The 56706-nt window shown below is 66.4% G+C and carries 55 protein-coding genes and 4 tRNA genes (1 of these 59 only partly in view); 29 read left to right on the forward strand and 30 right to left on the reverse strand.

Annotation, left to right across the window (positions count from 1 at the left end):
• Both BKA23_RS15705 and BKA23_RS15710 read right to left on the reverse strand, forming a co-directional pair.
• On the reverse strand, positions 1-1009 hold a 1009-nt coding region (locus BKA23_RS15705), incomplete at its 3' end, for a GTPase (protein WP_211841764.1).
• Entirely contained in the window at positions 1006-2712 is a 1707-nt protein-coding gene (locus BKA23_RS15710) for a dynamin family protein (RefSeq protein WP_246104703.1), read from the reverse strand. The genes BKA23_RS15705 and BKA23_RS15710, both read right to left, overlap by 4 nt.
• Before the next feature lie 117 nt (positions 2713-2829).
• Here BKA23_RS15710 and BKA23_RS15715 point away from each other — a divergent pair.
• A tRNA-Arg gene (locus BKA23_RS15715) sits at positions 2830-2903 on the forward strand.
• A gap of 128 nt (positions 2904-3031) precedes the next feature.
• Here the strand turns inward: BKA23_RS15715 and BKA23_RS15720 are convergent.
• On the reverse strand, positions 3032-3910 hold the full coding sequence (locus BKA23_RS15720; protein WP_145230239.1) for a LysR family transcriptional regulator ArgP: 879 nt from the start codon (positions 3908-3910) through the stop codon (positions 3032-3034).
• A gap of 79 nt (positions 3911-3989) precedes the next feature.
• On the opposite strand from BKA23_RS15720, the gene BKA23_RS15725 reads away from it, so the two are divergent.
• A complete protein-coding gene (locus tag BKA23_RS15725; protein WP_145230241.1) occupies positions 3990-4598 on the forward strand; it encodes a LysE/ArgO family amino acid transporter in 609 nt (202 codons plus the stop codon).
• A gap of 54 nt (positions 4599-4652) precedes the next feature.
• On the opposite strand, the gene BKA23_RS15730 is transcribed toward BKA23_RS15725, so the two are convergent.
• The gene (locus BKA23_RS15730; protein WP_170226628.1) at positions 4653-5801 is read right to left on the reverse strand and encodes a PrsW family intramembrane metalloprotease; all 1149 of its coding nucleotides are present in this window, start codon (positions 5799-5801) and stop codon (positions 4653-4655) included.
• A 144-nt stretch (positions 5802-5945) separates the two neighbouring features.
• On the opposite strand from BKA23_RS15730, the gene orn reads away from it, so the two are divergent.
• Positions 5946-6563 carry an oligoribonuclease gene (gene orn, locus BKA23_RS15735; protein WP_425473782.1) on the forward strand — a complete coding sequence of 206 codons (618 nt, stop codon included), beginning with the start codon at positions 5946-5948 and terminating at the stop codon, positions 6561-6563.
• A 91-nt stretch (positions 6564-6654) separates the two neighbouring features.
• A tRNA-His gene (locus BKA23_RS15740) sits at positions 6655-6730 on the forward strand.
• A 126-nt stretch (positions 6731-6856) separates the two neighbouring features.
• On the opposite strand, the gene BKA23_RS15745 is transcribed toward BKA23_RS15740, so the two are convergent.
• Positions 6857-8632 carry a YihY/virulence factor BrkB family protein gene (locus BKA23_RS15745; protein WP_145230247.1) on the reverse strand — a complete coding sequence of 592 codons (1776 nt, stop codon included), beginning with the start codon at positions 8630-8632 and terminating at the stop codon, positions 6857-6859.
• A 161-nt stretch (positions 8633-8793) separates the two neighbouring features.
• Between BKA23_RS15745 and BKA23_RS15750 the strand changes: the two genes are divergently transcribed.
• Positions 8794-8869 (forward strand) — tRNA-Lys (locus BKA23_RS15750).
• A 118-nt stretch (positions 8870-8987) separates the two neighbouring features.
• Here BKA23_RS15750 and BKA23_RS15755 read toward each other — a convergent pair.
• On the reverse strand, positions 8988-9449 hold the full coding sequence (locus BKA23_RS15755) for a hypothetical protein (RefSeq protein ID WP_145230249.1): 462 nt from the start codon (positions 9447-9449) through the stop codon (positions 8988-8990).
• Between the two features lie 101 nt (positions 9450-9550).
• Here BKA23_RS15755 and tdh point away from each other — a divergent pair, with 101 nt between their 5' ends.
• Together tdh and BKA23_RS15765 are read left to right on the forward strand one after the other, a co-directional pair.
• A complete protein-coding gene (gene tdh, locus BKA23_RS15760; RefSeq protein WP_145230251.1) occupies positions 9551-10594 on the forward strand; it encodes an L-threonine 3-dehydrogenase in 1044 nt (347 codons plus the stop codon).
• On the forward strand, positions 10594-11835 hold the full coding sequence (locus BKA23_RS15765) for a glycine C-acetyltransferase (protein WP_145230529.1): 1242 nt from the start codon (positions 10594-10596) through the stop codon (positions 11833-11835). Before tdh ends, BKA23_RS15765 begins: the two co-directional genes overlap by 1 nt.
• Before the next feature lie 16 nt (positions 11836-11851).
• Here BKA23_RS15765 and BKA23_RS15770 read toward each other — a convergent pair whose 3' ends face one another.
• Both BKA23_RS15770 and BKA23_RS15775 read right to left on the reverse strand, forming a co-directional pair.
• Entirely contained in the window at positions 11852-12148 is a 297-nt protein-coding gene (locus tag BKA23_RS15770; protein ID WP_145230531.1) for a GroES family chaperonin, read from the reverse strand.
• A gap of 28 nt (positions 12149-12176) precedes the next feature.
• Entirely contained in the window at positions 12177-12461 is a 285-nt protein-coding gene (locus BKA23_RS15775; protein ID WP_145230253.1) for a DUF3618 domain-containing protein, read from the reverse strand.
• A 91-nt stretch (positions 12462-12552) separates the two neighbouring features.
• Here BKA23_RS15775 and bcp point away from each other — a divergent pair, with 91 nt between their 5' ends.
• The 7 genes from bcp (at position 12553) to BKA23_RS15810 (ending at position 16348) form a co-directional block, all read left to right on the forward strand.
• Positions 12553-13020, forward strand: coding sequence for a thioredoxin-dependent thiol peroxidase (bcp, locus tag BKA23_RS15780; RefSeq protein WP_145230255.1), 468 nt, complete (start codon positions 12553-12555; stop codon positions 13018-13020).
• Positions 13017-13658, forward strand: coding sequence for a class I SAM-dependent DNA methyltransferase (locus tag BKA23_RS15785; RefSeq protein ID WP_145230257.1), 642 nt, complete (start codon positions 13017-13019; stop codon positions 13656-13658). Before bcp ends, BKA23_RS15785 begins: the two co-directional genes overlap by 4 nt.
• A gap of 489 nt (positions 13659-14147) precedes the next feature.
• Entirely contained in the window at positions 14148-14456 is a 309-nt protein-coding gene (locus BKA23_RS15790) for a hypothetical protein (RefSeq protein ID WP_211841765.1), read from the forward strand.
• Positions 14457-14536: 80 nt separating this feature from the next.
• Positions 14537-14614 (forward strand) — tRNA-Leu (locus BKA23_RS15795).
• On the forward strand, positions 14587-14793 hold the full coding sequence (locus BKA23_RS15800; RefSeq protein ID WP_145230259.1) for a hypothetical protein: 207 nt from the start codon (positions 14587-14589) through the stop codon (positions 14791-14793). Before BKA23_RS15795 ends, BKA23_RS15800 begins: the two co-directional genes overlap by 28 nt.
• The gene (locus tag BKA23_RS15805; protein ID WP_145230261.1) at positions 14790-15119 is read left to right on the forward strand and encodes a hypothetical protein; all 330 of its coding nucleotides are present in this window, start codon (positions 14790-14792) and stop codon (positions 15117-15119) included. The genes BKA23_RS15800 and BKA23_RS15805 overlap by 4 nt, the downstream gene beginning before the upstream one ends.
• A 338-nt stretch (positions 15120-15457) precedes the next feature.
• Complete coding sequence (locus BKA23_RS15810) at positions 15458-16348, forward strand: hypothetical protein (protein ID WP_145230263.1); 891 nt, start codon at positions 15458-15460, stop codon at positions 16346-16348.
• Between the two features lie 52 nt (positions 16349-16400).
• On the opposite strand, the gene BKA23_RS15815 is transcribed toward BKA23_RS15810, so the two are convergent.
• From BKA23_RS15815 to rph, 6 genes are all read right to left on the reverse strand, one after another.
• On the reverse strand, positions 16401-16769 hold the full coding sequence (locus tag BKA23_RS15815) for a DUF2568 domain-containing protein (RefSeq protein WP_145230265.1): 369 nt from the start codon (positions 16767-16769) through the stop codon (positions 16401-16403).
• A 4-nt stretch (positions 16770-16773) separates the two neighbouring features.
• Entirely contained in the window at positions 16774-17259 is a 486-nt protein-coding gene (locus BKA23_RS15820; RefSeq protein ID WP_145230267.1) for a glutathione peroxidase, read from the reverse strand.
• 99 nt (positions 17260-17358) lie between these two features.
• On the reverse strand, positions 17359-18228 hold the full coding sequence (locus tag BKA23_RS15825) for an alpha/beta fold hydrolase (RefSeq protein ID WP_145230269.1): 870 nt from the start codon (positions 18226-18228) through the stop codon (positions 17359-17361).
• 51 nt (positions 18229-18279) lie between these two features.
• On the reverse strand, positions 18280-19869 hold the full coding sequence (locus BKA23_RS15830) for a molybdopterin-dependent oxidoreductase (RefSeq protein WP_170226630.1): 1590 nt from the start codon (positions 19867-19869) through the stop codon (positions 18280-18282).
• 43 nt (positions 19870-19912) lie between these two features.
• Complete coding sequence (gene rdgB, locus BKA23_RS15835; RefSeq protein WP_145230271.1) at positions 19913-20521, reverse strand: RdgB/HAM1 family non-canonical purine NTP pyrophosphatase; 609 nt, start codon at positions 20519-20521, stop codon at positions 19913-19915.
• Positions 20518-21276 (reverse strand): ribonuclease PH, encoded by a 759-nt coding sequence (rph, locus tag BKA23_RS15840; protein WP_145230273.1) that lies wholly within the window; start codon positions 21274-21276, stop codon positions 20518-20520. Before rph ends, rdgB begins: the two co-directional genes overlap by 4 nt.
• 122 nt (positions 21277-21398) lie before the next feature.
• Between rph and BKA23_RS15845 the strand changes: the two genes are divergently transcribed.
• The 3 genes from BKA23_RS15845 to BKA23_RS15855 are packed head-to-tail and all read left to right on the forward strand — an operon-like array spanning position 21399 to position 24218.
• Positions 21399-22541 carry an SPFH domain-containing protein gene (locus BKA23_RS15845; protein ID WP_145230275.1) on the forward strand — a complete coding sequence of 381 codons (1143 nt, stop codon included), beginning with the start codon at positions 21399-21401 and terminating at the stop codon, positions 22539-22541.
• A gap of 1 nt (position 22542) precedes the next feature.
• A complete protein-coding gene (locus BKA23_RS15850; RefSeq protein ID WP_211841766.1) occupies positions 22543-23823 on the forward strand; it encodes a hypothetical protein in 1281 nt (426 codons plus the stop codon).
• Positions 23820-24218, forward strand: coding sequence for a GatB/YqeY domain-containing protein (locus tag BKA23_RS15855; RefSeq protein ID WP_211841767.1), 399 nt, complete (start codon positions 23820-23822; stop codon positions 24216-24218). Before BKA23_RS15850 ends, BKA23_RS15855 begins: the two co-directional genes overlap by 4 nt.
• 45 nt (positions 24219-24263) lie before the next feature.
• Here BKA23_RS15855 and BKA23_RS15860 read toward each other — a convergent pair whose 3' ends face one another.
• From BKA23_RS15860 to BKA23_RS15880, 5 genes are all read right to left on the reverse strand, one after another.
• Entirely contained in the window at positions 24264-25046 is a 783-nt protein-coding gene (locus tag BKA23_RS15860) for an MBL fold metallo-hydrolase (protein WP_145230277.1), read from the reverse strand.
• Complete coding sequence (gene murI / locus BKA23_RS15865) at positions 25043-25876, reverse strand: glutamate racemase (protein WP_145230278.1); 834 nt, start codon at positions 25874-25876, stop codon at positions 25043-25045. Before murI ends, BKA23_RS15860 begins: the two co-directional genes overlap by 4 nt.
• Positions 25877-26007: 131 nt before the next feature.
• On the reverse strand, positions 26008-26475 hold the full coding sequence (locus BKA23_RS15870; RefSeq protein WP_145230281.1) for an Imm63 family immunity protein: 468 nt from the start codon (positions 26473-26475) through the stop codon (positions 26008-26010).
• A 39-nt stretch (positions 26476-26514) separates the two neighbouring features.
• A complete protein-coding gene (locus tag BKA23_RS15875) occupies positions 26515-27291 on the reverse strand; it encodes a fumarylacetoacetate hydrolase family protein (protein ID WP_145230283.1) in 777 nt (258 codons plus the stop codon).
• 9 nt (positions 27292-27300) lie between these two features.
• Positions 27301-28380: an SGNH/GDSL hydrolase family protein gene (locus BKA23_RS15880; protein ID WP_145230285.1), complete on the reverse strand. Its 1080-nt coding sequence runs from the start codon at positions 28378-28380 to the stop codon at positions 27301-27303.
• Positions 28381-28532: 152 nt separating this feature from the next.
• Here BKA23_RS15880 and BKA23_RS15885 point away from each other — a divergent pair, with 152 nt between their 5' ends.
• Complete coding sequence (locus BKA23_RS15885; protein WP_211841768.1) at positions 28533-29333, forward strand: 3-methyladenine DNA glycosylase; 801 nt, start codon at positions 28533-28535, stop codon at positions 29331-29333.
• A 361-nt stretch (positions 29334-29694) separates the two neighbouring features.
• Here BKA23_RS15885 and cimA read toward each other — a convergent pair whose 3' ends face one another.
• The 4 genes from cimA to BKA23_RS15905 form a co-directional block, all read right to left on the reverse strand.
• A complete protein-coding gene (cimA, locus tag BKA23_RS15890; protein WP_145230289.1) occupies positions 29695-31284 on the reverse strand; it encodes a citramalate synthase in 1590 nt (529 codons plus the stop codon).
• Positions 31285-31595: 311 nt separating this feature from the next.
• Positions 31596-32411, reverse strand: coding sequence for an HAD family hydrolase (locus BKA23_RS15895; protein WP_145230291.1), 816 nt, complete (start codon positions 32409-32411; stop codon positions 31596-31598).
• Positions 32404-33501, reverse strand: coding sequence for a branched-chain amino acid aminotransferase (locus tag BKA23_RS15900; RefSeq protein ID WP_145230293.1), 1098 nt, complete (start codon positions 33499-33501; stop codon positions 32404-32406). Before BKA23_RS15900 ends, BKA23_RS15895 begins: the two co-directional genes overlap by 8 nt.
• Positions 33502-33595: 94 nt before the next feature.
• A complete protein-coding gene (locus tag BKA23_RS15905; protein WP_145230295.1) occupies positions 33596-34651 on the reverse strand; it encodes a 3-isopropylmalate dehydrogenase in 1056 nt (351 codons plus the stop codon).
• 599 nt (positions 34652-35250) lie between these two features.
• Between BKA23_RS15905 and BKA23_RS15910 the strand changes: the two genes are divergently transcribed.
• Positions 35251-37308, forward strand: coding sequence for an SGNH/GDSL hydrolase family protein (locus BKA23_RS15910; protein ID WP_145230297.1), 2058 nt, complete (start codon positions 35251-35253; stop codon positions 37306-37308).
• Positions 37309-37473: 165 nt separating this feature from the next.
• Here the strand turns inward: BKA23_RS15910 and ilvC are convergent, their stop codons facing one another.
• The 6 genes from ilvC to BKA23_RS15940 all read right to left on the reverse strand — a co-directional run bounded on the left by ilvC (position 37474) and on the right by BKA23_RS15940 (position 44015).
• Complete coding sequence (gene ilvC / locus BKA23_RS15915; protein ID WP_145230300.1) at positions 37474-38508, reverse strand: ketol-acid reductoisomerase; 1035 nt, start codon at positions 38506-38508, stop codon at positions 37474-37476.
• 58 nt (positions 38509-38566) lie between these two features.
• Positions 38567-39079 carry an acetolactate synthase small subunit gene (gene ilvN / locus BKA23_RS15920; protein ID WP_145230302.1) on the reverse strand — a complete coding sequence of 171 codons (513 nt, stop codon included), beginning with the start codon at positions 39077-39079 and terminating at the stop codon, positions 38567-38569.
• A 2-nt stretch (positions 39080-39081) separates the two neighbouring features.
• Positions 39082-40956 carry an acetolactate synthase large subunit gene (locus BKA23_RS15925; RefSeq protein ID WP_246104710.1) on the reverse strand — a complete coding sequence of 625 codons (1875 nt, stop codon included), beginning with the start codon at positions 40954-40956 and terminating at the stop codon, positions 39082-39084.
• Positions 40957-41228: 272 nt separating this feature from the next.
• Positions 41229-42791, reverse strand: coding sequence for a hypothetical protein (locus BKA23_RS15930; RefSeq protein ID WP_145230306.1), 1563 nt, complete (start codon positions 42789-42791; stop codon positions 41229-41231).
• The gene (locus tag BKA23_RS15935; protein WP_145230308.1) at positions 42776-43534 is read right to left on the reverse strand and encodes an ABC transporter ATP-binding protein; all 759 of its coding nucleotides are present in this window, start codon (positions 43532-43534) and stop codon (positions 42776-42778) included. The genes BKA23_RS15930 and BKA23_RS15935 overlap by 16 nt, the downstream gene beginning before the upstream one ends.
• A 73-nt stretch (positions 43535-43607) precedes the next feature.
• Positions 43608-44015 (reverse strand): nuclear transport factor 2 family protein, encoded by a 408-nt coding sequence (locus tag BKA23_RS15940; protein ID WP_145230310.1) that lies wholly within the window; start codon positions 44013-44015, stop codon positions 43608-43610.
• Between the two features lie 132 nt (positions 44016-44147).
• On the opposite strand from BKA23_RS15940, the gene BKA23_RS15945 reads away from it, so the two are divergent.
• The 3 genes from BKA23_RS15945 (at position 44148) to BKA23_RS15955 (ending at position 48037) form a co-directional block, all read left to right on the forward strand.
• Positions 44148-45206, forward strand: a complete 1059-nt coding sequence (locus BKA23_RS15945; protein ID WP_211841769.1) for an SDR family NAD(P)-dependent oxidoreductase — start codon at positions 44148-44150, stop codon at positions 45204-45206.
• Complete coding sequence (locus tag BKA23_RS15950) at positions 45203-46903, forward strand: class I adenylate-forming enzyme family protein (RefSeq protein WP_145230312.1); 1701 nt, start codon at positions 45203-45205, stop codon at positions 46901-46903. The genes BKA23_RS15945 and BKA23_RS15950 overlap by 4 nt, the downstream gene beginning before the upstream one ends.
• 147 nt (positions 46904-47050) lie before the next feature.
• The gene (locus BKA23_RS15955; RefSeq protein WP_211841770.1) at positions 47051-48037 is read left to right on the forward strand and encodes a winged helix-turn-helix transcriptional regulator; all 987 of its coding nucleotides are present in this window, start codon (positions 47051-47053) and stop codon (positions 48035-48037) included.
• 47 nt (positions 48038-48084) lie between these two features.
• Here BKA23_RS15955 and BKA23_RS15960 read toward each other — a convergent pair whose 3' ends face one another.
• Positions 48085-48849, reverse strand: a complete 765-nt coding sequence (locus tag BKA23_RS15960; protein WP_145230314.1) for an SDR family oxidoreductase — start codon at positions 48847-48849, stop codon at positions 48085-48087.
• A gap of 326 nt (positions 48850-49175) precedes the next feature.
• Here BKA23_RS15960 and BKA23_RS15965 point away from each other — a divergent pair, with 326 nt between their 5' ends.
• The 7 genes from BKA23_RS15965 to BKA23_RS15995 form a co-directional block, all read left to right on the forward strand.
• Positions 49176-49934 carry an ABC transporter ATP-binding protein gene (locus tag BKA23_RS15965; protein ID WP_145230316.1) on the forward strand — a complete coding sequence of 253 codons (759 nt, stop codon included), beginning with the start codon at positions 49176-49178 and terminating at the stop codon, positions 49932-49934.
• Entirely contained in the window at positions 49931-50683 is a 753-nt protein-coding gene (locus BKA23_RS15970; RefSeq protein ID WP_145230318.1) for an ABC transporter ATP-binding protein, read from the forward strand. The genes BKA23_RS15965 and BKA23_RS15970 overlap by 4 nt, the downstream gene beginning before the upstream one ends.
• Before the next feature lie 12 nt (positions 50684-50695).
• The gene (locus BKA23_RS15975; RefSeq protein ID WP_145230320.1) at positions 50696-51595 is read left to right on the forward strand and encodes a branched-chain amino acid ABC transporter permease; all 900 of its coding nucleotides are present in this window, start codon (positions 50696-50698) and stop codon (positions 51593-51595) included.
• Positions 51592-52758 (forward strand): branched-chain amino acid ABC transporter permease, encoded by a 1167-nt coding sequence (locus BKA23_RS15980; protein WP_145230322.1) that lies wholly within the window; start codon positions 51592-51594, stop codon positions 52756-52758. The genes BKA23_RS15975 and BKA23_RS15980 overlap by 4 nt, the downstream gene beginning before the upstream one ends.
• The gene (locus BKA23_RS15985) at positions 52755-54059 is read left to right on the forward strand and encodes an ABC transporter substrate-binding protein (RefSeq protein ID WP_145230324.1); all 1305 of its coding nucleotides are present in this window, start codon (positions 52755-52757) and stop codon (positions 54057-54059) included. Before BKA23_RS15980 ends, BKA23_RS15985 begins: the two co-directional genes overlap by 4 nt.
• A gap of 94 nt (positions 54060-54153) precedes the next feature.
• Positions 54154-55869, forward strand: a complete 1716-nt coding sequence (locus tag BKA23_RS15990; protein ID WP_211841771.1) for a class I adenylate-forming enzyme family protein — start codon at positions 54154-54156, stop codon at positions 55867-55869.
• Positions 55866-56706, forward strand: the 5' portion of a protein-coding gene (locus BKA23_RS15995) for a class I adenylate-forming enzyme family protein (RefSeq protein ID WP_145230326.1). Its footprint extends 731 nt past the window's final position; only the first 841 of its 1572 coding nucleotides appear in the window; its start codon is at positions 55866-55868; its stop codon lies beyond the right edge, outside the window. The genes BKA23_RS15990 and BKA23_RS15995 overlap by 4 nt, the downstream gene beginning before the upstream one ends.

Consider the following 56706-nt stretch of genomic DNA (forward strand, 5'->3'; position numbering starts at 1 on the left):
ATCCGCGCCGTTGCAACCAGCGGCTGAACGGCCAGCCTCCGCGCCTGGCGCTGTGCCGACGGAAGTCGGTGGCGACGGCGTCGACCACGGCGGGGACGCCGGCCGCGGCGCACAACGCCTCGGTGAGTTCGTCGGCGGCTGACCGGTCGACGGTGACCTCGCCGTCGGCGACATGCTCGCGCAGGCGGACGACCTCGCCGGTCAGATCGGCGAGGAGGCGCCGCTGGGCCGCAGTGCGCTCATGGACGACTCCCGCAAGCGCGGCTGCCACGTCTTCGACGCCGATCCCCCGCGCTGCCGACACCGCCAGAATCTCGACATCGCGCAGGCCGTCCTTGTCGAGCAGCCGGCGCAGATCATCGACGCACTCGGTGACCTGGTCGCGCGACAACCGGTCGATCTGGTTGAGCACCACCAGGCTGACCGCACGGTGGCCGGCCAGCGTGCGGATGTACTCCTCGTGCAGCACCGCGTCGGCGTACTTCTGCGGGTCGGTGACCCAGACGAGCACGTCGGCGTGTTCGATCACGCGATCAGCCTCAGCGCGGTGCTGAGCGACGCGCGAGTCGAAGTCGGGCAGGTCCAGCAACAGCAGGCCGCCCAAGTCACGGCCACGACGCGCGTCCAACGGCACCTGGTGGCGGCCGGCGACCTGCAGCCGGTCGAGCAACTCGTCGCTCGGCTCGTCACCCCACATCGCCGCGCTCGGCACCGACGTCGTCGGTCGGCGAGCGCCGATGCGCGAAACGGGTTCTCCGACAAGGGCATTGAACAGACTGGACTTACCGCTCCCGGTTGCACCGGCCAGGGCAACCACGGTGCGCGATCCGATGTCAGCCGTGCGCGTGGCGACCTTCCGCTGCACCTCCCGAGCGCGTTCGACCTGATCGGCGGGCAGGCGTCCGCCGCCGGATTCGATCGCCTCCCCCAGGGAACGGCTGCGGCGCAGCAGGTCGGTGTTGGTCACCTCACCGGACCGGATGAATCCGGTGGAGCGCGTCGTCGTCATCGGGCGGCCTTCACTTCGGAAATGGCAGCCCCGAGGTCGGACAGGCAACCCTCCGGGGCATATTCGTGCAGGACCGCCTCGAAGCGCGAGCCCTCGGCGGCATACAGCTCGGTCGCCCGATCGAGCAAGCGATCACGCACGCGGGCAGCCAGCGCGGCCGCGGCGGTCTCGCCGTAGACCGACTCCAACAACCGCTGCGCGAGTATGGCGGAGCCCCCAGTCGCACCTCTGCGAGTGCCGTCGGCGCCGGCATTGGCGGAGAAGGCGACGAGCATCAGCAGCACCGACATGCCGTCGGCGCCGAACGCCACGAAACGTGGACTGAGCCTCGTGTCCCCTGCCTGGTCGCGTGCCAACCCGCGGATCTCGTCGCGCCAGGAACGCACCAGTTGGTCGACCTGATCACCGAACCCGCTTGACACCGTTGACAACTCGCTATGGGCTTCCACCAAGGCAGCGCCGCCGGGTGCAGCACGCCAGGCGCGTGCAGCGCCCAGGGCCGCTGTTTCGGCTCGCGTCACGAGCAACGCACCCAGCCCGGCCTGTAGCGCCGCACCGACCTCGTCGACGGGCTGCCGGTGGTTGCGGCCACGGAGCATCGCCGCAACCCGGTCACGCACCGAGCCGGTCCCGCCGTCCAACTGCCTCAGGGGTTCACCGGTGCCGACATACTCCTGCCAGCGCGCGAGCGCCTCACCACGCAGCAAGGATCCGTCCCGTATGCCGACCGCAACCTGCTCGGTAGCCGCGGCATACGCCTCGTGAGCCAAACGCTGCAGGTTCTGTACGCCGTCGCGCTGCGCCTGCGCGGCGGTCATCAGATCGAGCACCCTGCCGTCGAGCGAGTCGACGGCACCTTCCAGAGTGCGACGGATCACGATCGTGCGGGCGTGCGTGTCAGCAGCCAAGGAGTTCAGCCAGCCCACAATGCGAGTGACCTCGGCACGCGGCAGCAGACCGTTGCTGCTCAACGCGGTTTCGGCGATGGCGAAGACCGGTGACTGGCCGAGGCCCTGCTCCATGAGCATCCCGGCCAGATCGGCACGCACCTCCTCCATCGCATCGAGCGGGACCCGGTCGAGCACGACCGCGACCGACGTGCCACGGACGGTCGCCTGCTGCAGCAACTGCCACGGCACCGCATCGGCGTATCGCACCGCCGTCGTCACGAACAGCCACAGGTCGGCTGCCGACAACAATTGCCTTGCCAATGTACGGTTTTCGGAGTCGACCGAATCGATGTCGGGGGCATCCAAGAGTGCAAGACCGGCGGGCACACTCTCAGAGGCGATCAGGCGCACGGTGCCGGGGTCTCTGGTCTCGGCGGCGTCGGTCACCCGCGCCAGGCCCGGCAGCACGTGGTCCCCGGCAAACCACTCGCCGTCTGCGGGGTGGTGGATCAGCGTCGAGGCACGCGTCGTGGGCCGCAGCACGCCGCTGCGAGAGGCCTGCATGCCGACGATGGAATTGACCAGAGTCGACTTTCCAGCGCCCGTCGACCCGCCGACGACCGCCAGCAGCGGCGCGTCGAGTGCGGCAGCGCGCGGCACGACGTAGTCGTCGAGTTGGGCGAGCAGTGCAGCGCGGTCGCGTCGGAGTCGGTCGACCTTGGGCATCTGCAGCGGCAGCCGGGTGGAGTCGATGCCGTCACGAAGCGCATGCAATGCCGTCAGCAGGCGCACACCATCGACTTCGTCCGACACCTGCACAGCATTTCGCGTCCGGAGCGGCAACGGCAACTTCAGGGCCGACGGGATGCCTGCGACATCAGCCTCGCGGGTCGCCTTAGACTGAACTTCGCCGCCGTGGCGGCCGTGTCCGCCCCCGTAGCTCAGCTGGATAGAGCAAGGGCCTTCTAATCCCTAGGTCGCGTGTTCGAGTCACGCCGGGGGCACTCATCAGCCCCCTGACCTGCAGTGATGCAGGTCAGGGCACCGTCACCAGAGCTGCCGATCATCACAATGTCTACCGGCCGTATGGCGATCGGCCGATCCGGACCCACTGTTGTCAGCACGTGCCCGCTCAGGTGCGGGCAGTCGCGCGCCCGAGTCCGGCGCGTGCTGCTCGGCGGACGTCCTCCGTCAGCGCGGTGAGGGCTGTGCCCTCCAACCGCCACCGCTGCCAGAACAGCGGCACGTCGAGATGGCGACTGCCCGGCAGCGGCGCCACCTCACCGGCCGCCACACCGGACTTCAATTGGCCTTCCGGGAGCATGCCCCAGCCCAGACCGCACCGGATCGCCTCGTAGTAGTCGGCGGCGCTCGGGATCCGGTGCACGATCACCGGAGGGTTGGCTCGGATGGCGGCATCCTGCAAGTGGTCCTTCTCATTGAAGACGACGACGGGCATCCGCGCGCGGTCCACTCCCTTGCCGCGGCGATACCGCTCGATGAGGTCTGGAGCAGCGGCGGGCCGGTAACGCAACGAGCCGAGCGGCTCGACGACGCACCCCTGCACCGGCTGCGGCTCGGCCGTCACTGCCGCGAGCACCTCACCTCTGCGCAGCAATTCGTCGGAATACGCCTGGTCCTCGATGTGCAGCCGCAACGCGGTGCCACCGCGTTCGGCGACGGCTGCCAGCACCGGCCGAAACCACGTCGCCAGCGAGTCCGCGTTGACGACCACGGCGAGTTCGACGACACCGTCACTGTCGAGTTCGGCCGCGGCCTCATCGTCCAACAGGCGCAACTGACGTGCCAGTCGCAGCACCGGTTCACCCGCATCGGTCACGCCGACCGGCGTGGTGCGGCGCACGAGCACCTGACCGGCGGCGGCTTCCAGCGCACGCACCCGCTGGCTCACGGCGCTCGGCGTCAGGTGCAGCCGGCGTGCTGCCGCGTCGAAGGTGCCCTCCTCGACGATCACCCGGAGGGTCTCAAGCTGAGCATGATCGAAGCGCATCGCACCAGTGAAGCAGTATTTCAGATGCTGTAAAAACATTCGCTGGTCTGATGTATGAATCCGAGCACAGAATCGTCGGATGATCGCCGCTGCCGTCGCCGGATTTCTCACGGGCCTGTCGTTGATCCTGCCCATCGGTGCCCAGAACGCGCACGTGCTCCGCCAGGGAATGCTGCGAGCGCACACCGGCTCGGTCGTTGTCGTCTGCGCCGCCTCCGACCTCGTGCTGATCGCTGTGGGAGCCGCCGGAGTGGGCACTGCCGTCGAGCACGCGGGCTGGCTGCTGGAAGCAGCCCGGTGGTTCGGCGTCGCCTTCCTCACCTGGTACGCCATCGGCGCGTTACGTCGCGCGGCCGGCACCGAACACCTCGTCGCGGCCGAGGAGGTCGCCACCTCACGACGCCGCGTGGTCGGCCGCACTCTGGCGCTGACCTGGCTGAACCCGCACGTCTATCTCGACACCGTGCTGCTGCTCGGCTCGCTCGCCGCCACCCACACCGACGTCGCGGGCGGTCAATGGTGGTTCGCCGCGGGCGCCGGGGTCGCCAGCATCGCGTGGTTCACCACCCTCGGGTTCGGCTCCCGCGCCCTGTCTCCCCTGCTGGCCCGGCCCAACTCATGGCGGGTGCTCGAAGTATTCGTAGCAGCGACAATGCTTTTCGTCGCCGTCCGTCTCGCCCTCGAGTGAGCTCAATCGTGCATCCGTATGACGCCGCCCGCCGTGATGTCTCACGGTCGAGGCTCACCGACCGGCTTGCTCCGCACGGTCGACGTAATAGCGGTAGAGCGCCGTGTCGAGGAACTGCGTGCGTCGCTCGCCGACCAGCGCCAGCAGCTGCAGCTCGGTCTGCACAGTTCGCCGGTCGTGCTGGCCGCGGTGCAACCGCGCCTGGATCATGGCCAACTCGCTGCCGGCCTCCTGGAACTCCCGCATCTCACGCTGCGCCTGTTTGCCACCGTGCCGTTCGGCCCACGCCTCGGCATACCGACGCTCACGTACCGATGCCAGCATCTGGACCTCCTGCGGCGTGAGGAGTCCGCGATCGACATACGTGCCGAGATGTATGCCGATCATCCGGCCTTCGTGCCGTCGCGCGAGGACGATCAGCGTCATGAACCCGACGAACAGCGGCAGCTGCAAGGCGATGTAGAAGATGAGCCAGCCGCGCTGCGAAAGCACCGCGCCGACGTTCCACAGGAAGTGCAGGCCGACCGCTGCCGACCAGCCGACGACGGGCGCGCCGATCCGCAACCACCAGCGGGCCGTCGTGACGGCGACGCCGATGCCGATGCCCGTGCAGATCGTGAACATCGGGTGGGCGAACGGGCTCATCACCACACGCACCAGGAAGGTCGAGAAGAGTCCGCGGTCCCCGGAGTCGGCGTAACCGCCGGCCAGATAGACGATGTCCTCGACGGCCGCGAAACCCGCCGCGCTGAGGCCGGCGTAGACCATCCCGTCGACGATGCCGTCGACCTCACGACGACGCCACAGCAACAGCAGCAGCGGCCCCAGGGCCTTCATGGATTCCTCGACCACGGGCGCCACGAAGACGGCGGCTCCGGTGTTCTGCGTGTGTGTGGGGTCGAACAGGTAGCTGCCGACGTCGTTGAGCACGACCGCGCCCAACGTTGCGATGCACGCACCCCACGCGAAGGCGCAGATGAGCATCCAGGTCGGCTCACGCTCGAACCTGTCCAGCCAGAGGAAGACCGGCACCACGATGCCCACGACGACCAGCGACAGCACGAAGCCGAAGACGGTCGCCGTCACTCCCGATCGGCTGCCGGTGATGAGCAGCATGGCGACGCCACCGCAGCCGAAGAAGACAATGCCCAGCGCGATGAACAGCCACTTGCGCAGGACGGGTCGCCTGTCGGCACGCGGCACCAGAAGGACACCGCGCCCCCGATGCGACCCCGAAGGAGCCGGTTCGACCGACGACATCACGCACCGAACCTTATGCTGCAAAACCTCGCACGCCCTGCATCCGACCTGCCGATCGGCGGGTCCCAGCGCCTACAGTGTCTGATCGTGACTGACGACAAGGCAACCACTGACCGCATCATCTGGATCGACTGTGAGATGACAGGGCTGAGCCTGACCGACGACGCCCTGATCGAGGTGGCCGCGCTGGTCACCGACTTCAATCTGAACCAGCTCGGCGACGGTGTCGAGGTCGTCATCCGACCTTCTGACGAGGCTCTGGCGCAGATGGACGAGTTCGTGCAGAACATGCACACCACCAGCGGGCTGCTAGACGAACTCGCGTCCGGTATGACGATGGCCGACGCGCAGGAGCAGGTTCTGGCATACATCCGCGAATTCGCTCCGGAGGCCGGCAGGTGGCCGCTGGGCGGCAACACCGTCGCCACCGACCGGGGGTTCCTGGCCCGCGACATGCCCGAACTCGAGGCGCACCTGCACTACCGGATCATCGACGTCTCGTCGGTCAAGGAACTGTCGCGCCGGTGGTACCCCCGTGCGTACTTCAACGCCCCCGCCAAGCACGGTGGCCACCGCGCACTGGCCGACATCCGTGAGTCGATCGACGAGTTGCGCTACTACCGCGAGGCCGTCTTTGTGCCGCAGCCCGGTGTCGACACCAACACCGCCAGGGCGATCGCGACGAAATACTCCTCGCCGGAGTGACCGTTCGCTGCGCACCGCGCAGGGTGGTCAAGAGCACCCTCAGGCAGCCTGTACGATGGTCCGCGCTGCCTCCTGCGGGAGCGCACGCATGGTGGGTGTAGCTCAGCTGGTAGAGCGTCGCGTTGTGGTCGCGAATGTCGCGGGTTCAAGTCCCGTCACTCACCCCATGCGAAAAGCCCCGGATACCGTTGGTATCCGGGGCTTATCGCTGTCATGGTCCATTTTCGGCAGGCGCACGTAACCGTAAATTTGCGGATATGCGCACCTGCCGGAGTGTTCGGACTCGGCGCCGCTCAGCGACGGCGTGCGGCATACCAGGCGTCCCGGCGACGCTTCTGCTCCGCAGCGATCTCCTGACTCAGGGCACTCGGCTGGGGCCGGACGGCACTGCTCGCGGACACGTCGGCGGCGGCGTGCTCGGACACGGACTTACCCGCTCCTGCTCTCGTGCCGGATGTCGTTGCCGCGGCTGTTTTGTCGCTCTTGCGCGACAGCATCGCGTGGAATCGCGAGCGCCGCTCGGCGCGCTCGGCGGTGACGGCGTCGCGTTCGGCGCTGACCGGCGGATCGTACTGAGCACGCATACGCTCGACGGCATCCCAGCGCTCCTGCCGGGTCAGGTGCTCCTCCGCCTCTTTGCGGGCCTGCTCGGCCTTGTGCTCGCGCTCCTGCTGCTCCTTGCGGACCTTGGCCTCCTGCCGGTCCAACCGGTCACGCACCTTGCGCTTCTGCGTCGCCTCCAGCAACGCGGCATCGCGGCGGCGCAGCCGGGCCTCCTCGATTGCCGCCTCGTCGGTCTGCGGGTCGTATGTCACGGTGCGTCCAGCCTTTCGGTCGTGCGAGGTGAGCAGTGCGGAGCCGCCGGGCCGCGGCGTGGTGGCATCCCTCGGCCCCACCAAAGCGACCTGCCCGTCGGCGACTGCGTCCGGATCATTGTCGCGCCCGCCCCGCACCAGCGCGGCATGGCCCGCCGCCCGTGCTGGACGGCCATAGGTCGCAGCCGCCTCGGGGCCGGCCGCCTGCCGCAGTGCCTGCAAGCGCAACTCGTGGGCTGCGTCATACAGCTCGGCAGCCTTGACCTGCTTCTTTGCGAAATTCCCGGAGTCCTTGGGCGGCAACAGGATCAGCTCTTCGGCGGGCAGACCGGACTTCAACTGACGTGTGCGCAGCAGTTCGGCGTCCACCTCGGCACCGAAGAGCATCGCGATGTTCGTGACATAGAGCCACAGCATGAACATGACGGCGCCGGCCATCGCGCCATACGTCTTCTGGTAGCTCGCGCCCTTGGTGAGACCGAAGTAGGTGACCAGCGCGAAGGAAGCGACCACCCACACCACGAAGCCGATGAACGCCCCCCAACTGGCCAGCGACCGGGCGCTCTTGCGCACGTTCGGCGTGGTCCAGTAGAGCAAGCCGATGATCAGCACGACGATGGCGACGACGAAGGGCCACTTCGCGATGTCCCAGATGTCGACGGCTCGACTGGGGATGCCGACCTGAGCCGCGATCGACGAGGCGACCTTTCCGGTCGTGACCAGCGCGAACATCGCGATGATGATCAGCACCATGTCCACGAAGGTCACGAACAGGAAGAACGGCTTGCGCCGCCAGGTCGGACGACCCTCCTGGATCTCATAGATCTGGTTGAGCGCCTGGCCGAATCCGTTCACATAACCCGACGCCGACCACAGTGCGCCGAGGATGCCGACCGCCAATGCGATGCCACCACCGCCGGTGGTGTTGACGCTGTCGATGAACGACCTGATGTTGACGATGAGCGAGTCGTTCTCCGGCTTGCCCATGATGTTCGCCACGATCGTGATGATGCTGTTCGTGGTCTGCTTGCCGTTGCCGAAGATGTTGATGAGCGACAGCAACGCGATCAGCCCGGGGAACAGCGACTGCAGCGAGTAATAGGTCAGCGCTGCTGCCTTGGTGGTGCACTGGTCGCTGGAGAACTTGCCGGTGGCACGTTTGAGAGCCACCTTCCAGTCCGGTTTGGCGGGTGCATCGGGCACGTCTTCGGCCGGACGTTCGACGTCGTCGTCCAGCAGTTGCAGCAGCGTCATACGTGCTCATCCTTCGGTCGGGACGGGTGCTTGGTGTTCCGGCGCTCTTGTGATGAAACCTAGCGCGGACGCGGCGAACAGGGACTCACAGCAGCGGGTGAGGGGGTTGGGCCAGCCGATTTTTGGTCTGCCGCACCTGCCTGCTAATGTCTTCCCTCGTTGCGCCAATAGCTCAATTGGCAGAGCAGCTGACTCTTAATCAGCGGGTTCGGGGTTCGAGTCCCTGTTGGCGCACCAAGCACGGAAGGCCCGGATCACTGTGTGGTCCGGGCCTTTCGCACACGTATGACGATCCGTCGCCGTGGTGCCGCTGTCCAGTTGCACGCCGGTCTCGTCGGCTGCCGCGACAGCGGTTTCAGGACGTCGGCAGCGTGAAGGTGCGGGGCACGGCCTTGGTGGTCGGAGTGATCGTCAGCTCGGTGAACAGCAGGCCTGCGGCCGTGTGCGTGGGCTTGGACAGGGTCAGGCTCACGGGCCCCAGGTCGTGGGTGCCCTTCACGTAAGTGCACACGGGCGAGCAGTCCTTGCCCATCAGCGTGCCGGAGCCGATGCCGTCGTCGGCATCCCAGGCGCTCCACTGGACGTCCTGGATCTGCTGCGTGCCACCCACACAGGACAGGTCGATCGTCGCAGGCAACTGTGCCGACTTCGCGGCGGCGGCGCCGGTGCAGGTCACGGAGGGCAGTCCCGCAGCCGAACTCGCGGCGCCCGCAGGTACCGAGGACTGCGACGATCCTGAGCCCGAACTGCCGCATCCGGCAAGCAACATGGCGGCGGCCGCGACGGACAGGCTTCGGCGAAGGACTCGAGTGCGCATCGAAGCGAACTCTTTACCCGCGCGGCATGGCGAGTCAAACCGGCCTGCGCCATACCGACCCCACGGCGAGGTCCCAGGGAGCGCCGGGCAGACTGAGATCTGTGCGTGCACTAGCCAAGACCAGCGCCGGTCCGGGCCTGGAGCTGATCGATGCTCCCGAGCCGACCGTCGGCCACGGAGAAGTCAAGATCAAGGTATGGCGGGCCGGATTGTGCGGCACCGACCTGCATCTGGAGAGTTGGGACGACTGGGCCGCTGCGACGGTGCAGACTCCGCTGATCATCGGCCACGAGTTCTACGGCGAAGTCGTCGATGTCGCCGACGACGTGACCAGTGTGCGGGTGGGCCAGCGTGTCTCCGGCGAAGGCCACGTGGTGTGCAACGAGTGCCGCAACTGCCGCGCCGGCCGACGCCAGCTGTGCATCCGCACCAGCTCGGTCGGGGTCAACCGCAACGGCGCGTTCGCCGACTACGTCGTCATACCTGCTTCCAACGTCTGGATCCAGCCAGACGATCTCGACCCCGACGTCGGTGCGGTCTTCGACCCGTTCGGCAACGCGACGCACACGACGCTGTCATTCCCCATCGCCGGGGAGGACGTGCTGGTGACCGGCGCCGGCCCCATCGGGGTGATGTCGGCTGCCATCGCCAAGCACGTCGGCGCACGTCACGTCGTCGTCACCGACGTGAGCGACTACCGCCTTGAGCTCGCCAAAGCCGCCGGAGCGGACGTCGTGGTCAACGTCGCCCGTGACCGGATCTCCAGCGCCCAGCAGCAGCTGGGGATGAGAGAGGGCTTCGACATCGCTCTGGAGATGTCCGGCAACGCCGCGGCGGTGTCCGAACTCATCGACAACATGAACCACGGCGGCCGCATCGCGATGCTGGGTCTGCCGGCCGAGCAGTTCGCGATCGACTGGGGCCGCGTCATCACGCACATGCTCGCGATCAAGGGCATCTACGGCCGGGAGATGTACGACACGTGGTACGCCATGAGCGCGATGCTGCAGTCGTCTGCCGCGCTCGAAGCAGCCGTGAAGTCGGTCATCACCCACCGCTTCCCGGCCGAACAGTGGGCCGACGCCTTCGCGGCCGCACGGTCCGGTCAGTGCGGCAAGGTCGTCATGGATTGGAGCCAGAACTGATGTACGCCAACAAGGACGCCCTCCTCACCGAACTCGCGGGCATCGAGGACGCCGGTCTGACCAAGCACGAGCGCGAGCTCACCTCACCGCAGTCGGCGCACCTGAGCACCAGCAGCGGCGAGGCGATCAACTTCTGCGCCAACAACTACCTCGGTCTGGCCGACCACCCGGAGGTCGTCTCCGCCGCGCGTGCGGCGCTGGACGACTGGGGGTTCGGTATGGCGAGCGTCCGGTTCATCTGCGGCACCCAGAGCCAGCACCGTGACCTGGAGCGCGAGATCGCGGCCTTCGTCGCGACCGACGACGCGATCTTGTATTCCTCCTGCTTCGACGCCAACGGCGGCATCTTCGAGGTGCTCTTCGGTGCCGACGACGCGATCATCTCCGACGAACTGAACCACGCCTCACTCATCGACGGCATCCGGTTGTCAAAGGCGCGCCGGTTCCGTTACAAGAATGCGGACATGACCGACCTGCGGGCACAGCTGGAGGCCGCGCGCGAGGCGGGCTCCCGGCATACGGTCGTGGTGACCGACGGGGTGTTCTCGATGGACGGCTTCTACGCGCCGTTGGACGAGATCTGTGATCTGGCAGAGGAATTCGGCGCTCTGGTCATGGTCGACGACTCGCACGCCGTCGGCTTTGTCGGCGAGGGCGGACGTGGCACTCACGAGCTCAAGGGCGTCATGGACCGCGTCGACATCGTCACCGGGACCCTCGGCAAGGCTCTTGGCGGCGCGTCCGGCGGGTATGTCGCGGCGCACCAGGAGATCGTCGACCTGCTGAGGCAGCGCTCGCGCCCTTACCTGTTCTCGAATGCGGTGGCGCCTTCGGTGGTTGCCGGTTCGCGCAAAGCCCTTGAGCTTGCTGCGAATTCAAGTGACGGGCGGGCGCAGCTGACCGCGAACAGCACACTGTTCCGCGAGCTGATGACCGAGGCCGGCTTCGAACTGCTGCCCGGCAGCCACCCGATCACGCCGGTGATGTTCCCCGGTGAGGACGGCGCGCGTCAGGCCGCACAGATCGCCGACGCGATGCTGGCGCGTGGGGTCTACGTGATCGCGTTCTCGTTCCCGGTGGTGCCCAAGGGCAAGGCTCGCATCCGCGTGCAACTGTCCGCGGCGCACAGTGAGCAGGACGTGCGCGACTGTGTACGTGCGTTCTGCGAGGCACGCGACGAGGTCGTCGGTTCCACTTCTCAGGCCGACCCACCCGGGCGAGTCCGGCCTCGCCCGTCCTGACCCGACTTGAGATCGGTCAGAGGTAGAGGCCGGTGTTGCCGGCGTCGACACGTTGCGCGGCGACCGCGTGCAGGTCGCGTTCGCGCAGCAGGATGTAGTCCTTGCTCTGCAACTCGACCTCGGCGCGGTCTTCGGGGTCGAAGAGCACCCGGTCACCGAGTTGCACCTGACGCACGTGCTGGCCGACAGCGACGACCTCGGCCCAGGACAAACGCTTGCCGACGGAGGCGGTGGCAGGGATGACGATGCCGCCGCCGGACTTGCGCTCGGCGACTTCGCCCTCGGCGGACACCAGCACTCGGTCGTGCAGCATCCGGATGGGCAGGTTGCGCGCGGCCGCCTCAGCCACGTGCGCGACGCAGCAAGCCGAGCGCCAGCAGCGTGACGGACACTCCGCCGAGCACCTTGCCGAGCTTTTCGGTGTTCAACTGACCGTCGGGGGTGTGCGTGAGGTCGTTGGCCTTGAGTTTGACGTCCTCCACGGACCGCTTGGCCAGCTCTTTGGGCTGCGCACGGAATGCGAGTTCGTCGACGGTGCTGGCCAGTCGTTCGCGGGTGGCTGCGAGGTCGGCCTCGATCTCCTTGGCGGAGCGGGCTGAACGCTTCGTTGCGGCCTTGTCAGCCATATGTGTGTCTCCCTCGGGTTGCGTCGCGAAAAGCTCGGCTCGCCTGAGACGATAACGCAGGTAACCCGCTTCGCAACCAGGAGGACAACCAATGCCCCGTCTCGAATCCGGTGACCTCGCACCCGACTTCACCCTCACCTCGGACACCGGTGACACCGTCGGCCTCTCCGACTACTCGGGACGCCGCCTGGTGATCTTCTTCTACCCGGCCGCGATGACCCCCGGGTGCACCAAGGAGGCGTGCGACTTCCGCGATTCGCTGACGACCCTCACCGACGCCGGGTATGCCGTCGTCGGCATCTCCCCCGACAAGCCGGAGAAACTCGCGAAGTTCGTCGAGAAGGAGTCGCTGACCTACCCCCTGCTGTCGGATCCCGACAAGCAGACCCTGGAGGCGTACGGCGCGTATGGCGAGAAGAAGCTGTACGGCAAGACCGTGGTCGGCGTCATACGTTCGACCATCGTCGTCGGCACGGACGGCAAGGTCGAGTTGGCGAAGTACAACGTCAAAGCGACCGGTCACGTGGCGATGCTGTCCAAAGCACTCGGATTGGTATGACGGCTGCCGCCGCGCACCCCGGGCGGGCGACGCGCTGGGAGCAACAAGCACACCGCGGGTATGGCGATCGCTTCGCGCAGCTGATCGCTGACGAGGTCGACATCGACGGTGAGGCTAGGCTCGCGGACACGCTCGTATCGCGTGGCGCGACCATCCTGGATGCCGGCTGTGGCATGGGCCGGGTTGCCGCCGCGATGCGGGCGCGGGGCCATGCGGCATACGGCATCGACCTCGATGCGGCCCTGCTCGACCAGGCGCGAAGCACCTTCGCCCAGTTGCCTGTTGCGCAGGTGCGACTGGATGAGGTTTCGCCGGATTCGCTTGCTGCACAGGGGTTTCCGACGGCATATGATCTCGTCGTCTGCGTCGGGAACGTGATGGTCTTCCTGGCTGACGGCACCGAGCAGGACGTGCTGCGACGGTTGCGGTCGGTGACGGCGTCCGGCGGACGGATGCTGGTCGGCTTCGACACCGACGGCGGGCCGAAGGGCTCACGGAGATACCCGACCGGCGAGTTCAACCGTGACGCGGAGGCAGCCGGGTGGCAGGTGGAGTCACAGTTCGCGAGTTTCGACCTGCGTCCGCGCACATCTGACGACGGCGGCTTCGTCGTGACGATCCTGGCTTCAGCCGGCTGAGTCGTATGCATTCGCTCGATCCTTAGTCGGAAGACTGCTCAGGGAGATGCGCCAGGGTGCCACATACGACCGAGTGCATCGGCGGAGAATGGGCGTACTGTGTACGCCAACTCCTCACCGGGCAGCGCCACGTCACGGCGCAACAGATGACTCGAACTGTAAGTCGCGCAATGGGCCGGAACCATCGTCCCTCCAGGACTGTCAATGGCGAATGGACGCAGTCATATCTGCGCCGTTACGAGCAATTCGTTATCCGGGCCGAAGCCGGGGTTGCTTCGTATCTGACCGGATGCCCTCCGTGTGACGCTCATGATGATGGCCTCGAAGCTCGGGACCGGTTGGAGGTCCTCATCGTGCGCGGCGGCCGCCGAGGGCGTCGGGTTGCGAAGGAGGTTGCGCGGTTGGACGTGCGCTTCCGCCGCGCGACAGTGCCGAATCCGCAGGTTCGTAAAGGCCAATGGTGGCGAGCTCGTCATCTTGACTGAACCGATGGATGATCCACAGCTGCGATTGGGAAATCGCTGGCCCGTGCTTGCATCGGAGATACGAGAGGCTCTCCGCACCGAAGGCGAGAGCGCGCTCGCCGACCAAGTGGATGCACTCCTCGTGACGTCTCCCTGCGGATGCGGTGACACGTGCTGCCAGAGCTTTTACACGGAACGGAAGCCGGACGAGGCCTACGGACCGGGGCACCGGAGCGTGCCGCTCCGTCCGCCGCACTCGTGGATGTTGATCCTGGATGTAGTCGACGACCGCATCGTCCATGTCGAGGTGCTGTTCCGCGAGCCGCTGAACTGAACGAGTTGCTCGTCACTGCCAGACAGCCCAAGCACTCGGGTCGTGGCTCCGGAGCCGAACGTCATAGACTCACGTTCCGCGCGGCCGTAGCCCAACTGGCAGGAGGCACGGGTTTTAGGTACCCGACAGTGTGAGTTCGAATCTCATCGGCCGCACCACGAGTCAGTTGTACGAGCCCGCCCGCACGAAAGGTGGCAAATCGGTGGACGCATTTTCAATCGTGTTCCGGATCCTGGCGGACGGCGTGGCTGGGCAGAACGGCCTACAACGTGTTGGCTACCTACGCTTCCTTGGCGACCCAAACTGCGGCGCCCGTATCTCGATCACGCTGCCGTGAGCGACTACTCGCCTCTGAAAGAGGCCCTTCTTGATCTCGGGCTTGAAGATCTGATTGCGTTGCCAGAGATCGCTTCGACACCCGAAGTAAGCATCGTGCTCGACTCTGCGCGAGACGCCGTGGAAGACATCGCAGCGGCTCTCGTCGAGTTGCTTCACGAGGGTCGCATCCGGGCCTGGGCCGCTCTTTGGTCCCAAGAGCCGCGCCTGCTCGGCGATCAAGCAGCCGAACGGCTGCTCCGCGATCTTCGGCGGTACTCGTTCCTAAGCGACCCAGTGGAAATGGAGCGCGTCTACTACGTCAATGTCGACAATCTGCGTGCTTGACCTGCCCGCATTTCGCGGCATCCGCGGTTGTCCTCCAGCCGCTTCATCGTCACTACCGGGGGCGTGCCTGTTTCTGCTCTCACAGACTCACCGTCGTGATCAACAGTTGAAAAAGGCGTCTTTTTGACCCGTCGTGCGCTCGCCCGGGCGGTTCGCGGCGGCGGCCAGGCTTCTTGGCCTTGCGGTCTTGGGGCCGCGCTGATATGACCGCTGATCGAACCAGCTGGCTTACCGCACGTCGCAGCTATCGAGAACGACCCGACCACCATTGAATGATCCACCACATAAACCGTCTAATTCAGCTTCTTCCAAGGAATCGACGATACAACTCTCGCATCATGACCGACGTGTCCGACAGCATCCAAACTTCTCGTGAGAATCTTTCACCCAAAACGAGATCAGTGAAGACATATGCGCTGATTTTGTGCCTCTTCTACGCCGTTCCGTTGCTCGTGATTTTCGGGACATCACTCCCAGCATGGACGCCACTTTGGATCCGTTTACTAGTTGTCGCAACAGTCCCCGTTGGAATGCTCGCGATATTCGCGACATTCCTTGTGCGCAGACTTCGCTTAAACCGTAGACATGGGAAGCCGGTCAAACCGGATGTCATCGAATCACTGCAGTCGCCACTACTGATTACCATAGCGTATTTACTGAGCCTGAGCGCTTTCTTTGTCGGCACGCTCACTATTAGCTTCACGATATCCAACAACGGACTGGGTGATGTTCAGACTATTGCGGCAACTGCCGTGCAGCATGGGGGCGATGGGACTGACCAACACAATCGGGTGACCTACGTCGTTGGCGGCAACTCTTACACGATCACAACGAACGATAGTGTGCAGGTCGGAGATGATGTTGCATACAATCCGTCCCACCCGTCACGCGCAGAAATGTACTCGGACTGGAATGATGAAGACAACCCTGGCGGAACAGTCGCCATCCTCTTCTTCCTTGGATTTGGCTTCGGCATCATTGCGGTAGTCGGACTGTATGCTCACGTTAAAAATCGACACAATAAAGACCGCCTCCAGCGAAACCGAATTACATCGATTAAAATGCACTATGGGCGAGCGCATTACTGGGTCGTTCGCTTCGAGGACAAAAAACGCGCAAGATATGGCGATACGCCGTCGGCTCGACGGGCGATTCGTGCCCAACTGACCGGAGAAGCAGCACAAGCGCTGAAGCCACGAGACGCAGATCTGCTCAACACTGACGCCTGACTTCGCTCGACTCAACGCACGTTGGTCTCGCTCGAACGATCTGCTCATGCCCCTAACGCCGAGGCGCCGACGGCAGATCCGATGCAGTCGCGACGCCGAAGACGTGTTCGCCGACGAGATTGATCGCGCTCAACACCAGCAGCACGACGCCCAAGACCAGCTCGCCAACGACCACCAGCAGGACCGCCGCCACAGCGAACAACACGAATTTCAGTGCCAGTAAACGCAATCCGGCCAGTCGACGCGAAGCGCGCGGGGCGGCGAACCGCGACCAGATGACGATCGCGATCACCGGCAGCAACACACCAAGCACCACCGCGAGCACGTCGCTGTTGCCCGCGACCTGGTCGCCGGCAAACGCCAGGCTCGCGATCAGCGCGAGCTCCAGCAGGAAGCTCAGTGCCAGGTTCGCCTGCCGCATGAGCTCAACCGGCGAGCGCCTTCTCGATCGGCGCCGCCAGCTTGGCCGGCTTGGTCGTCGATCCAAACCGGTCGATCACAGCCCCGTCGCGGCCGACGAGGAACTTGGTGAAGTTCCACTTGATGCGGCTGCTGCCAAGGGCGCCCTTGGCCTGCGAGCGCAGCCAGGCGAAAAGCGGGTGCGCGTCGTCGCCGTTGACGTCGACCTTGGCGAAGATCGGGAAGGTCACCCCGTAGTTGCGCTCGCAGAACGACCCGATCTCCTCGGACGTGCCAGGCTCCTGCCCGCCGAACTGGTTGCAAGGGAACCCCAGCACCACCAGCCCCTGGTCGCGGTAGGTCTCCCACAACTGCTCGAGTTCCTTGTACTGCGGGGTGAATCCGCACTGCGACGCGGTGTTGACGACGAGCACCACCTTGCCGTCATACGCGTCGAGCGATTGGGGGCTGCCGTCGAGCAGTTCGGCGGAGAAATCCTGCAGCTGGGTCACCGTGCATCCTTTGCGGCCGTGTCGTCAGGGCTGTCGTGTGATGATTCGGCGCCGCGGGCCGATCGGATCGGTATGCCGCGCCAGGTCGTCAGTGACGAGTCACCAGGTGGAGCGCAACTCCCGCAGCATCTCCTCGGTGGCACCCAGCCCGATCGACAGGTGCCCCTCCCCCGGACGCAGGTGCTTCGTCGCACCCGGGACGTTTGCCGCAAGCCACTGACCGTGCGCGAACGGCACCATCAGGTCCGCGTCCCCCTGCCAGACGAAGACCGGCACCCGCAGGTCGTCCAGCTCGAAACCCCACGGCCGCACGAATGCCAGATCGTCGTCAACCCAGCCGTCGACGCCGTGCTCGAGACCGTCGGCGAAACTCGCCGCAACCTCCTCACCGACCTCGTCGGTGACGACCGCCTTGTCGATGGGCGGCAGCAGCGAATCCATAGCAGCGACAATGCCTTCCGGGGTCGCATCGACCAGCTCCCCACGCATCGGCTCGATGAACTCGCGCAGGTCACCCTCCCCTCTCGTGGCAGCGGCGAACTCCACCAGGTTGTCCTCACCCATCCCGTCCAGGAAGTCCAAACCGTCCGCGCTGTATGGCGCAACGCCGGCGATCGAGAGCACACCCGTGACCCGCTTCGGCAACAACGCACCGGTCGCGAGCGCGTGCGGTCCACCGCCGGACCAGCCCGCCGTCATACAGCGCTCGGCTCCCAGGTGATCCAGGATCGCGGTGACGTCGTCGGCGATGTCGGCAACAGATCGCCCCGGCCTGCGGGTCGACACCCCGTAACCCGCTCGGGCGTAGGTCACGAGTCGCATCCCGAGTTCGCCGGCGACGTCGGCCATCGCGCGACGCGGCAGCACCGAACCGGGCGTGCCGTGGTGGAACACCACGACCGGGCCGTCGTCAGCGCCGGATATCTGGATGTCGAGACTACGGCCGTCAGCCAGCGGGATCAGCGTCATACCGCACAGCCTGCCACCTGCATCCCGGCGAGGGCATCGGTTGTGCTCGGATCAGTCGACGGTGACGGTGATCGAGTCCAGGCCCGTGGACCCGTTGGGTGCGGGCGGGGCCTGGACGCTGGTCTGGACCTCACCGGTGTCGCTCACCGCGCGCACCGCGATGGTGTGACTGCCCTTGGTGGCCGGCCATTCGTAGACCCACTGGCGCCACGCGTCGATCGTCGCGTCGGTGCCGAGACGGGCCTCCTGCCAGGCGCCTCCGTCGACCTGCACCTGCACGCTCTTGACGCCGACGTGCTGATCCCAGGCGACACCGGCGACGGCGACCGTGCCGGCCTTCACGTGGGTGCCGCTGGTGGGCACGTCGATGCGCGAGGAGATCTTGACCGGGCCCATCGCCGACCAGCCGCGCGGCGTCCAGTAGCCCATGTCCTTGGCGTAGGTGGTGACCTTCAGCTCGGACAACCACTTGGTCGCACTGACGTAGCCGTAGAGCCCTGGCACCACCAGGCGCACCGGGAAGCCGTGCTCGGCGGGCAGCGCTTCGCCGTTCATCGCGACGGCCAGGATCGCGTTGCGGTTCGGGTCGGTCATCGCCGACAGCGGTGTGCCCGCGGTGAAGCCGTCGACGCTGGTCGACAGCACCATGTCCGCACCCGTCTGCGGTCCGGCTTGTGCAAGCAACTCCCGCACCGGCCAACCCGTCCAGATGGCGTTGCCGTTGAGGTTGCCGCCGACCTCGTTCGACACGCACATCAGGGTGACCATCGCGTCGATCATCGGCTTGGAAAGCAAGGTGTCCCAGTCGATTTCGATGTCGTGATCGACCATTCCGGTCACCTTGAGGGACCAGCTGTGCGGGTCGACCTCGGGCACCGTCAGAGCAGTGTCGATCCGGTAGAACTGATCGCCGGGCACGACGAAGGGCGTCACTCCCGGTACCCCGACGGAGGCCCCGGCGGGCACGGTCACCGGTTTGGCGACCTTGGGCAGCACGAAGGCGGCGCGCGCCTGTTCGACCGCGCGCGCACCACTGCTGAGCGCCCGCCCGGCAAAGCCGCCGAGCGCCGCGGCAACAGCGCCGCCCGCTCCGAGGATCAGCACCCGCCTGCGGTCGTATGACGACATCTGCGCCGGCGCCGGATTGACGACGAGTTGCAGTCGCCACCAACCGAGCATGAGCAGACCTGCCACCGCTCCGATGAGCAGCGGGAAGACGTCGATGAAACCGGCATGGGGTCGGGTGGCGACCGCCAGTGCGGCCACTGCGACCAGCGCGACGAAGAGCACGAGTGCAACGGCGTAGTGCCGCTCACTGATCCAGCCGATCACCAGGCTCGCGACGAAGAGCACCACAGCGATGCCGCCGAGCAGCACCTTCTTGTCATTGGTGCCGAAGTTCGAAGTCGCGAACTCCTTCAGCCACAACGGTGTGTGATTGATGAAGGCAGAGCCGACGGCCAGCACCGGTGAAGGTGTGCCGCTGCTCCAGCCGAAGCGTTGCACGAGACCGGCAAGAAGTTCGGCGACACCGATCGTCACGACTCCGGCGATCAGTCCGCCGACCACAGCAAGAAGGGTGCGGTGCGGCGGCGGCGCCGGATCGGCGACGACTGGACGTGTTGCGGTTTCGATCACCATTTCAGTGTCACCCCGCTGTATGTGAAAGCGATGCCTCAAATCCTTACGGTTTGAGGACATCCACCAGGTCGGGCTGCAGCAACCGCAGTGCCGTCCCTCTGTGCGAGATGGCGTTCTTCTGTTCATCGGTGAGTTCGGCCAGCGACCTGCCGTCCGGCAGCTCGAAGATCGGGTCGTAACCGAAACCGTTGGCGCCACGCTGGTTTCGGGTCAATCGGCCGTGCAACTCACCGAACCGGACCCGCTGCATGCCGTCCGGCAGCGCAAGCACGACACAGCAGGTGAAGTGCGCCGCGAGGCGCTCGACGGGCACATCGCCGGTCTGCGCCAGCAGCAGGTCGATATTCGCCTGGTCGGCGCCGTGCACACCGGACCAGCGCGCCGAGAAGACCCCTGGGCTGCCACCGAGCACGTCCACCGACAGACCGGAGTCGTCGGCGATGGTGGGCAATCCGGTGGCGCGCGCCACCGCGTGCGCCTTCAGCGCGGCGTTCTCCTCGAAGGTCACGCCCGTCTCGACGACGTCGTCGACGTCAGCGAAAGACCCGACCGACACCACGTCGACGCCGGCCAACTGCGGGACCTCGTCGACCAACTGCTGCATCTCGCGCAACTTGCCGGCATTGCGCGTCGCGAGCACCAGCGACGTCATACCTGACGGTCTCGGGCCGGGGCATCCAGCGCCTGCTGCTGCAGCGCGGTGAGATCGGCGATGCCCTTGGCGGCCAGACCCAGCAGTGCGTCCAGCTCACTGCGGTCGAAGGGCGCGCCCTCGGCGGTGCCCTGCACCTCCACGAAGCCGCCGGCGCCGGTCATGACGACATTCATGTCGGTTTCGGCCGTGGAGTCCTCCGGGTAGTCCAGGTCGAGCACCGGCTGCCCGGCGACGATGCCAACGCTCACAGCGGCGATCGAACCGGTCAACGGCTCGGCCTTCTTGGCGATCAGGCCCTTGGCGCGAGCGTCGGCCACAGCGTCGGCAAGCGCGACATACGCGCCCGTGATGGATGCCGTGCGGGTGCCACCGTCAGCCTGCAGCACGTCGCAGTCGACGACGATGGTGTTCTCGCCAAGCGCCTTGGTGTCGATGACAGCGCGAAGGCTACGGCCGATCAGCCGGGAGATCTCGTGGGTGCGGCCGCCGACCTTGCCCTTGCGGGACTCGCGATCGGAGCGGGTGTTGGTGGCACGCGGGAGCATCTCGTATTCCGCGGTGACCCAACCGGTGCCCTTGCCCTTCAGCCAGCGCGGCACACCCTCGGTGAACGACGCCGCCACCAGCACACGGGTCTTGCCGAATTCGACCAGCACGCTGCCTTCGGCGTGGTCCAGCCAGTTGCGGGTGATGCGTATGTCGCGAAGCTGGTCGGGTGCGCGGCCGTCGTGGCGCGTGGCGTCTGTCGTCATACCTCACAGGGTAGGAGCGCCAATCACAGCTGCGAAAAACGGGGACCCAAGGCGGCACTTCCCGCGTCATACCTAAGCTGACACCATGGGCCCGGGGCGGCCCACCTGACAAGGAGCTCTTCATGGGGTTGATGGACAAGATCCGCGGCGAACTCGTCGACATCATCGAGTGGGTCGACGACTCGCACACCGCGCTGGCGTGGCGCTTCCCGCGCTACAACAACGAGATCAAGAACGGCGCCAAGCTCATCGTGCGCGAGGGGCAGGAGGCGGTGTTCGTCCACAACGGCCAGCTCGCCGACCGCTTCGGCCCGGGCATGTATGAGCTCACCACCGAGAACCTGCCGATCATCTCGACGCTGCAGGGCTGGCAGTACGGCTTCAACTCGCCGTTCCGCAGCGAGGTCTACTTCATCAACACCCGCCCGGTGACCGACTTCCGTTGGGGCACAGCCAATCCGATCACGGTGCGGGACCCCGACTTCAAGATGGTGCAGGTGCGCGCCAACGGTCTGTGCGTCGTGCGTGTGGTCGACCCGGCGATCTTCCTGCGCCAGGTGATCGGCACCGACAGCCAGGTGCAGGTGGAGGAGATCGGCGAACTGCTGCGCCGCGTCATCACCCTCGCGCTGGCCGACATGGTCATGCAGACCGGCCTCGGTGTCATCGATCTGCAGGGCAAGCAGGTCGAACTCGCCGACAAGCTGCGCGATTTCGTCGCCGCACGAGTCGACGACGAGTACGGCCTGGGTATCGACTCGATCACCATGAACATCTCGCTGCCCGACGAGATCACCCAGGCAATGACCCGCGGTGTCGCCAAGGGCGTCGAGGCGTCCGGCTTCACGAGCAACATGGGCGACATGCAGCGCTATCAGCAGGCGATGGCTGCACAGGCGATGGTCGATGCGGCCGGCAATCCCGGCGGGGGCGCCATGGGTCAGATGATGGGCGCCGGCATGGGAGCTGCGATGGGTGCGGCGATGGCCGGGCAGGCCGCCGGGTCGCTCGCCGGCGCACCTGCCGGGACTCCCCCGCCGTTGCCGGGTGGCAAAACCTTCCACGTCGCCGTCAACGGCCAGCAGCAGGGCCCCTACACCCTCGACCAGTTGCGTTCCGCCGGGCTGACACCCACCACGATGGTGTGGAGTGCGGGCATGGCCGACTGGGCAGCAGCGTCGAGCGTTCCGGAGCTCGGGGCGTTGTTCCAGGCGCCTCCGCCGCTGCCACCGCAGGCACCGCCGGCCCCGCCCGCCGCACCCTGACATGACCGACGACGCGCCACCGCCGCTGCCGGACCACCCGGTGGCGGCGGAGTCCGCCGACGCTGCGCAGCCCGGCCCGCCTCCGGTGCCTGCTCGGCACCCGGTGCCGGACCGGCTGTCGGAGCCGGGCGCGATGCCCGAACCGGCAGGTATGCCGCAGCCGCCTCCGTTGCACGACACCGCGATGCTGCAGAGCACCGAGGTCACCCGCACCTACCCGTGCCCGTCGTGCGGTGGGTCGCTGGGCTTCGATCCGCAGGCACGTCAGCTGAAGTGCCCTGCCTGCGGACGCCTCGAGGCGCTGGCTCCGGTGGCCGGGTCGATCACGAAGCGCGATCTGGCCAGCACGATGCAGCACCTGGCCCAGCATCGCGGTGAGCAACACCAACATCAGCTCGGTCGCGAGGTCGTGTGCCAAAACTGTGGCGGCACAACCGCTTTCGACGGCACGCTCACCGCGACCCGGTGCCCGTACTGCGCTACGCCGATCCAGCGCGACGACCTGCAGACCGCGCCCGAGCGGTTGCCGATCGACGGCGTGCTGCCGCTCATGATCGGCGAGAAGGACGCCCGCGAGCGCATCAATGCCTGGATCAACGGTCGCTGGTTCGCGCCCAAGGAGTTCAAGAAATACCGCGAGATCGGCTCGTTCACCAGCATCTACCTCAGCTACTTCACGTATGACGCGACGACCACCACGCAGTACACCGGCATGCGCGGCGAGGACTACACCGTCGAGGTGGGCGACGGCGACAACCGGCACACCGAAACCCGCACGAACTGGTGGCCGACCTCGGGCACGGTCGTCAACGACTTCCGCGACCTGGTCGAGTTGGCCAACACCGGTCTGGACGAGCGCAAGGTCGACGCGCTCGAGCCGTGGCCGTTGCAGGAGGCGCAGCCGTACTCCCCGCAATTCGTGGCTGGTCACCTCAGCCGCACGTATGACGCGGACGCCGGCCAACGTTTCGACGACGGCGCGCGCAGCAAGATCGAACGCGAGGTCGACCACACCATCCGCCGCGACATCGGCGGCGACCAGCAGCGCATCACCAGCCGCGAGATCGGTTACAACTCGCTGGTGTTCGCGCAGCTGCTGCTGCCGGTCTGGTTGCTGACGGTGACCTTCGAAGGGCGCCCGTTCCAGGTGTTCATCAACGGCGCGACCGGCGAGGTGCAGGGCCAGCGGCCGTGGAGCAAGGTGAAGCTGGCGTTCGCCGTGCTCGTGGCGGTGATCGTCATCGCGGTGGTTGCACTGATCTACAAGAAGGTGCACGGGTGAGCACGTTCGACGACAGCGACGACTTCGAGATCTACGGCAGCGACGGCGCTGAGGTGGCCGAGATCCGTGTGCAACTGCGTGCCGCGCTGACCGACGCCATGCATGAGCGGGACGCCGCGGCGGTTGCGGCATACCGCAGTGCACTGGCTGCACTCGACAACGCGGAGGCGGTGCCGTGCGACGAGCGCGCCGGCGCCATCGAGGATTCACCGGGGAGTGTCGGGGCGACCGAAGCGCCACGACGTGTCCTCACCGGGCACGAGGTGCAATACCTCATCGCTCGTGAGGTCGACGAACGCGAGGCCGCGGCTGCGTCATACGACAGGTTGGGTCAGCCGGACCGCGCCCAGCGGTTGCGCGACGAGGCGGACGCGCTCACACCCTGGACCACCTGAAATCCGCCTCACTCAGTCAGCGAAAGTCGTTGCGACACAAGAGGTTCAGAGCACGTATGTCGCGCCCGGCTGTGCCAGCTCGACGTCGCCGGGCCAGACCAGGTCAGCCTCTGCGCGGCATACCTCCGGGTCGTTCCACGGCGGGATGTGGGTGAGCATCAGCCGTTTGACGCCTCCCGCCAACACGGCCGCGGTGGCGGCGCGGTGGCCCGACAGGTGGATGCCTTCGACATCGTCACGGTCCTCGCAGAACGCCGAGTCCGACAGCACCAGATCGGCTTTCGTCATCAGCGGGGTCAGCGCGGCGCAGGTGTCGGTGTCACCGGTGTAGGCCAGGGTGCGCCCGTCGGCCTCGACGCGCAGCCCATACGCCTCCACCGGGTGATTGACCCGCAGCGGCGTGATGCGGAACGGGCCGATCGTGAACACCTCCGCGTCGGCCAGGTCGCGGAAGTCCATCTCGGGACGCAGCAGTTGTGCGTCGCCCGCCTCGTCGTCGCTGACGCCGGAGGCTCGTGCCGCACGCAGATCGGTGCCGCGGGGGCCGTAGATCGGCAGCGCCGCCTCGGGTGCGCCGGCCGGGTCATAGCGCAGCATCACGTGCAGGCCGGACAGGTCCGCGCAGTGATCCGGGTGCAGGTGCGACAGGACGACGGCGTCGACGTCACGCGGGGCCAGGTGTCGTTGCAACTCGCCGAGGGCGCCATTGCCCAGGTCCAGCAGAATGCTCCAGGTGCGGCCGTCGAGGTCGGCCTGCACCAGATAACAGGAGGCGGGCGAGTGCGGCCCGGCATACGACCCCGAACACCCCACGATCGTCAGTTTCATGACACTCCTGCCTCCACCCCGACGTGGTGGAAGTTGTTGCGGAAGACGTGGTCGAACTCCGGGCCCAGCCCGAGGAAGCGCCGCGAGAGCCGACGGAATTCCTCCGGGTCACCGGTCGTGGTGAACGAATGCCCTGGCGGCGGCAGGTGATCCGGGCGCAGCAGGTCGGCGTCGGCGAGCACACGGTAGAGATCCTTGGCGGTCTCCTCCGCCGACGACACCAGCGTGACCTCCTCGCCCATGACGTAGGAGATGACACCGGTCAGCAACGGGTAATGCGTGCACCCCAGAACGACGGTGTCGACCTGCTGATCCTTCAACGGTTGCAGGTAGTCGCGCGCGCAACCGATCAACTCTGCTCCCCCGGTGGTGCCGCGTTCGACGAACTCCACGAACCGAGGGCACGGCTCACTGGTCACGAACAGGTCGGGCGCAGCGGCGAAGGCGTCGACGTACGCGCGCGACTGGTGCGTGCCGCGTGTCGAGATCACACCGACTCGCTGGTTGCGGGTGGCACGCACGGCACGCCGCACGGCCGGGCGGATGACCTCGACGAGGGGCACGTCATACCGCTCGCGCGCGTCGTGCAGCATCGCGGCCGAGGCGGTGTTGCATGCGATGACCAGTGCTTTGACACCGTGGGCGACGAGGCGGTCCAGGCACTCCAAGGCGTAGGCCCGGGTTTCGGCAATGGGCCGCGGGCCGTATGGCGCGCGTGCCGTGTCACCGAGGTAGGCCACCGACTCGTGCGGCAACTGGTCGAGCACCGCGCGGGCGACGGTCAGACCGCCATACCCGCTGTCGAAGATCCCGATCGGCGCGTCAGACACAGCCGACAGCCTAAGCCCGCAGACGGATGATGATGTGCCGGTCTCTCCGGACGGGGTGAGTGCCGGACCTCGGCGAATGACGACGTCCGGGTCCGTCAGTTGCCGCTGCGCTCACACACGGCGCGTGCGCCTCAGTCCACCGGCTGGCCGTCCGAATACGGTGACACTGCAAGGAATTCGCGGACCTTGGCACCGGTGTGCTCACCCCACTGCGGACTGACTCTCGTCATCAACTCCACCCACAATGCGAACTGTTGCCGACGGGAGTCTTCAGCTGGGCGGCGGTGACCAACTTCATACGAGACGGCGACGTCGTGGGCGACATCGCAGATGATCCACTCGATCAGCTCCGACCGCGACGAGGTGTGCCGGTCGATGACAAGTTCACCTCGCTCGGTCGCCAGGTAGTCGTAACAACCGAGTTCGCCGTTCCAGCGCCAGAACATGTACCCGGCGTCGGGATTCACCTGTCTCGGCACGTGCGGCCGGTGTCGGATGCCGGGCACGATAACTTGCTCGGCGAGCCGGTCGATCTCGGCCTGCAACTCCTCGAGGTCGACGTCGGTCGGGGTGTCGTCCGGAGTCGATGTGTCCGTCATACGCTCGAATGTCTTTCTGCGGGAACGGGAACCGACCGATCAGTCCTCGTGCCGGATGTACGGGTTGCTGAGCGTGCCGATGTTCTCGATCTCGATGTCGACGCGCTGACCGGATTCGACCGGCGCGATGCCGGCCGGGGTGCCGGTCAGGATCACATCACCGGGCAGCAGGGTGAAGGCCTGCGAGGCATAGGACACCAGCGTCGGCACGTCGAAGATCATGTCGGCGGTGGTGCCGTCTTGCACGACCTCGCCGTCGCGCAGCGTGCGCAGGCGCAGGTTGGTGACGTCGAGGTCGGTCTCGATCCAGGGACCGAGTGGGCAGAAGGTGTCGAACCCCTTGGCGCGCGACCACTGCCCGTCGGAGCGCTGCAGGTCGCGCGCGGTGACGTCGTTGGCGCAGGTGTAACCGAAGATGACCGACGGGACGTCCTCGGGCTGGATGTCGTGGCACATCCGGCCGATCACGACGGCGAGTTCGCCCTCGAAGTCGACCCGCTGCGACTGCGGCGGCATGACCACCGGGTCATCCGGGCCGACGACTGCGGTGTTGGGGATCAGGAACATCAGCGGCTCGCTCGGCGGCTCGTTGCCGGTCTCGCGAGCGTGCTCGACGTAGTTGCGCCCGATGCCGATGACCTTGGACCGCGGAATCACCGGGGCGAGCAGGCGCACCTGGTCCACCGTCGTGGTGACTCCGGTCAGCTCGATCTTGGTGTAGAGCGGGTCGCCGGTGATTTCGGCGATCTTGTCGCCGGCACCATCGACGAGGCCGTAGGTCGGGTCTTCTCCTGTGGTGTATCTCGCAATCCGCACGATGTCAGCTTACGAGCGGCCACCGTCGCGCCGACGGCGGATCCGCATCGCGGCTGCACCGCCGAGGGCGGACACCGCGATTGCGGCAGCACCGGCGCCGACCAGAACACTCTCGTTGCCACCGGACGCCGGGCCGTCGGTCACGACGGGCGGGCCGGAGACCGGCGAACTGCTGACGCCGGTCGCGGTGGTGGTGCTTGCCGACGGCGAGGAGCTGGGACTGCTGGTCGGAGGCGCCGCCGGGATCGCGGCGATGACGGCCTTGCCCATCACCGCGTAACCGGCGTCGTTGGCGTGGATGTTGTCCTTGCTGCACATCCAGGTCCACTGGCAGATCCGGGCGACGTTCAGCGGCAGACTGCCATAGGGCTTGACGGTCACGGTGGGCGTGAAGTCGCTGCTGGAGAACGCGGTCTGCACGTCGGCCACCGGTGCCTTGACGCCAGCGGCCGCCGAGGCGATCTCACCGTCGAAGGTGTCGGCAAGGGTGACCGAGGTCTTCGCCAGTGTCTGGCCGGAGGTGCCGGTCAGCCAGGCCGCGAGGAACGGGTTGTAGTAGTTGACGACGACAAGCCGTGCGTTCGGCGCGGCTGCCCGCAGCTGGCCCAGGATCTGTGGCAGCTGGGTGTTCACGGTCGCCAGGCCCTTCGCCAAGCACGTGAAATCGACGCCGGTCGTGGTGGCGCAGCTGTCGATGTCGTTGGCGCCGATGTCGATCGTGATCAGGCTCAACTCGTTCTTGTGCGCCTTGGCGAAGGCCACACCGGCGGCCAACTGGTTGCCCTGCGGATACGTGCAGATGCCGCCGTTGAGCATGGTGCCGGTGGTCTCACCCGAGCAGCTGAGGTTGTTCAGCTCGACGCTGGGATCTGTCTGCTTGAGGTGCGCCAGGACGGCTCCGACATACCCGCCGGTCTTGTTGTCGCCCAGACCGGGCTGATAGCCGGCGCCGAGCGAGTCACCGAGCGCGAGGTAATAACTTCCAGTGGCGGCCGAGGCCGGCTGGCTGGTGGCAATGACGCCGACAGCGCCGAGCGATCCTGCTGCGAGCGCCATCGCGCTCAGGCTGCGCACTACACGTGCAGACATCAAGGTCCTCCATCGAAAGTGATCGGGGTCACATCATGTCGTGGATCGGCGCCTTCGGAGGCAAAACGCGCCAAGTATGACGCGCGCGATTCCTCAGGCGGTGGATACGTCACCGACAGTCGGTGCTGAACCCACGCCTTATCGTTGGGGTGGTGGATGAGCAGGCGAGGCACCGGGCGCGGTTGGCGCCGTATGTCGAGCCGCATCTGGAGCGCCGCCGTCGCGGGATCAAGCACCCGATCCACGACTTCCTGTTCACGTATTACTCGTACCGGCCGGCTCAATTGATGCGCTGGCAACCGCCTGGCGAATTGGCTTCCGGCAAAAGGACGCTCGCCGAATCTACCTTTCAACTGCTGACAGCAACCGCCGGCCGCGAGGGGAACTTCGGCTGCTTCGGGCTGCACGAGTGGGCCATGGTCTACCGCGACACGGACACTCGTCACCCTCAGCCGCTGCGGCTGGGCAGTGAGCGCACCGACGAGGTCGTCGAGAGCCATCGGATCGGCTGTAGTCACTGGGATGCGGTGCGTTTCTTCACGCCTGCGGCTCTTCCGCTGAACACACTGCGACCGTTCAAGGATGACCGTGCCGACTTCGAGCAGCCGGGTTGTCTGCACGCGACGATGGATCTGTACAAGCACGCCTACCGGCTCGCGGAGGTCGTGGGTTCGGACCTCATCGCCGATGCCTTCGAGCTCGCGTGGGATGTGCGTGTCATGGACATGCGCGCTGCGCCATACGACATGACGGGCATCACCATCGATCCCGACGGGATCGCGTGGACACCCATCACCATCGAAACTGCCGCCGGCAAGCGTGAGTATGCCGATCTGCAAAGGCAATTCGCGCAGCGTGCGGCGCCGATCCGACAGCGCTTCATCGACCGGTTGGAGGTTGTGCTCGGTGCCGGGCACGACCGAGCGGCGCCCGCGGTCAGCGTCAACGGCTGACCACCGCGCGTCGTACGTAGATCGCCGATGCGGCGAGTTCGGGCGAGCAGCGGATCCATAAGTCGCCGATGCGGTCTTTCTCAGCGCAACAATCGTCCCACCAAACACGAGAACCCCACTGGCCACGCATCAGTCGCCGATGCGGCGAGTTCGGGCGAGCAGTGGATCCATAAGTCGCCGATTCGGCGAGGTGAGGTCCACCCCCACCGCGGCCCATCCGCGAGATGTCGATGCTGGTCACAAGAACTCACCGGATCCGGCAAATATTGAGATCTCGCGATCACCGCCATCGCCGATCCGGCGAACCCGGTCGAGGCGGCCACGCATAAGTCGCCGATGCGGCGAGTTATGCGTGCCGGAGTCAGTCCCTCGGCTGCACGCCTCGCTGCAGCAGGCCGTAGGTGAACGAGTCGACCAGCGCCGTCCAACTGGCGTGCACGATGTTGTCGGCCACGCCCACCGTCTGCCAGATCTGCTGACCATCGGTCGTCTCGATCAGCACGCGTGTCGTGGCGTCCGTGCCGTGGGCGGCATCCAGGATGCGCACCCGGAAGTCGATGAGTTCGAACTCCGCCAGCTCCGGATATGCCTCGGACAGCGCTTCGCGCAGCGCGTGGTCGAGAGCGTTGACCGGTCCATTGCCCTCCCCCGTGGCCACGACGCGACGCCCTGCGGCGCGCAGCTTGACAGTGGCTTCGGAAACAGGCGACGCATCGCCATACGTGCCAGAGTCGGTGATGATCCGCCACGACTCGGCTTCGAAGTAGACCAGCGGCGCACCCGTGACCTCCTCGCGCAGCAGCAGTTCGAAGGACGCGTCGGCGGCATCAAAGGTCCAGCCCTGCTGCTCCAGATCCTTGACCCGAGACACCACCCTGGACAGCAACTCCGGCTCGCCGGTCAGGTCGTAGCCCAGCTCCTTGCCCTTGAGTTCGATGCTGGCCCGGCCGGCCATGTCCGACACCAGAGTTCGCATCGAGTTGCCCACGAGGGCAGGGTCGGTGTGCTGGTAGAGATCCGGGTCGACCTTGAGCGCACTGGCGTGCAATCCCGCCTTGTGCGCGAAGGCGCTGGCACCGACGTACGGCTGGCGGCCGTACGGCACGACATTCGTCACCTCACTGATGGCGTGGCTCAGGTGCAGCGCCTGCCGTAGCCGCTGCGGTTGCACGACCTCCCGACCGAGCTTGAGCTGCAAGTTGCTGACGACCGTCACCAGATCGGCGTTGCCGGTGCGCTCGCCGTACCCGTTGATCGTGCCCTGCACGTGACTGGCGCCGGCCTCGACCGCGGCGAGCGAGTTGGCGACCGCGCAACCGGTGTCGTTGTGGCAGTGGATCCCGAGGCGCGCCTGCGTGTGACCGAGAACCTCCCCCACGACATCGGTGACCCGCGGCGGCAACATGCCTCCGTTGGTGTCGCACAGTGCGATGACCTCTGCGCCAGCCTGCGCCGCGGTGTGCACGACCTCGAGAGCGTATGCCGGGTCGAGGGCATAGCCGTCGAAGAAGTGCTCGGCATCCAGGAAGACCGAACGCCCTTCGCGCGTCAAGAAACTCACGGTGTCGGCGATCATCGCGAGGTTCTCTTCGGGTGTGGTGCGCAGCGCTTCTTCGACGTGCCTGGTGTGCGACTTGGCCACGAGCGTGACGACGTCGGTCTGCGCGTCGAGCAGCGCGCGCACCTGGGGGTCGTCCGCCGCTCGGGTGTGCGCACGTCGCGTGGATCCGAAGGCGGCGAGGGTGGCGTTCTTGAGGTCGAGCTCGGTGCGAGCCCGCCGGAAGAACTCGGTGTCCTTGGGATTGGCTCCGGGCCAACCGCCTTCGATGAAGCCCACCCCGAGGTCGTCCAGGTAGCCCGCGATGGCCAGCTTGTCGGAGACCGACAGGTTGAGGCCCTCCTGCTGTGCACCGTCACGCAGTGTCGTGTCGTAGACGTGGAAGTTGCTCATCGCCGTGTCGTGCCTTTCGGGGGTCCTGCCGGAAATGCCTTGGAATTGTTGGTAGTTCGATGCTCTCGCACGTGATACCTGTGGTCACGCGGACCGGTCCGCTGCTCGCGCCGGAACGGGATGTGGCCCGGACACGAAAAAACCTCCCGGGGTAGCGGGAGGTTGCGCGTCGGACCGGGTCCGGCGCGCTAGCTGATAATGACCGATGTGGTGGTGACCACGGCCGACAGACTTGCCACGGCGACAGCATGCCACGCCGCGTCCGCCCGTCGGAACACAAGTCTCGGCATCCGGACGCGCTTCGCTGCGACCTAGAGGATCTCGAGCACCCGGGCGACGCCGTCGTCGTCATTGGCGGCGCAGCGATGGGTCGCAGCCTCGACGACCAGCGGGTGGGCATTCGCCATCGCATACGACCGGCCGGCCCAACTCAGCATCGGCAGATCGTTGGGCATGTCCCCGAAGGCCCACACCGCGTCGCGCTGTATGCCGAGCGCCTCGGCCCACCGCGCGAGTCCGACCGCCTTGGTGACGCGGGGCGCGGAGATCTCCGCGAGACCACCGACACCTGAATAGGCAACAACGGCAAGGTCGCCCACGATCCCGGCGACCTGGGTCACGAAGGCCTCGTCATACCGCCCGGGAGCCCGTGCCAGCAGCTTGCCGACGGCCGCGTCGGGAGGAAGCTCCGACACCGGACCGCAGTGCACCACGGCCGGCGCATCCTCCGGATGCAACTCGGGATAGGCCGGTTCGACGAATTTGCCCGTCGCGAGTTCGGCCGCAAAAGCGACCTCGGGGATCCTTCGCCTGATCGAACCCGCCAGCTCCTGCACCACCGCAGAGTCGATCGTGTGTGACTGCAACACCTTTCGGCTGCGCACGTCATACACGAACGCGCCGTTGGCGCAGATCGCGGTGCCATGCTCACCCATCAGATCGGCCAGGAAGTGCGTCCACCGCGGCGGGCGAGCGGTCACCATGACGGTCTGTATGCCGATCGACGGCATCCGGCACCACGCATCCGCAGTGCGTGCGCTGATCGTGCCGTCGGAGTGCAGCAGGGTGCCGTCGAGATCGCTCGCGACCAGCGCCGGGCGGGACGGATTGTGGCCCGGGTCAGGCAAGCTGCGTCATCCAGCCGCGGGCGTCCTCCGCGCGGCCGTACTGGATGTCGAGGAGCGTGGAACGGATCTTGAGGGCGATCTCGTCGGTGTGGCCGTCGCGACGGTGGTCGCAGGATCCGCCATCCCAACGCAGCTCGCCGACAGGGGTCACCACTGCTGCGGTACCACAGGCGAAAACCTCTGCGATCTCACCGGATTCGGCGCCGTCCTTCCACTCCTGGATCGGGATCCGGCGCTCCTCCGGTGACAGCCCCAACTCCTTCGCCAACTCCAGGATCGAGCTGCGCGTGACGCCCTCGAGGATCGACCCGGTCAGCTCCGGAGTCACGATGCGGCCGTCGCGGTAGACGATGAAGAGGTTCATCCCGCCGAGTTCTTCGATGTAGGTGTGCGTCGAGGAATCCAGGAAGACCGCCTGGTCGCAGTCGTGGTCGATGCCCTCCAGTTGGCCGGCGAGCGACGAGGCGTAGTTGCCGCCGCACTTGGCCGCACCCGTGCCGCCCTCCCCTGCGCGGGCGAAGTCGGTGGAGATCCACAAGGACACCGGCTTCACGCCACCGGAGAAGTAGGCCCCGGCGGGTGAGGCGATCACGCAGTAGGTGACCTTCTTCGCCGGCCGGACACCCAGGAATGCCTCGGAGGCGAACATGAACGGCCGCAGGTAGAGCGAGGTTTCGGCACCGTCGGCAGCCTCAGGCACCCATGCCTTGTCGATCGCGACGATCTCACGCAGCGACTGCACGAAGTCGTCCTCGGGCAGCACCGGCAGCGCGAGACGGTGCGCGCTGCGCGCGAAACGCGCGGCATTTGCCTCGGGCCGGAAGGTCCACACCGTGCCGTCGGCGTGGCGGTAGGCCTTCATGCCCTCGAAAATCTCCTGGGCGTAATGCAGCACCGCGGCAGCGGGATCAAGAGCGATCGGTCCGTATGGCGTGACCGCGGCGTCGTGCCAACCGTCGGCGTCCGACCATGTCGCGGTCACCATGTGATCGGTGAAGTAGTTGCCGAAGCCGGGATTCGCGAGGATCTTCGCCCGCTCGGCGTCGCCGACCCGACCTGTGCTCTCGGAAACGGTGAACTGCAACGCCATGACACGAACCTCCGGCAAACGAAGTACTAGGGCTTCCTAGTTTATGCGTATGCCCGCCGCTCACCGGCGGCGGTGTGGCCGCCGCCACAGGTGATCAGCTGACGAGTGCGGCGATGGCGTCGCCGACCTGCGTCGTGCTGCGCACTGTCGTGCCGCGCGAGGCGAGATCCGCCGAAACCGCGTCGTGAACACGATTCGCCTCGTCGTCGCGACCGAGGTGTGCCAGCAGCATCGCGACCGACAGGATCGCGGCGGTCGGATCGGCTTTGCCCTGCCCCGCGATGTCCGGCGCCGAGCCGTGCACCGGCTCGAACATGCTCGGCGCGGTGCCGTCGGGGTTGATGTTCCCCGAGGCGGCCAGACCGATACCTCCCGTCACTGCGGCGGCGAGGTCGGTGACGATGTCGCCGAACAGGTTGTCGGTGACGATGACGTCGAAGCGACCGGGGTCGGTCACCAGGTAGATCGTCGCTGCATCGACGTGCGTGTATGCCGTTGTCACGTCGGGGAACTCGGCTCCGACGTCCTCGACCGTCCGCCGCCACAGATGGCCGGCGTGGGTGAGCACGTTGTGCTTGTGCACCAGCGTCAGGTGCTTGCGCTCCCGTGCCGCGGCCCGCGCGAAGGCGTCGCGCACCGCGCGTTCGGCGCCGAAACGGGTGTTGACGCTCACCTCGGTCGCGAGTTCCTGCGGCGTGCCGACCCGTAGTGCGCCACCGTTGCCGGTGTAAGGACCCTCGGTGCCTTCACGGACGACGATGAAGTCGATGCCGTTCGGCGCCACTGTCGCCACATCGAGCGGGCTTGCGGTGCCGGGGTAGAGCTTGGACGGACGCAGGTTGATGTAGTGGTCGAGCTCGAAACGCAAGCGCAGCAGCAGGTTTCGCTCGAGCACTCCGCTGGGGACGGTCGGGTCGCCGATGGCACCGAGCAGGATCGCGTCGTGTCCGCGCAGCTCGGTGAGCACCGAGTCCGGCAGGGTTTCGCCGGTGGCGTGCCAGCGTTGCGCGCCGAGGTCGTATTCGGTGCGGGCGACCTTGGCACCGCTCACCGCATCGAGGACCTTCAAACCTTCGGCCACCACCTCAGGGCCGATGCCGTCGCCGCCGATCACTGCGAGGTCGATCGAGTCACCAGTTGCTGTCGTCATACGACAACCCTAGATGTTCGTCTCGCCATTCGAAATCTGAATCTTGAAATACGGACATCGCACTGTAAGTCGGTGTCGCGGCGCCGAACAGCCCCGATCGGATCGACCGGGGCTGTTCGGGCAGACGAGTGAAGCGCTTCAGTCGCGCAGATCCATCGACTCCTGCAGTGCGCGACGGGCTTCCTGCTGTTCTTCGGTCATCGCATTCGTCCTTCCGTGAGCGGTCGGCCCAACCGGCGCCCTCACCCGAGATGGGCGGCGATCCGGGGCCTGGTTGTGTCTGTTGTGAGTTCGGTCAGCGGCATCGCGGGATCTCCGCGGCGAGTGGCTGACCTCAGAACTCGCCGCGGCCGGCAATGAGGATGGTGAGCCGCGTCATACCCATGAGTGTAGGAAGTAAAGTCCAATGGACGATACGACGATCTCATATAATGAGAACACCGAAGCCCCGGCCTACTGCCTGGTAACGGGAAGCACCACAAGCTAATCTCGCAGCGGACAAGGATGGCCTCGATCACAGGACCCCTGCTCGAAGCCATCCAGAAGTGAATCTGCCGAGCATCACGACGCGCTCGGCCCGACTGCGAAGACATTCCTCTGTGACGCTCACGGCACGTTCGAAGGCAGACCGTCGGTCGGCGGACGCCCACGCCCACCATGAGAAGACCGCCAGGGCCAACAGGAACCACCGACCCGCTCTCGACGGAATCCGAGCGCTCGCAGTCGTTGTCGTCATGGTCTTCCACGCGACGAACAGCCAACCGAAGGGTGGCTTCTTCGCAGTCGACGTCTTCTTCGCCCTGTCGGGCTATCTCATCGCCGGTTTGCTCATCGCCGAAAGCCGCGCCTGGGGATCGATAGATCTGGCCAACTTCTACGTTCGCAGAGCGCGCCGACTTCTGCCGGGCCTCGTGCTGGCGATCGTCGGCATCACCCTCATCTGCCCCCGTGTTCTGGACAGCATCGCTGTCGCCACGATGAAGGGCGACGCGATCTCGACGGTCTTCTACTACGCCAACTGGCACTTCATCGACACCGGGCAGTCCTATTTCGCCCAGTTCGGCGATGCATCGCCGTACCGGCAGATGTGGACGCTGGCGATCGAAGAACAGTTCTACTTCGTTCTGCCAGCCCTGATGATCGCCCTTCTCGCGATCACCCGTGGCAATCGTCGGCTGATCGCGGGCGCCTTGTGCGGGCTTGCGGTGCTGTCGGCCATCTGGATGTGGCTCCTCTACACGCCGGGCACCGACCCGTCACGGGTCTACTACGGCTCGGACACGCGAGCTCAAGATCTCTTCCTCGGTTCGACTCTCGCCGTCGTGGTGAGCCTGCTGCCGATGAAACGCCTGCGCGAGTACGCCTCCCGCTTCACCGCTCTGGGCGTCGTCGCACTCGTGGCGATGTTCGTCTTCTTCTTCGGGGTCGGCGAGTATGCCGACTTCACCTATCGCGGAGGCTTCTTCGTCTTCGTGCTGGCGACCTGCGCGTTGATCACCTCGGTGGAGGTGCAACAGAACGGCCCCGTGGCACGGCTGCTCGGCTACCGCCCGTGGTCATGGATCGGGAAGATCTCCTATGGCCTTTATTTGTGGCACTGGCCGATCTTCGTGATGCTCACGCCTGGCCGCACGGGACTATCCGGCCCGGTGTTGTTCGTCGTGCGCTTCGCCCTGAGTTTTGCCGCCGGCGCTGCGTCGTACTACCTGGTCGAGCAGCCGATCCGCATGCGCGGTCTGAAGAATGTGCTCGGCCGAAGCGGCAGTCTGATCACCGGCTTCATCATCCTGCCGCTCACCGCTGTGGCCACGATCGTGTTCACGCCATCCGTCTCGGCCAACCCCTTGTTGACAGCCAAGAGCGGATCGGAGCAGCAGACCGCCGCCACGAATGCCTCTGCAGCCATGCGGGTGCTCATCGTCGGTGACTCGGTGGGATTCTCGATCGGCTACGCATTCCCGCAGGCGTCGTACCCGAACGTCTCGGTGGCGGGTGACGTGATCATCGGGTGCGGCACCGCCGAACAGCACCTCGTCGTCAACGGAGTGCCACAGCCCCAGTCCAGCAGTGACACCTCGTGCGACAACGTGTTCGGCAAGTGGGCCGCGGATGTGAAAGCCAATCGCGCCAATGTCGTCATCTGGTCTCTCGGCGGCTGGGATGTCTACGACCACGTCATCGACGGCAAGATCGTCAAGGAGGAGTCGCCGCAATACGCGGCATACTTCCGCTCTCGTTTGGAGATGGGGCTGCAGCAACTCGGACCGAATGTGCAGGTCGTGATTCCGAACGTCCCGTGTTACCACTACACGTCATACGTCGTGGACGGTCAGGACATGGCGCCGGACCGCAACGACCCGGCTCGGGCCGCAGCGCTCAACAAGATCCTGGCCGGCTTTGCCGCGGCGCATCCGCGACAGGTGCACATCTTCGACGTCGCAGCCGATGTGTGCCCCGGCGGGAAATACGTCAACTCCCTCGACGGTGTCAAACAGGTGCGCATGGACGGTGTTCACTACACCGTGCAGGGCGCCGCGTTGTTCTGGAAGTGGATCATGCCGACACTGGAGCGGGTCACCGGCGACTCGGCCACCGCTCGCCCGGCCAGTGCTGCCCCGAGCACCCCACCGGTCTCTCCCACGACGTCCTCACGCTGAGAGCCGACGACTCCGCGAGGTGACCCAGGTGCAGCGACACGCGCGGTGAAGACGACACGCGATGGCTGCGACTAATGCCTTGAATATTCGACGGTGGGGCGCCTTAGTGCCCCACCGTCGAATATTCAGATGAGAGCAGAACCCGCAGATGCTGCAGCGCCGCGATCAGCGGGCTGCGGAGCCTTCCACGTAGTCAGCGTCCGACGCCCCGTCCTTGATCCAGCTCATGAGGCCGCGCAGTTCCTTGCCGGTCTTCTCGATCGGGTGTTGGGCGCCCTTCTCGCGGAAAGCCTTGAACTCCGGTGCTCCGGCGTCCTGGTCGTCGATGAAGCGCTGCGCGAAGGTGCCGTCCTGGATGTCTTTCAGCACGGCACGCATGTTGTCCTTCACGTGCGGGTCGATGACGCGGGGGCCGGAGACATAGTCGCCATACTCGGCGGTGTCGGAGCAGGACCACCGCTGCTTGGCGATGCCGCCCTCGACCATGAGGTCGACGATGAGCTTCAGCTCGTGCAGGCACTCGAAGTAGGCGACCTCCGGCTGGTAGCCCGCCTCGGTGAGCGTCTCGAAGCCGTACTGGATCAACTGCGATGCGCCACCGCACAGCACGGACTGCTCACCGAACAGGTCGGTCTCGGTCTCCTCGGTGAAGGTGGTCTTGATTCCACCCGCACGCAGACCACCGATCGCCTTGGCGTACGACTTCGCCAGCTCCCACGCCTGACCCGACGCGTCGACCTCGACGGCCACGAGCACGGGAACGCCTCTGCCGTCGACGTATTCGCGACGCACCAGGTGGCCGGGGCCCTTCGGCGCGACCATCGCGACGTCGACGCCCTTGGGCGGGGTGATGTAGCCGTAGCGGATGTTGAAGCCGTGGCTGAAGAAGATCGCGTTGCCCTCCTGCAGGTGCGGCGCGATCTCCTCGGCGTACAGCGTGCGCTGCACCTGGTCCGGCGCGAGGATCATCACGACGTCGGACTGCTTGACCGCGTCCGCGACCGACAGCACGGTCAGGCCCTCGTTCTCCGCCTTCTCACGCGATGACGAACCCTCGCGCAGACCGACGACGACCTGGACACCCGAGTCGCGCAGGTTGAGGGCGTGTGCGTGGCCCTGGCTGCCATAGCCGATGACGGCGACCTTGCGACCCTGGATCACCGAGGCGTCAGCATCGTCGTCATAGAACATTTCGGCCACTGGAATCTCCCTTGATATGAATGAATCTCGTTGAATTGAAAGGTATTTCGTATGCCGGTCAGGCAGTTTTGCGCCCGCGGTCGGTGATGGATTTTCCGCCGCGGCCGACGCCGACGAGCCCGGACTGCACGATCTCACGCACGCCGTACGGCTCGAGGACATCCAGCAGCGCGACGAGTTTGGACGGGGTGCCCGTCGCCTCGATGACCAGCGAATCCAGGCCCACGTCAACGACATTGCACCGGAACATCTGGGTCAGTTGGACCACCTCGGCACGCGTCGAGGCGTCACAGCGGACCTTGACCAGCACGAGCTCCCGCTGCACCGACGCCTCAGCCTCAAGCTCGACGATCTTGAGCACTTCGACGAGCTTGTTCAGCTGCTTGGTCACCTGCTCCAACGCGGTCTCGTCGACGTCGACCACGATCGTCATACGTGACACTTCGTGGTGCTCGGTCGGGCCGACCGCGAGCGAGTCGATGTTGAAGCCACGCCGTGAGATCAACCCCGAAATGCGAGCAAGCACACCGGGTTTGTCCTCCACGAGGACCGACAACGTATGACGGGCCATGATCAGTTGCCTCCGATCTCGTCGGTGACCGCATCGGCTGCCTCGGCCACACTGCCTGCGGATCCGAGGGCGGTCTCGCCCTCGTCGGTGCGATCCCACACCGGGGTCATCGCCCGGGCAGTGGTGACCAGGTCGTTGCTGACGCCGGCCGGAACCATGGGCCACACCATGGCGTCGCGTTCGACCACGAAGTCGATGACCACGGGAACATCGTTGATCTCCAACGCTTTTGCGATCGTGGCGTCGACATCCTCGGGCCGCTCGCACCGCAGTCCGACGCAGCCGTAGGCTTCGGCCAGCTTGACGAAGTCGGGCACGCGGCTGCCGACGGCGGTGTGCAGGTCGGTGTTGGAGTAGCGCTCGTTGTAGAACAACGTCTGCCACTGACGCACCATGCCGAGGCTGGAGTTGTTGATGATGGCGACCTTGATCGGGATCTTGTTGATGACGCAGGTCGCAAGCTCCTGGTTGGTCATCTGGAAGCAGCCGTCGCCGTCGATCGCCCACACCACACGGTCGGGCTCACCGGTCTTGGCGCCCATCGCCGCCGGCACCGAATACCCCATGGTGCCAAGGCCGCCGGAGTTCAGCCACGAGTTAGGCCGCTCATAGTGCACGAACTGCGCCGCCCACATCTGATGCTGGCCCACGCCTGCGGCATACACCGCGTCCGGCCCGGTGAGCGCGCCGATGCGTTCGATGACGTACTGCGGCGCAATCGAGGTCGCATCCGGAGCCGAGCTGTAACCGAGCGGGAAGGTCTGGGTCCAGCCGCGGGTCCGCGCCCGCCAGGCGGCGTAGTCGCCACCGTTGCCCGCCTCGATGTCGGTCCGTATGACGGTGGCCAGGTCTCGCACGACCTCACGTGCATCGCCCACGATCGGCACGTCGGCGACACGGTTCTTGGAGATCTCTGCGGGGTCGATGTCTGCATGGATCACGTGCGCGTCGGGCGCGAAGGTCGCCAAGTCGCCGGTGACGCGGTCGTCAAAACGCGTGCCGATCGCGATGAGCAGGTCGGCCTTCTGCAGCGCGGTCACCGCAGCGACGGACCCGTGCATTCCAGGCATACCCAGATGCAGGGGGTGGCTGTCCGGCACGGCCCCGCGCGCCATCAACGTTGTGACCAGCGGAATCTGGGTCAGGTCGACCAGGTCGCGCAGGTCCTCGGTGGCTCCGGCGCGGATCACGCCGCCGCCGATGTAGAACACCGGTCGCTTCGCCTCACGAATCAGAGCCGCTGCCGCCCGGATCTGCTTGTGATGCGGCCGGGTCACCGGCTTGTACCCCGGCAACCCGATCTCGTCGGGCCACTCGAACCGCGTCTTGGCGACCAAGGCGTCCTTGGTGATGTCGACCAGCACCGGCCCCGGCCGGCCGGTCGAGGCGATGTGGAAAGCCTCCTTGATCGCGGTGGCGATGTCGCCGGCGTCGGTCACCAGATAGCTGTGCTTGGTGATCGGCAGCGTGATGCCGCGGATGTCGGCCTCCTGGAAGGCGTCGGTGCCGATGGTGCGTGAACTGACCTGCCCGGTGATCGCGACCATCGGCACGGAGTCCATGTAGGCGTCCGCGATGGCGGTCACCAGGTTGGTGGCACCCGGCCCACTGGTCGCCATACAGACCCCGACCCGGCCTGTTGCCGAGGCGTAACCTTCGGCCGCATGCCCGGCGCCCTGCTCGTGACGCACCAGGATGTGCCGCAGCTTCACCGAGTCCAGCAACGGGTCGTATGCCGGCAGGATCGCGCCACCCGGGAGCCCGAAGACGACTTCTACGCCCACCGACTCCAGTGACAGGACGAGGCTCTGCGCACCGGTCACCTCGGGTGCGGAGGCCGCGGCCTTGGGCGCGACCTGGGCTGGGGTCGGAATCACTGCAGTCACCTGTTCGTCCTTGCTCGGTCTGATCACTCGTGTGGTGCCGGTCCTGCACCCTCAACCGTGATGGTGAGGGCATAAAAAAACCCCCATCCCGGATCTACGGGCAGTGAGGGTGAGCGCGCCAACTGATGTGATCTCAGCGAGCGCGCCTGGAAAGTACGAGGATTCGTGCCATGTGGCAAGTCTGTGCTCGTCGCCGTCGAGCGTCAATATTCTGAGACGCGAGTCTCATATCTCGGACATCTCGCCGTATGCCGGCGCCCAGCTCAGCCGAATTGGGCCAGCATGCCCAGTATCTCCGGCGCCCGCCGGTCAAGCAGGCGGCCACCGAACACGATGCCCGCAGTGAGAGCCGCCGCGCCATAACCGACCGCTCCGAGCAGCACCACCAACGACCCTGGCACGGAATCGCGTGCGAACCACGCGGCGACTCCGACCGGCAGCGACGCGAGCACCGGACCGAGCACACAGGCGAGGTACATCAGACAGCCGATCGCGCCCCCACCTGCCTGACTGGCGAAGGCGCCGGCAGCACGGCTGGGAGCCTGACCAGGCCGCACGGCCCCGAGCAGCAGACCGAGCGCGATCGCACACGAGATGGTCGAGACAACCGGTGCGAACCACACCAGCCCGTCGGGTAGCAGCCCACCCACCGCGAGGGCCACGGTGAGTGCGACAGAAACGACAGCCAGCGGGCCGGCCAGTCCGACCGCGCGGCCGGCACGGTCGCACCAGCCGGGCACTCCGGCCGCGACCTGCATCCACCACGCAACACCATCGAAAGCGAGGTCATTGGCCAGCGCCACCCCGGTGAACGCCGCCAGGAACACCGGGGCGACAACGGCTTCGGCGCCGTGGTCGGGTTCGACGACGGCCGCCACGATGAACAGCACGGGCGCGATCAGCAGCCGCGCCAAAGTCGCGAGCAACCGGCTGTCACGCCGCCAGGCGAGCAGCCGCCGGCGCGCGATCGCACCCACCGGACCGGTGCGGGTGCCGTGATCGGCCCTGGCACGCACCGTGCCGACGCTGCCCGTGGTGGTCGAGCACAGCGCCTTGTCAAGCAGCCACTGCCATGCTCGCAACAGGCTCGCGACCAGTGCTGACGCCAACAACAGGTGAACGATCGCAGTGACCCAGGCGCCTCGCGCGACATCCCACGGGATCGCCCAGGCCCAACCGAAGGGAGTCCAGCCGGCGGTGACGACGACCGACCGATCGACGCGGACTCGGGAGGGAGACGTGTCGCCCGAGGCGATGAGCATGTTGTACGACAGCACCGCCCCGGACATCACCACCGCGGTCGCGACTGCGACGAGTTCACGACCGCGCCGGGCACTGAGAGCGTGTGCAAGCGCGGTCGTTGCCGTCCTCGCGAGCAGCACACAGGTCGACACGCCGAGCACGGCGGCGACCAGCGCGGCGACGGCGGCCTGGACCGAACGGCTCCAGCCGATCACCTGCTCGACTGCGAGCGCGACGGTGAGAATGCCGGGGACACCGACCAGTGATGCCAGCGCGAGCCCTGGTAGCAACCGTCGAGCCCGCACCGGCAGCAGGCTCAGTCGTGCCGGATCGAGAGTCGCGTCCGCACCGAAAGCGCCGAGCGACAGCATCAGCCAGGCGAATGTGCCAGCGGCGCCGAGTACCACCAGCACATTGCTGCGGTCGAGCGGCGCCGACCGTAGCAAGACGGCCACGCCGGCCATGGACGTCACGACCAAGGCCGCGATGATCGCCCCGATGACGACGCCGGCCGCGCGGCTGTCGCTGCCACCCAACGACCGGCGCAGCAGTGCCACCTTCAGGCGGATCAGGACTGCAACCACTGCAGCCCACCATCCGCCGGCATGCCAGTGGCTCCGACCAGCGAGAGGAAGCGCTGCCGCAGCGGCATACCGCCTTGCACCTGTGCGGTGGTGCCGGCGGCGCGTACCCGCCCCGCCGCCACGACCGCAACCCGGTCACACACGACTTCGACGAACTCCATGGAGTGGCTGGACATGATGACCGTTCCTCCTCCGGCGACGAAGCGCCGCAGGATCGCGAGGATCGTGTCCGCCGAGACCGGATCCACCGACTCGAACGGCTCGTCCAGCACCAGCAGCCGAGGCGCATGCAGCAGCGCGCAGGCGAGACCGATCTTCTTGGTCATTCCCGCGGAATAGTCTGCAACAACGACGTTTTCGGCTTTCCCTAGACCGAGCACCTGGATCAGCTCGGCGGACCGCTCGCGCACCAGAACACGAGGCATCGAGCGCAACTCGCCGACGAACTGCAGCAGTTCGCCGCCGCTGAGCGTGTCGAACAGTCGCATTCCGTCCGGCGCGATACCCATCACGGCCTTGGCAGCGGCCGGGTCGCTCCACACGTCGTGGCCCAGGATCGTGGCGGTTCCGTGATCCGGTCGCAGCAGACCCGTCGCCATACTCAACGTTGTGGTCTTGCCGGCACCGTTCGGCCCCACGAGACCGAACATCGAACCAGCCGGAACGCGCAGGCTGAGGTGGTCGACGGCGAGACTGCCCCCGAACGTCTTGACCAGCCCTTCGAGCACCACCGCGTCAGCCACGGTGCAGAGTCAACCAGGTTCGGCGTGCCGACGGTCCGACTCGGCGAATCAGTCTCGCACTGTTACCGGTCCGTCACAGATCCTCGGCGAAATCATGGTCGACACCGAGTCCGCGCAGCAAGGTCGCGCGGTCGTAATACTCACGCCACGCCGCAACCACGCCGTCCTCGATCTCGAGAACTCCGACGACGGGCATTGAGCCCGACCGCCCACCGATCACGAAGTTGTCGACGCGTTCGAGGAAGACGAGGTTGCCGACAGCCGCCTCGTTGCGGATCTCGATCCGGATCTCGGACGTGCCTTCGGTCAACGCCTGCAACCGCCGACGTATGGCGGGGCGGCCGACCGTGGCGTCGTCCTCCATCATGCTGTGCAGCAGTCCGTCCTCGGCGAAAAGTGCGAGCACGCGCTCCCAGTCAAGTCGGTTCCAAGCATCGATCATGTCGTGGGCGACAGCCAGGACATCATCCTCAATAGCCATGAAAATCCTTTCTCACCAAGCATTTCCGAAAGACCGCGTGCGCGGCGGTGTGTATGACGGCCACCGTTTCCGTCGACTGTTCCACGACCGTCACCGCGCACTTATTACTACAGTAGACAGAGTCTCTCGTCAATGCCCGCCGAACCACCGATGGGCATCGGGGCGGGCGTTCCGGTCTTGCGCACCGACTCTCGTCGTACTACAACTGACAGAGTCGGTCGTCTCGTCGGCGACTGCAGCGCCACCTTCGGAAGGGATGCCGGAATCGCCATGAGTCCCGCTCAACCACTCGCCGGCCGCGTCGGCATCGTCACCGGCGCCGGCAAAGGACTCGGCCGTGCCTTCGCGCTCCACCTGGCGGCCGCGGGAGCAACCGTCGTCGCGAACAACCGCAATCGCGAGGTGGACGACGCCGGGCTCGGCCCGGCCGACCATGTCGTCGCCGAGATCCGTGCAGCGGGCGGTGATGCCGTTGCCGAGCACAGCGACGTGGCGGACCCCGCCGCAGCGCGGGCGATGTTCGAGTGCGCCATGGACATCACCGGGCGAATCGACTTCCTGGTGACCAGCGCCGGCATCAGCACTCCGACGATGTTTCACAAGTCGAGCACCGATGCCTTCGACCGCGTCATCGCGACCAACCTGTCGGGCACCGCCCACATCGCCATGCTCTGCGCGGCGCACATGCGCTCCAACACCTTCGGACGGATCGTCCTGGTGTCCTCGACCGCGGGCCTGCACGGCGAACCGACCGCCAGCGCCTACACCGCCAGCAAGGGCGCGATCACCACGCTCGGCCGCGCGATCGCGGTGGAGGGCGGGGCCCGCAACGTGCTGACCAACGTGCTGATGCCCTATGCGACGACACAGATGACCGACACCGGGATGAACGAGAGCTATCGCGAGGCGATGACATCCGCCTCTGTCGCACCCGTCGTCACCGCGCTCGTCGACCCGCAGTCGACGCTGAACGGTCAGATCGTGGTCGCCGCCGGCGGCGCCATACGTGCCGCGAGCGCCGTCGAGTTCGGCACCGTCGAGCTTCCCGGCCGCAGCGTGTCGCCCCAGGAACTCGAGCAGCTGCTGGCGCTCAGCCGCAGTGCCACGCCACGCGAGTATCCGGAGGCGCAGTCGGCCTTCCTCGACTTCGCCGCCGAGATCACCGGCCGCAGCCCGGAGGAGTTGTCGTGAGGCTTTACACCGACGAGCAGGTCACGCAGTTCGAGCGCGACGGCTGGTGGAGCGGCCGCACCTGGGTCGACGAGTTCGACCGACGCGCCCGCGACAACCCGGACCGGATCTCACTCGTCGATCCGGTCAACCGCGAGAGCATCACCGACGGTCCGCCCCGCCGACTGACCTGGTCCGAGGTTGCGCAGGAGGTGCACGATCTGGCCCGCGCCCTGCACCGCTGCGGTGTTCGGCAGGGCGACGTGGTCGGTGTGCAACTGCCCAACTCGGTCGAGTTGGCGATGGCGTACATCGCGACGGCCACCATCGGGGCGATCGCCTCGCCGTTCCCGATCCAGTACGACGCGCACGAGTTGCGTCAGATGGGTGAGCGCGCTGGCATGACGGCTTTCCTGACCGTCGGGCGGGCCGGCAAACGACACCCCGCCAGCACGGCAGCCGGCCTCGTCGCTGCGGTGCCCTCACTGCGGTCGGTGCTCGCGTGGGGGAAAGAACTGCCGGTTGGGGTGATCGACCTGGGGCCGGCCCTTCGAGACGACCACGACGATGCGGAGTTCGGGCGGCATCTGGCCGGGCTGGTGCGGCATCCCAACGACTGCGTGACGCTGTGCTGGACCTCCGGCACCGAGGGAATACCCAAGGGAGTTCCACGCGCACATGGCGACTGGATGACGATCGCCCTCGGCACCATCGAGACACCCCGACTGACATCACAGGACGTGCTGCTGAACCCGTTCCCGATGGTGAACGCCGGTGGCATGGCCGGGATGTTCCTGCCGTGGCTGATGCTCGGCGCGCGACTGGTGCAGCACCAGCCCTTCGACATGGAGACCTTCATCGGACAGATCGAGCACGAGCGTGTCACCTACACGTGCGCCCCGCCATCCGTGCTCGACGCTCTTGTCGGGACGCAGGAGGCGCTCGCCGGTCGCGACATCTCATCGCTGCGCGCGGTCGGATCCGGCTCGGCGCCCATGGCGGGCTGGATGATCGAGGCGTGGGAACGCCGGCACGGGGTGGAGGTGCTCAACCTCTTCGGCTCGAACGAAGGCCTGTGCCTGTTCGGCTGCCCGGACACGATTCCCGATCCCGCCCAGCGCGGCCGACTGTTCCCGCGGCCGGGCGACGACAGTTTCGCCTGGCGCACCCGCATCGGTCGTGAGAGCCGGTCGCGGCTGGTCGATCTGGTCACCGGCGAGGACATCGACGAACCGGGTCGACCCGGCGAACTTCGGGTGTCCTCCCCTGCGATCATCGCCGGCTACTGGGGCGATGCGCCGTCGCCGTTCGACGAACTGGGGTACTACCGCACCGGCGACATCTTCGAGTTCACCGACGACGAGCGCCACCTGCTGGTGTATGTCGATCGTGCCAAGGACCTCATCAGTCGTGGTGGCTACAAGATCTCGGCGGCCGAGATCGAGTCACTGCTGTCGGCGCATCCCAAGGTCGCCGAGATCGGCGTCGTGGGGATGCCGGACGAACGCCTCGGCGAAAAGGTGTGCGCCTTCGTCGCGCCGGTGGACCCGCACGACCCACCCACCCTCGACGACCTGTTGGACCTGTTGCGCGAGCAGCAGGTGACGCGCTTCAAATGGCCCGAACGGCTGGAGGTCATCGAACAACTACCGCGCAATCCCGTCGGCAAGGTCCTCAAACGCGACCTGCGCGACCAACTGCGAGCACCGTCGTCATGACGGATGTCGCTGTCGGCAGGTGATGACCGGCAGCGCCATACGTCATCCGGATCGGTGCCCGCAGAGCCGGTCACGACGGGAGGCATCGGTAGGGTGAGCGTCGTTCCAGGCCGAGGTCGGCCGTCCAGATCGTGAGGGGAGGTCACTGTGGCCGGGTCGGCACGAGCATCCGAACAGCAGGTCACCCGACTGGAGGCCGGCGGCCCGAACTCGATCGCCGTCGCCAACGGCATCATCGGCGACGAGTGGACGCTGTGGATCGTGCGGATGGGCCTCAACGGCATCACGCAGTACAACGAGTGGCTGAACGCCGGGCCCATCTCCAGTTCGGTGCTCAACTCACGCCTCAACCGGTTGGTCGAGACCGACATCATGCAGCGGGTGGAGTACACCTCCCGCCCGGTGCGCCACGACTACGTCCTCACCGCACGCGGCCGCTCGATGTGGCCGGTGCTGCTGACCATGTGGGACTGGGAACGTGTGTGGGTACACAGCCCCGACGCGCACCTTCCGCTGATGCAGCACACGCTGTGCGAGCAGGTCTTCTCACCCGTGCTGCGCTGCGAGGCCTGCGACGAGCAGGTGGCCGCCCGTGATCTCACCGCCACAGAGGGACCGAGTGGCGGATGGGACCGCAGCATTCCTGCCGCCGCGACCCGCCGGCGCTCCCACTCCGGGCATCGCCCGGATGCCGTGATCGATCAGACGATGGCCATGATCGGAAACCGTTGGTCGGTCGCCCTGCTCGGCTCGGTCTTCCTCGGTGCCACGCGCTTCGGTCAGTTCGAGCAGCAGATGGGCGCACCGCCGACGATCGTCGCCGAACGATTGCGCACCTTCTGCGACATCGGCGTGCTCGACAAGACCCCTAGCGCGCAACGGTCCGACTGGACCGACTACCGACTGACCGAGAAAGGGCGGGCGTTCTTTCCCGTCGTCGCCTCTGTCCTGGAGTGGGGCCAGCGTTGGTTCCGCGCGCCCGAAGGACCTGCTCTGCGCATCGTGCACCGGCAGTGCCGCCGCACCTTCCACCCGCGCCTGACCTGCAGCGTCTGCCAGGCCGGACTGCGCGGACACTCGGTGCGCACCATCCCCGACCCGGATGACGCCGCGGTACGCGCGACCATCGCGTAACCGACTGCGACATACGACTCGGATCGTTTCGGTGCTCCCGGCTGCACTCAGGAACGGCCGGTGTTCAACGAGGTGGTGGCGTTCATGACCTTCGCCATACCGCGCTCCCACCGCACCGGATCCAGGGCGTACTTGGCACGCGCTTCGATGGCCATGGCGTCGGTGTCCCGGATTCGCTCGCCACGCTCCATCGCCTGCAGGCCCGTGGCCGCAATGGTCCGCGGATCCTCCTTCGCGCCTTCGACATGATCGGCCATCCGGGTGTCCACCGATCCGACGATCAGAGCCGTGACGCTGGTGCCGTTCGGTTCGAGTTCGGCGCGGGCGATGATCGACAGGAACAGCGCCGCGGACTTCGCCGGTGAGTAACCACCCATGAACGCCGTGGGCATCGCGCCGGCCACCGAGAGCACGTTGACGATCGCACCGCCGCCGTTGGCAGCGAGCACCGGAGCGAAGGCCCGGATCATGTTCAGCGGCCCGAAGTAGTTGACCTCCATCTCGCGACGGGCCATCTGCGGGTCCTGGGCAAGCACCAACCTGTCCCGGCCGTGCAGGCCGGCGTTGTTGATGACGACGGTGACGTCGCCACACGCCTGCGCCGCGGCCACCACGGATGCGTCATCCGTGACGTCGAGGGGTACGACCACCGCGCCCGCCGCCCGAAGTTCGTCCGGAACCTCAGCGGGGGTGCGTGCTCCGCAGTAGACCCGCGCCGCACCTCCGGCGAGCAACTCCTCGACGAACGCACGGCCGATTCCGCGATTGCCACCAGTCACGAAAGCGACCGAACCGGCTACCTGCACCGCCATTGCGAGGACCTCCGGGAGTAGTAGAACACGGCGCGGAACAGCGCCGGATCACGCCCCTGGTCCGGCCGCGGCGCCGATCGTCGTCGGGGCGCATCTCACCCGTGACAGTGGCATTCAAATGCCGCCATCACTGAGGTGGGAACGACTCTCACACTACAGCTAGCAGCGTCACTGGCAAGTGATTCGAGCCGAATTCGTCAATTTTCTGCATTCCGTTGACCACGCCTCCTCCGTCGGTGCATGATGCAACTCTGCTAAATGTAGTGACGCAGGTCACGCTGCTTTTCGAGTCGCGACGGACCATCCCCCAGGCAGGAGAATCGACGATGCTGGAGATCCAAAATCTGGTGCTGCGGTTCGGTGGCATCACTGCTCTCGAGGGCGTCAGCTTCACCGTCGCCGACGACGAGATCTGCGGGCTGATCGGCCCCAACGGCGCCGGCAAGACGTCGCTGTTCAACTGTGTGACCCGGGTCTATCTGCCCACCGAAGGCACGATCACGTATGACGGGCAGGACCTCCTGGCCCTGCGGCGTCACCAGGTGGTGCAGAAGGGCATCGCACGCACCTTCCAGAACCTCGCGTTGTTCCCGTCGCTGACCGTCCTGGAGAACACCATGGTCGGGGCACACTCGCGGTCGACGCCCGGTCTGCTCGCGTGCGCGCTGAGCTGGCCCACCACGCACCGCGTGCGCCGCGAGCTGGAATCCGAGGCGTGGTACGTCCTGGAGGAACTGGGTCTGGCCGACCTCGCGCACTCGCCGGCGCACGGTCACCCGTTCGGCACGTTGAAGCGCGTCGAGCTGGCACGAGCGCTGATGAGCCGGCCGTCGCTGATGCTGCTGGACGAACCGGCCGGTGGCCTCACCCACGCCGAAGTGCACGAACTCAGCGAGCTCATCCTGCGGATGCGCAGCACGTTCGGCTTCAGCGCCCTGCTGGTCGAGCACCACATGGGCATGGTCATGGGCACCTGCGACCACGTCGTGGCCATGGATTTCGGTCGCACGATCGCCGACGGAACACCGCGCGAGGTGCAGCAGTCCCCCGCGGTCATCGACGCCTACCTGGGGCGGACGGCATGAGCACCGCGCCGACGGTCGAGAGCGCACAGACCGGTCTTGCTCCGTTGCTGGAGATCACCGGCCTCAGCGCCGGGTATGGCGCAGCCAACGTGCTGCACGACATCGACCTGAGCGTGCAGCCCGGTGAGGCGGTCGTGGTGCTCGGCGCAAACGGCGCAGGCAAGACGACGCTGCTGCGGGCGATCTCGGGCCTGATCCCGCACAACGGCTCGATCCGGGTGGACGCCACCGACGTCGGTCGCATCCGACCCGACGTCATGCTCCGGATGGGTATCGCTCATGTGCCGCAAGGCCGCGGAACGCTCACCGACATGACCATCCAGGACAACCTGAAAGTCGGTGCCGTCAGCCGGAAGGACGCCCGCGCGGTCGCCCAGGACATCGACCAGTGGTATTCGGTCTTTCCCGCGCTCGGGAAGCGGCGCAGGCAGATAGCGGGGACCCTGTCCGGCGGCGAACAACAGATGCTCGCGCTGGCTCGCGCGATGATGGCGCGGCCGCGGCTCCTGCTGTGCGACGAGGTCAGCCTCGGTCTGGCGCCGCTGATCGTGCAGGGCATTTTCGAGGTGCTCACCGAGGTCAACGCCACGTCGGGAACGGCGCTGCTGCTGGTCGAACAGAACGCCGAGCTCGCCCTTGCCGTCGCCTCCCGTGTCTACCTCCTCGAAGTCGGATCCGTCGCGGCGCACGGCCCGAGCGCGGAGTTCCGCAACAACGATGCGATCCGACGCGCCTACCTCGGGTACTGAGGGAGAAAACACATGAGCACATTCCTCACCTACCTGATCAGCGGGGTCACCGCCGGGTCGATCTACGCGATGATGGCGCTCGCCTTGGTGGTCGTCTTCCGCAGTTCGAGCACGATCAACTTCGCCCAGGGCGAGTTCGCGCTGTTCTGCAGCTTCGTCGCCTGGTGGCTCACCACCAAGGGCTGGTCGATGATCGCGGCGGTCTTCGTCGCGATGGCGGTCGGATTCGTGATGGGTGTCCTCACGGAGCGATTCCTGGTCCGGCCGGTCCGCCGGCGCAACGAGGTGGCCACCCTCATCATCGGCATCGGTCTGTTCACGGCTCTCAACGGTGCCGACGGCTGGATCTGGGGACCGGCGAACAAGACCTTCCCCGAATTGCTGCCCAGCGGAGCCGGTGACTACTTCTCGGTCGGCGGCGCACGGTTGCACTACGACTCGATCGGGATCTTCCTGAGCCTGCTGCTCGTGGTCGGCATCCTGATGCTGCTCTTCCAGAGGACACCGCTCGGCCTGCAGATGCGAGCGGTGGCAACCAATCCGGAATCGGCGGCGCTCAGCGGCGTCAAGGTCGGCCGGGTGCTCAGCGTCAGCTGGGGCATCTCCGCCGCCATCGGAGCCTTCGCCGGGGTGCTGCTCATCCCGGTGCTGCCGCCGAATCAACTGTCACTGAGCAGCTTTTTCAACATCCTGATCATGGCGTCCGCCGCGGCGCTGTTCGGCGGACTGGACAGCGTCACCGGAGCAGTCGTCGGCGGGCTCGCGCTCGGCGTCGGTGAGTCGATGCTCAGCGGCTACGTGACCTTCCTCGGCGGATCGCTCCAGTTGACCATCGCCCTGCTGATCATCGTGCTGGTCCTGGTCTTCAAACCGACCGGCATCTTCGGCGCACAACGAATCGAGCGGGTATGACTGCCAGCCCCTCCGTCACTGGTGACCCCGCCGACCAGAGCGCTGTCGCAGTGCCCGAGAACTCACACGACGCCGCCCCGGCGACCACCCGGCGCCACCCCCGCGTCGTCGAACGTGGCTCTCGTCAGCACCTGTTGATGCTGCTGGCCGGGTGCGTGATCGCCGCTGTCGTGGTGCTCGCCGGTTCCGGCGTGGGCCAGTTCCAGATGGCGCAGCTGACACAGGTGATGATCTTCGCGATCGCCATCACCGGGCTCAACATCGCCACCGGCTACACCGGCCTGATCTCGGTGGGTCACTCGGCATTCTTCGGACTGGGCGCGTACACCACCGGCATACTCATCGTCTCCGCCCACTGGTCACCCGTGGCGACCATCCCGGCTGCATTCGTCGTCTGCTTCGCCGCCGGCCTGCTCGTCGGCCTGCCGGCACTGCGCATCCGCGGCCTGTATCTCGCGATCGCCACTCTGGCTTTCGGGGTGTCCTTCCCGGAGGTCATCGACCGGTTCGACGGACTCACCGGTGGCGCCTTCGGACTCACGATCCGGATGAATCAGCTCCGGCCGCCGGCCTGGACGGGGCTGAACATCAACGAGCAGTCGCAGTGGCTGTACTGGCTGAGCTTCGTGGTGCTCGTCGTCGTGCTGCTGATTTCGAGCAACATCATCCGCAGCCGGTACGGCCTGGCACTCATGGCGACGAGGGACAACGAGCTCGCCGCTGCCTCCTCGGGCGTCAACATCGCAGTGGTCAAGACGGTGTCCTTCGGAGTGTCCGGAGCGTTGACCGGCATGGGCGGAAGCCTTTTCGCGATGTACCTCGGCAGCCTCGTGGCCGACGACTCGTTCACTCTGCTGCTCGCGATCTCGTTGCTGACCGGGCTGGTGATCGGCGGCCAAGGCACCCGCTTCGGGCCCATCCTCGGCGGGCTCGCCGTCGTCTACATCCCTTACTACACATCGTCATTCGGGCAGGGCGAGGTCTCCGCGGTCATCTTCGGAGTTCTGCTCATCCTGCTCATCTTCATCGCCCCCGAAGGCATCTCCGGATTCATCTTCCGCGAGACACGTCGGTGGCTGCGGGTCATCCCGCGCAGGCCTGAGCCGTTCGTCGGTTCCCAACAACCCGCAGATGCACCAACACAGAAAGGCTCCGTGGCATGACATCGAGAACAACCAGGGCCCGACGGATGGCTGTTGCCGTGGTCAGCAGCGTGGCCGTCGTCACGATGGCCGCCTGCTCCTCCTCATCGAGTAGCGGGTCGTCGGCAGGCTCCGACAACTCATCGGGTTCCGGATCCGCCTCAGGATTCAACGTGAACACCGGTGACTGCAACAACCCGAACGTGAACAAGGTCGTCACCGGCTCGTGGACCGTCGGGTACAGCCTGCCGTTGTCGGGACCGGTCGCCGGAGTCGTGGAATACAGCATGGAAGGCTGGAAAGCCCGCATCAAAGCCTTCAACGACGCCGGCGGAATCGACGGTGTCAAGATCAACGTCAAGTACCTCGACGACCAATTCACGCCGAGTATGGCGAAGACCAATGTCACGCAGTTCATCGAAAGTGACCACGTCGACTCGCTCATCACCTTCGGCACCGGCAGCGTCGGCGCGATGGCGGATCTGCAGAACGCCGACTGCGTGCCGCTGTTGTACCCGAGTTCGTCCGTCGAGCAGTACCGCGACATCTCCAACTACCCGTGGACGGTGCAGTTCCTGCCGTCCGGCACGGCGGAGGCGCGGTACGACGTGAAGTACATCCTGTCGCGCTTTCCAAGCGGTGCGACCGTGGGTATCGCCCAGGACCAGACGCAGTCCGGACTGGGTGAGTACAAGGCCTTCGTGAACGCGGCCAAGGGCACCAAGCTGGACATCTCGGTCGTCGCCGACGAGACCGACCCGAATGCCGCGGCGACCAAGCTCGCCGCCGGCAAGGTGGAGGTCGTCTACAACGCCGGCATCACCAACGAGTGCGGCCCGCTGGTGACCGCACTGCAACGGGTGGGATTCACCCCCAAGCTGGTACTCAACCCGAGCAACTGCGCCGACAGCACCGGCTATGTGCAGGCCGGCGAGGCGGCCAACGGCAACGTGGTGCCCAGCTACCTGAAGAACCCCGCCGACCCGGCACTGGCCAACGACCCCGGGGTGAAGGAGTACCTCTCGCAGGTCACCACCGCGAACAAAGACAACTCGATCGCGGTCGCCGGGTGGGTGCAGGCGGACCTGCTGATCCACACCCTGCAACTCGCCGCCAAGATGCCCGGCGGTCTCACCCAGGCCAACGCGATCAGGGCCGCCCGCAACATGACCTACGCCAGCCCGATGCTGCCCAACGGCATCAGCTGGATCAGCAAGCCGAACGAACTCATCGGCATGAGCGGATTCCAGACGCTGGTGTGGAACGCCGCGACCAAGACCTTCACGACCCAGGGCGGGATCATCGATCTGAGCGCCAGCTGACCCGGCAGCAACCCGACAGGTCCGGGCGTGAGTCTCACCAACGAGGCTCACGCCCGTGACACGCTCACGGCAACAGAAATGAGAGGTCTGCACCATGGCCGCGCGGAAGATGCACCCCCAGTCGCGAATCGACGAGTACCGCCGCAAGGGCTGGTGGACGGGCGAGACCGTCCAGCAACTGTTCATCGACCGCGTCGCCGAACGCGGCGACGCGGTCGCCACCGTCGATCCGCTCAACAAGGCCGATCTGGTCGACCTGCCCGCTCGCCGGCTCAGTTGGTACGACGTGGCGCGCGAGGTCGAAGCCCTCGCGGCGGTGCTGCGTGCGCACGACATCGGCGAGGGCGATGTGATCGTGCTGCAACTGCCCAACATCGTCGAACTCGTCGTCGCCTATCTCGCGGCCTGGCGGGTGCGCGCCATTGTCTCCCCACTACCGGTGCAATATCGCCGGCACGAGATCGTCGAACTCGGTTCGCTCAGCAAGCCGAAGGCCTTCCTCACCGCCGACCGCATCGGGACCCGCTCGGTAGCCGCTGACGTCGTCACGGCACGCGACGACCTGCCGTCGCTGCAGACGGTGCTCTACTACGGGCCGACCACCGTCGCAGGCGCTCACCGGATCGAGACCGGTCTGGGCCGTGTCGGCGACGACGACCTGGCCGCCGTCGAGGCGTATGCCGCGGCACATCCGGTCGACCCCAACGACTGCATCACGATCTGCTGGACCTCGGGCACCGAGAGCCGGCCCAAGGGCGTTCCGCGAGCCCACTACGAGTGGCTGATCATGAGCTGGGACACGGTGTACTCACCGGACCTGACCAGCGAATCACGCCTGCTCAACCCGTTCCCTATGGTCAACATGGCCGGGATCAACGGGATGTTCCTGCCGTGGCTACGGGTCGGTTGTGTGCTGGTGCAACACCACCCGTTCGACCTGGGTGTCTTCCTGCAGCAGGTCGAGCAGGAACGGATCACCTACACGGTGGCACCGCCGGCCCTGCTCGCCACGTTGCTGCAGCGACAGGAGATCCTGCAGGGGACCGACATCTCCACGCTGCGCCAGATCGGGTCGGGTTCGGCGCCACTGCAGGAGTGGATGGTGCGTGGCTGGCACGAGCGCTACGGCATCGCCGTCATCAACTTCTTCGGTTCCAACGAGGGCATCTCGCTGATGACCGACGTGAAGCTGATGACCGACCCGGGTCAGCGTGCGCGATTCTTCCCTAGGTATGGCGGTGACCGCGTCTGGTCGTTCCCGGCGGCGGCGTCCACCACGGTCAAACTGGTCGATGTCGCGACCGGCGTGGAGATCGACGAGCCCGGCATACCTGGTGAACTGCGGTTGAAAGGCCCGAGCCTGTTCGCGGGCTACCTGGACGGCGCGCACGTGTCCGACCCGTTCGACGAGGACGGATTCCTCAAGACCGGTGACATGTTCGCCATCGACGGTCCGCAGAACCAGTTCCTGCGGTATGTCGATCGCTCCAAGGACATGATCATCCGGGGTGGGATGAACATCGCACCGGCGGAACTCGAGACGTTGATCGGCGCCCACCCCTTGGTGACGGAGGTGGCCGTCGTGGGATACCCCGACGATCTGCTGGGCGAGCGCGCGTGCGCCGTGGTCGCCCTGACGCCGGGGGCCGAGCTGACGCTGCCGGAACTCGTCGAACACCTGCGCAGCTATGACATCGCCAGCTACAAGCTGCCGGAGCGACTCATCGTGCTGGACAACCTGCCCCGCAATCCGGTGGGCAAGGTCCTCAAGCGTCAGCTGCGCGACGACGTGCAGCGGCAGACCGCATGATCGTCGACGACACCGTCGGCGCGATGCTGGCCGCATCACTACGACGCGGCGGCGACCGGCCCGCGCTGCGAATGGCCGACGCCATACGTACGCACCGCGAACTCCTCGACCACGCCAACAGATTCGCCAATGCGCTGCGCGGATCGGGCCTGCGGCCGGGCGACCCGGTGGCGCTGATGCTCACCGACCGGTTCGAATCCGTGGAGGCCTACCTCGGTTGCCTCATCGGAGGATTCGCCGCCGTGCACGTCAACGACCGGTGGGCCGCCCGTGAGGTGCAGGCAGTGCTCGCCGATGCCGGTGCCCGTGGCTTCGTCTACACCGACGGCGTCGGCGAATCGGTCTCCGCGATCGACGCACTCGGTGACATCCCGGCCGTGATCGCGATCGGCGAACCCGTCGCGGCCGGACACCACCTTTGGTCGAATTTTCTGGAGGCTGCCCGGCCGGTGGCACCCGACGCCGCCGGCGGGACCGATCCGAACGACCTCACGATCATCGGCTACACCAGCGGAACGACCGGCCGCCCCAAGGGCGTCGTGCATACGCAGCGCTCACTGTCGCGGACGATCCGGCACATGCCGGTGCACTTCGAGTTCCGACCGCGCAATCGCACGGCGTTCACCGGGACGTTGTCGTTCGTCTCGGGCATCTGGGGCGTGCTGCTGCCGACGCTCTATCTCGGCGGAGAGGTGTCGTTCATGGCCGGACTGGACGCCGACGAGTGGATCTCACGGATGATTCAGCAGTCGTCGATGTCGACCTACGTGCCCACTCCGCTGGCGGGCGACTTCAACGAGCAGATCCACCGACGGCCGGAGGTGCTGCGGACGCTGC

Origin of the sequence: Rudaeicoccus suwonensis (genome assembly GCF_007829035.1) — a bacterium.
Lineage (GTDB): Bacteria > Actinomycetota > Actinomycetes > Actinomycetales > Dermatophilaceae > Rudaeicoccus > Rudaeicoccus suwonensis.

What these genes read in the sequence shown, in the direction of transcription:
- BKA23_RS15720 (WP_145230239.1), bottom strand. Translation starts at nt 3,910, where the DNA reads ATGCGCTTCGATCATGCTCAGCTTGAGACCCTCCGGGTGATCGTCGAG.
- BKA23_RS15725 (WP_145230241.1), top strand. Translation starts at nt 3,990, where the DNA reads ATGATCGCCGCTGCCGTCGCCGGATTTCTCACGGGCCTGTCGTTGATC.
- BKA23_RS15745 (WP_145230247.1), bottom strand. Translation starts at nt 8,632, where the DNA reads ATGACGCTGCTGCAACTGCTGGACGACGACGTCGAACGTCCGGCCGAA.
- BKA23_RS15755 (WP_145230249.1), bottom strand. Translation starts at nt 9,449, where the DNA reads ATGCGCACTCGAGTCCTTCGCCGAAGCCTGTCCGTCGCGGCCGCCGCC.
- BKA23_RS15765 (WP_145230529.1), top strand. Translation starts at nt 10,594, where the DNA reads ATGTACGCCAACAAGGACGCCCTCCTCACCGAACTCGCGGGCATCGAG.
- BKA23_RS15770 (WP_145230531.1), bottom strand. Translation starts at nt 12,148, where the DNA reads ATGCTGCACGACCGAGTGCTGGTGTCCGCCGAGGGCGAAGTCGCCGAG.
- BKA23_RS15775 (WP_145230253.1), bottom strand. Translation starts at nt 12,461, where the DNA reads ATGGCTGACAAGGCCGCAACGAAGCGTTCAGCCCGCTCCGCCAAGGAG.
- bcp (WP_145230255.1), top strand. Translation starts at nt 12,553, where the DNA reads ATGCCCCGTCTCGAATCCGGTGACCTCGCACCCGACTTCACCCTCACC.
- BKA23_RS15785 (WP_145230257.1), top strand. Translation starts at nt 13,017, where the DNA reads ATGACGGCTGCCGCCGCGCACCCCGGGCGGGCGACGCGCTGGGAGCAA.
- BKA23_RS15790 (WP_211841765.1), top strand. Translation starts at nt 14,148, where the DNA reads ATGGATGATCCACAGCTGCGATTGGGAAATCGCTGGCCCGTGCTTGCA.
- BKA23_RS15810 (WP_145230263.1), top strand. Translation starts at nt 15,458, where the DNA reads ATGACCGACGTGTCCGACAGCATCCAAACTTCTCGTGAGAATCTTTCA.
- BKA23_RS15815 (WP_145230265.1), bottom strand. Translation starts at nt 16,769, where the DNA reads ATGCGGCAGGCGAACCTGGCACTGAGCTTCCTGCTGGAGCTCGCGCTG.
- BKA23_RS15825 (WP_145230269.1), bottom strand. Translation starts at nt 18,228, where the DNA reads ATGACGCTGATCCCGCTGGCTGACGGCCGTAGTCTCGACATCCAGATA.
- BKA23_RS15830 (WP_170226630.1), bottom strand. Translation starts at nt 19,869, where the DNA reads ATGGTGATCGAAACCGCAACACGTCCAGTCGTCGCCGATCCGGCGCCG.
- rdgB (WP_145230271.1), bottom strand. Translation starts at nt 20,521, where the DNA reads ATGACGTCGCTGGTGCTCGCGACGCGCAATGCCGGCAAGTTGCGCGAG.
- rph (WP_145230273.1), bottom strand. Translation starts at nt 21,276, where the DNA reads ATGACGACAGACGCCACGCGCCACGACGGCCGCGCACCCGACCAGCTT.
- BKA23_RS15845 (WP_145230275.1), top strand. Translation starts at nt 21,399, where the DNA reads ATGGGGTTGATGGACAAGATCCGCGGCGAACTCGTCGACATCATCGAG.
- BKA23_RS15850 (WP_211841766.1), top strand. Translation starts at nt 22,543, where the DNA reads ATGACCGACGACGCGCCACCGCCGCTGCCGGACCACCCGGTGGCGGCG.
- BKA23_RS15860 (WP_145230277.1), bottom strand. Translation starts at nt 25,046, where the DNA reads ATGAAACTGACGATCGTGGGGTGTTCGGGGTCGTATGCCGGGCCGCAC.
- BKA23_RS15870 (WP_145230281.1), bottom strand. Translation starts at nt 26,475, where the DNA reads ATGACGGACACATCGACTCCGGACGACACCCCGACCGACGTCGACCTC.
- BKA23_RS15880 (WP_145230285.1), bottom strand. Translation starts at nt 28,380, where the DNA reads ATGTCTGCACGTGTAGTGCGCAGCCTGAGCGCGATGGCGCTCGCAGCA.
- cimA (WP_145230289.1), bottom strand. Translation starts at nt 31,284, where the DNA reads ATGAGCAACTTCCACGTCTACGACACGACACTGCGTGACGGTGCACAG.
- BKA23_RS15900 (WP_145230293.1), bottom strand. Translation starts at nt 33,501, where the DNA reads ATGGCGTTGCAGTTCACCGTTTCCGAGAGCACAGGTCGGGTCGGCGAC.
- BKA23_RS15905 (WP_145230295.1), bottom strand. Translation starts at nt 34,651, where the DNA reads ATGACGACAGCAACTGGTGACTCGATCGACCTCGCAGTGATCGGCGGC.
- ilvN (WP_145230302.1), bottom strand. Translation starts at nt 39,079, where the DNA reads ATGGCCCGTCATACGTTGTCGGTCCTCGTGGAGGACAAACCCGGTGTG.
- BKA23_RS15940 (WP_145230310.1), bottom strand. Translation starts at nt 44,015, where the DNA reads ATGGCTATTGAGGATGATGTCCTGGCTGTCGCCCACGACATGATCGAT.
- BKA23_RS15945 (WP_211841769.1), top strand. Translation starts at nt 44,148, where the DNA reads ATGCCCGCCGAACCACCGATGGGCATCGGGGCGGGCGTTCCGGTCTTG.
- BKA23_RS15960 (WP_145230314.1), bottom strand. Translation starts at nt 48,849, where the DNA reads ATGGCGGTGCAGGTAGCCGGTTCGGTCGCTTTCGTGACTGGTGGCAAT.
- BKA23_RS15965 (WP_145230316.1), top strand. Translation starts at nt 49,176, where the DNA reads ATGCTGGAGATCCAAAATCTGGTGCTGCGGTTCGGTGGCATCACTGCT.
- BKA23_RS15970 (WP_145230318.1), top strand. Translation starts at nt 49,931, where the DNA reads ATGAGCACCGCGCCGACGGTCGAGAGCGCACAGACCGGTCTTGCTCCG.
- BKA23_RS15975 (WP_145230320.1), top strand. Translation starts at nt 50,696, where the DNA reads ATGAGCACATTCCTCACCTACCTGATCAGCGGGGTCACCGCCGGGTCG.
- BKA23_RS15980 (WP_145230322.1), top strand. Translation starts at nt 51,592, where the DNA reads ATGACTGCCAGCCCCTCCGTCACTGGTGACCCCGCCGACCAGAGCGCT.
- BKA23_RS15985 (WP_145230324.1), top strand. Translation starts at nt 52,755, where the DNA reads ATGACATCGAGAACAACCAGGGCCCGACGGATGGCTGTTGCCGTGGTC.
- BKA23_RS15990 (WP_211841771.1), top strand. Translation starts at nt 54,154, where the DNA reads ATGGCCGCGCGGAAGATGCACCCCCAGTCGCGAATCGACGAGTACCGC.